We start from the raw sequence: 54,451 nt of genomic DNA on the forward strand, positions 1-54,451 counted from the left end.
TGGTGTATCTGCGTTAGCTGCGGTCGTGGCTTACGGCATCATGGTGAAAACCATGGCGGTGGTTGCACCTTTGGTTCTGCACCTGCCGGCTGAAGAAATTGCGGCTAAACACTTGGCGGATACCGGTGTGCTCGGGGGGATTATCTCCGGCTCCATCGCTGCCTATATGTTTAACCGCTTCTTCCGTATTCAGTTGCCTGAATACCTGGGCTTCTTTGCCGGTAAGCGGTTTGTGCCGATTATCTCCGGCCTGGCGGCGATCGTTCTGGGCGTAGTTCTGTCCTTCATCTGGCCGCCAATCGGTACGGCTATCCAGACCTTCTCCCAGTGGGCTGCTTATCAGAACCCGGTAGTGGCGTTTGGTATCTACGGCGTGGTTGAACGTGCGCTGGTGCCGTTTGGTCTGCACCATATCTGGAACGTACCGTTCCAAATGCAGATCGGTGAGTTCACCAACGCGGCCGGCCAGGTATTCCACGGCGATATCCCGCGTTATATGGCGGGTGACCCGACTGCGGGTAAACTGTCCGGTGGCTTCCTGTTCAAAATGTACGGTCTGCCTGCTGCCGCTATTGCCATCTGGCATTCAGCCAAGCCGGAAAACCGCGCTAAAGTCGGCGGTATCATGATCTCCGCTGCGTTGACCTCGTTCCTGACCGGTATCACCGAGCCGATCGAGTTCTCCTTCATGTTTGTTGCGCCGATCTTGTACGCAATCCACGCCATTCTGGCTGGCCTGGCGTTCCCGATCTGTATCCTGTTGGGTATGCGTGATGGCACCAGCTTCTCACACGGTCTGATCGACTTTATCGTGCTGAGCGGTAACAGCAGCAAGATCTGGTTGTTCCCTATCGTGGGTATCATCTACGGTCTGGTGTACTACACCATCTTCCGCGTGCTGATTGCCAAACTGGATCTGAAGACGCCTGGCCGTGAAGACACCGTTTCCGAACAGGTTACTCAGGGCGGTTCTGAAATGTCTGCGGCTCTGGTTCAGGCCTTTGGCGGTAAAGATAACATCACCAATCTGGATGCCTGCATCACCCGTCTGCGCGTTAGCGTGGCGGACGTGAGCAAGGTTGACCAGCCTGGTCTGAAAAAACTGGGTGCTGCCGGCGTTGTTGTCGCAGGCTCTGGCGTTCAGGCTATCTTTGGTACCAAATCTGACAACCTGAAAACCGATATGGACGAATACATCCGTAATCACTAATTCAGGCTGGGGAGCTTTGAGGGAGGCGAAAGCCTCCCTTTTTTATTTCATTACCAATTGATATGTATGGTTTTTTATTTTTCTGGGTGTTTTTTTACCATTGGTAAAAAGGCCGCAAATCGCGGTCCTTTTTGCTTTATCTGACCCGCCTAATTCGTCCTAAATAGCGTTGACACATTCTACTCGCACACTGAGGAAAATGTGATGAACCAGTATGTTAAGCGCACGCAACGTGATTACTCCCTATCCTTTAAATTGGCCGTCGTCGAACAGGTCGAAAAAGGCGAGATGACTTACCGTCAGGCACAAGACCGCTACGGTATCCAGGGCAGTCATACCGTCATGAACTGGCTGTGTAAATATGGCCAACTCGACTGGCGCTCGTCCCCCTCTACCAGACTGTGCGGAGACAATATGCCTAAGTTACCCCTGACTCCCGAACAGCGAATCAAAGAACTCGAACAGCAACTGGCTGAATCGGAAGTCAAAGCCCAGTTCTTGGAAGCGGTCGTGAAAGTGATGAATACCGAGTTCGGAGCCACCCTGACAAAAAAGCAGTTGGCTGCCTTATCGCGCAAACACAAGCGCCGGGACTCACAATAACGCACGCCCGCCGGTTGATGGGTATCAGCCGACAGGCGTGGTATCAGTCCTTGCAGCGTGAACGCGGGAGAGAAGAGCAAGCCCACCATATCGTGGAACAGATGGTCGCCATCCGCTTGCACCAGCCCCGACCGGGAACCCCGTATTTCGTTTTCGGCGGTGACGATGATGATAGCAAAGCTGTGCCAGCCAAGGCAGCGACCGCAAAGGAATGCGCCATGACCGACACGTAGTGCCTGTTTGATTAGTCTTTTGTACAAGCCCCCGCGTCATGCCGTCAATTGGTTGAGAAGTCATCTAAATACGGTATCGAATGGGTGGACGGCATTGTAAAACCAATGTTCACTCAGGCGATCAACAAGTCGGGCAAAACCAGTTGACCTACATCGGTGATCGTGTGAGGTTCACTAACGGCTTTAACGTCAAGGCGACAATGACCACCTATGACTGGAAGGCGAAAGAACTGGTCGAGTTCAAAATCACCTAAGGCAATCTGTAAGATTTTGCGCCTGCCTCGTTGGGCGCCTCCTTTGCGATCGTTTGGCGATCCATTCACTGCAATTTTTGCAAAGTGCCAGCGCAGCTCCAATCCCTCGCATTTTACACAGCCGATTGATCGGTTTGCCTTGGCGAACCTGATCATCAGCAACGGCCAGCATGGCGGCATCGTCTACGTTCGGCGCAATATACTGCCAGCGGACTACCTCAGCGGCGACCTATAACATGAAGAGCTGAAGGCGGCGGCGTTCGATTTTACCACCTTCGGCGATGCGGGTTTATTGAGGGTATATAACTAAAACGGGTGTGCTTACAGGGGCCACATTGGAAAAAAGCAGTTGATCGTATTATCATGCAAACACAAACGTCATGGCTCACATAGGTTTTTATAAGCATTACATGTAACTTGCTATATTTGATTTTCGTTTGAATTCACTGATAATTTAAAGTTTCGAGGGAATTAACCGCCAACTGAAAAAAAACAGGTGGTGATGTGAATTTTTCAGTCGGCGTTAGTTTTTCTCTGTCCTCATTTTTATGCAAGTGAATTATATGCTCTACATGGTTTTTTAAGACGTCTGACTAAGGTTTTCTTTGATTTTGTTTGTCTGGGAATAAATGAATGCTTTCTCTTCGCTGGTAATCAATTTAGGTATTACCAATACTAGTCCTATATCTCCAAAAAAACCATTACTAAGAGGATTGCCAGCGCCGCCTATAATTAATTGCCTTGATGTATTATTAGCGAAAGGAATCGCTTGCACCAAGCGGATTTGTTTAAGGATGCCATCTATTTCTATTAAGTGGTGTTCTTTTGTTACCTCAATAAATAAAGTGTGCCAGATCCCATCATCTGTAAATGATGTATTGATAGGGTAGTTGTTTTGTGTGATGGGTGAGGTTATCCCATGATGTAAGTACAACATATTACCTCTATAACCGTCGTCGCGAAAACGCAAACGAAAAATATTTGGGCTAGTATCATTATTACCAATGATATTACCTCCAGTTCCATCATATCCTCCCTGTTGACGTAATGGGACACGATATACCATGGCAAGTGAAAAAACACCGTCAATATTGAAAGCTTCATATTTATTGTCAGCTAACAAGGCACCAGGTATCGTTGGACCCCGCCCTAAACCAAAATTAAGAAAGGGTTGTCTGCTTTCGGATGTAATCAATCGTGGCATATAACCAGACCTGATAGGGCGCCAAGTGGCAGTCCCAGAACGGTCATCAATAGCCGATATATTGATGCCATCACTGGAGTGCATCCCCTGAGAAGGGTCTAACCATACTGATGGCGACATCCGTAGTATATTTTCTTCCGTCTCTGTTATTTTGTATACAGGAAGGTAATCGTTTTCTGATTCATACTGACTTCTAAATACTAACATTTTTCACCTCAGCGGTTTACTGACATAATATATGATGGGCACCAATTGGCATGTGCTATATTTTCATAAATTGAAATATGCGCAGTACTATCGCGAAGTACGCTACGTGCCCCTTGAACTGGGCCATCCTGATTGTTTGTGTTATTATCATTTCGTTTTATTCCGCATCCAATACGACATGATGTTCCCAGTGGTATTCTAGATAATTCAATTTCAACGATCTTATCTGATACAATCGCAACTCTAATAATTGTCGGTGGGGTCTCAGAATAATCGTCAAAAATATATCCAAGGCCTGGGCCTAATCCTTCTGTTTTTATTATTTCATCCGATATGTCTAATATCAGAGGAGGGCACGGGACTTCATGGATTAGATGCAAGATATTTCCTGTAACCCATTTATAGTCAACACAACGAATGCCACACCATCCCGTTGAAAAACACTCCCAAATGATCGTTCTTGCAACCATTTGCCCTCGGCGGTTTTGTCCCAGAGAGTTTATATGTATTGGGTCCGCTGATGGTAAGTTGAATATTGGTCCGCATAATCTAATATTCCCTATGCCATCTAATATATATTGTGCTTGCCTCACTGGTTGGTCCCATAATTCGCGAGATATCGGGGTGTATGCGCTTTGCGAGATTATTATCGGAACTGTTGATGTTTGATTGAATATGCGCCTCGCTTCAGATTGGATATTCATGTCGAATTGTAGTAATTGACGTTTATAACGCTCAGTACTCATGTTAGGGACTTTTTCGTATTCCGAGTCTGATTCTCCTGCCATGACATCAACCGCAAGTAATATAGGGCGCCACCCTTTTCTTATGCAAATGTTTCGTGCATCAACTAGCCCTTGAATTAATTTTTTCCATGAGGTTGTTCCTTTTGTTAAATCCATATATGGTTTCCCACCCTCTGCTGCCACATATGAAATTGTGCGAATTCTATGGCCTGTTCTTTCCTCAATTTCATGGACTATATGAGCAGCAATGCTACTTGCAGCTGTTTCTTGCCATCCTCCGTTAATAGTGTCTCTCAGAGGTTCTAAATCCATGATTGGATATTCCAGCCTATTTGGATTTTCTTTTCCTACGCCACGCTCTGATTTAAACATCCAGCAGTTTTCTGGGTAAAGAGATTCAGTTGCAATCAAAATGTCATTTCTTTGATCACTCCATCCTTGTGCTAGGCTTTGCCCCCAAGTAGGTATTATATAGCATATGTCTGGGGAATTATTAACAGATAATCTTGTTGTGGTCCCCCCACATATTACGCCAATGTTACTATTGTAGTTTATCAAACCTTCTACTGTTGATGTATTATCAGTTCGTCTTAATCCTAAAGATGTTGGAACATAATGGCCACCGTCCTCAGTATAAGCCTCCGCGATCTTTCGATCCTCAGTGATGTTTATTTGCGTGCAGACAGCACCGTCAGGAAGAATGAATGGTAAGGTTTTGTATAAAAAGTAAGGTGAAGATTCTTGGTCTGGATTTTCGTTTATCATAAGAATAGCCTCGGAATCGAAGTGTTAATGAATTAGTATGGGCTTACACTTACATATATAACAAACTGCTTTATTTTATTTATTACCGGTAATTTTTTACAAGGAGGCAATGAATATGAAAAAGTTGCTTGTGAATCGGTTAACCACCCTTAACAAATATAACTGTGTAATAAAAAAAGGAAAATGTATAGCGTCCTTGTTGGTGTTATCGCCTACAGAACATCACTCTCTCCAGAGCTAAGGGAAGAGGTATGAGGGCGCGCAATAAATACGCTAAATGTTAGTGAAACAGAATGGGGTTGATTCATCTTTTTTTAGCGGTATCAATAGGTTTTGTTCGGTTTTTTTGCAGAAAATGTTCAAACACCGCCAGGGTGTCGCTCGAAATGTGATGCTCAATCCCTTCGCTGTCCAGCTCCGCCGTTTCAGTCGGCACCCCGAGGCACACCAGCAGGTCGACTACAATGCGGTGCCGACGGCGCACTTGCTGCGCCAGTTGTTCACCTTCTTCGGTCAGAAAGACCCCGCGATACGGGCGTGACTCTACCAATCCGGCACTCTTCAGCCGCGCAATGTTCTTGATCGCAGTAGGGTGGGAAACGCCAAAGCGGCGGGCGATGTCGGTGGTTCTGGCTTCGCGAGTGGTCAGCAGCAGATCGGCAATCAGCTCGACGTAATCTTCGATCAACGCATTCGACTGTGCTTCACGGGCGCGGGTAAAACGTAGGGCGTGCTCAGCCTCATCCGGCATTTCAGCCAGTGTGGGGCGTTCGGCGTTATCTGGCGCGCTTGTTACCATATTCTGGGACGTCCTTTATAGGTTAAACCAGTGAGTTCCAGACTACTGGAATTCTGCCTTACGTTAGTCTAATGGCGACGCATTATCAATTCGGCCGCCGCATTCAATGACAATAAGAAATATTTGTACACAAAGGTAAAGTATCTTCCATTTTGCATAAAGTGTAGCCGATGCTACATTGTTCTGAGTGTTGGGTAAAAAATAACCAGAATAATATTGAGGATAAAACATGCGTGAGGCGGCAACCACCACATCGTTAACCGAACGGACCAATACGGCGATTGGTAACGCTTTAGCCGGGCGCAAGCGCGGCGCGTTTACGCCGCTATTGTTCGCCGGGCCGGCGGTGATTGCCTCCATTGCCTACATGGACCCCGGTAATTTCGCCACCAATATTCAGGCCGGTTCAAAATACGGTTACAGCCTGTTGTGGGTAGTGGTGATGGCCAACCTGATTGCCATGTTGTTCCAGGCGCTGTCGGCCAAGCTGGGCATCGTCACCAACCGTAACCTGGCGGAAATGTGCCGCGATCAATTCTCGCGCCCGGTGGTAATCGGCATGTGGCTGCTCAGCGAGGTGGCGGCAATGGCCACCGATCTGGCGGAGTTTCTGGGTGGGGCTATCGCGCTCGCCTTGCTGTTCCATATGCCGCTGTTGGTGGGGATGGGCGTAACAGCGGTGATCACCTATGCATTATTGATGGTAGAAAAGAAAGGTTTTCGCCCGGTTGAACTGATGATTGGCGGGCTGGTGGCGGTCATTGCCTTGTGCTATCTCGCCGAGATGTTTATCGTGCCGGTCGACTGGCTGGCGGCGGGGGCCGGCATGCTAACGCCGCAGTTGCCGGATGCGCAGGCGCTGACCATTGCCGTCGGCATTATCGGTGCCACCGTAATGCCGCACGCCATTTTCTTGCATTCGGGCCTGACCCAGCACCGTACACCGGCCAGCAACAGCGGCGAACGGCGCAAGCTACTGCGTTTTTCCAATATCGAGGTGGTGATCGCGCTGGCGATTGCCGGGCTGGTGAATATCGCCATGGTGATTATGGCTTCCAGCGCCTTTCATGCCGGTAACAGTGACGTGGCGGAGATCGGCACGGCGTACCATACGTTGACTCCACTGTTTGGCGCCGCCGCCGCCGGGATCTTCCTGATGTCACTGATAGCATCCGGTATTTCAAGCTCGGTGGTGGGCACCATGGCGGGCCAGATGATTATGCAGGGGTTTGTCGGTTTTCGCATCCCGGTGTGGGTGCGTCGGCTGGTAACCATGATCCCGGCGTTTATCGTGGTGGCGTTAGGGGTTAATGCGACGGACGCGTTGGTCTACAGCCAGGTGGTGCTGAGCCTGGCGCTGCCGGCGCCGATGATTGCTCTGGTAATGTTTACCCGCCGCCGCGACATCATGGGCGAGTTTGTGAACAGCCGCCTCACCAGTCTGGTATCGATCATCGGTACGGTGATTATCATCCTGCTCAACATGGTGCTGCTGCAGACGTTCGGCGTTGCCATTCCCGGTCTGGGCTGATTGATAAGCCGTGCGCTTGCTACGGTCACGGCTTGTCTCCTTTCTATCACTCAACTCGCCTTAAGGCATCGTTTTCGGTGCCGAGTTTTGACTACCGGTCAGGGCCTTCTCATCGTTGGAAATGCTGCCGGTATTAGCCGCCCATACGCCTTCCTGTGTTTTGGTCACCTGCTGGTGGCCGGCATTCAGGTTCTGGCCGACGGCGGCGATATGGTTGGACTCGACGTCGCCGGTATTTTTTGCCCAAGGGATGGTTTGATCGCCGGCTTGGGCGATGCCGCTAAATGCCATCGGTATCACCAGCAGCGCGGCATGAATGAAGGTTTTGATTTTCATGATCTCAACGTCCGTTGATGCATAGGGTACGGTAAATCCGTGCCATAGCGATTCAGGGAAAAGCAATTGAGGGTGGGGGATAACCTAAGGTCAGTCTGATTGCGGCTGGCGGTCTGGGATCCGCACTACGCCCTGTCTATTCAGTGTAGGACGGGTTGTCAGTGACCATCATTTACATCAACGTATGTAAAAATGTTGCCTGAGAAATAATTCCCACGCTTATTATGTGAGCCTTTTCAGGATACCTAAGTCGACAGCCATCCTTCACGTCCCTGGCCGGAATGACTCAATAACAGTCGCCAGCGGTTTATTACACGCCGTAGCGTTTGTTTCCTCCCGAAGTAATACAGTAACGCCCGCCTCGTGGGCCTATACATATTCTTCCTGACGAACAGGGGCATCCGGCATCACTTTCCACGTTGCGCTTTGGCGTTGGCCGATATACTGGCTGCTTTGGCGCAGGTGCCTGGCGGCTTTTTTGATAGCATTTATCACCATGACACAATGACTTTATAGAAACCCATTGGCTCGATTGATTACCTGGTGTGATTTTTGCCCAATTATCGCTCTCTTGGTAAATGGTGATGCTTTGCCCACGTTTTAAGGACGTAATGACTTTACCGTTCGGTGCGTTTCGGACGTTGAGCCGATCGGCCGCTACATATTTAGTGGGCAAAGGGGCATCATTTTGTGGTTGAGGAGGCTGTTCGCTGATATCTAATGCCTGATTGGCCGGTGGCGTATAAACATGGGCCGTTGAGGTGCCGGACTGCGACATCGATGTGCTTTTTTCTGATTTATTGTCAGATTTGAATGCAAACCAAAGAACGATGGCGGCGATTACCAGTATTCCTACACCTTGATTGTTCTTGTTGCTTGCCATCAGTCTTCACCATCCAAATTGGGTAAATACTAAGGCTAGACGCAGTTTCATAACGCATCAATGAAAGGATATTTTATTATTATCATCTAATAATATTATTATTTAACTCACTGTTTGTTCCGCAACTTAATTTCACCGTCGGGCTCACCCAACGGTGAATGATAACCTATAGTTTTCAAATTACAGTCAGGCGCCCAGCTCGCTCATCCTCAGGCGCTGACTTGAGTAAGTCACTGGGGTGAGCGCGAGCAGGTAACAACGCTGCAGCTTGAAAGATGACGGGTATATAACGATATTACAGATTGCCCACTCCACCATCAATCTGCAACTCGGCCCCGACCATAAACGCGGATTCGTCAGACGCGAGGAACACGGCCGCTTTCGCCAGTTCCAGCGGCGTGCCCATGCGGCCGATCGGCACCAGGGCACGAATGTCATCGCGCAGCGCCTGTTCATCCTCGTCTTTCAAGCCAAGCTTGCCTAATGCCGGTGTTTCGGTCGGGCCAGGGCTCAGGCCATTGACCCGAATACCGCGCGGGTGCAATTCACCGGAAAGCGTTCTGGCCAGCGACAGCAGGCCGGCCTTGCTGGCGGCGTAAACGCTGCTTAGCGGCAGGCCGATATGCGCGCTGACCGAGCCGCACAGAATAATCGAAGCCGGATTCGCTAATAGCGGCAGCAGCGCCTGAATTAAGAAAAATGGCCCTTTGAGGTTGATGTCCATCAGCCGCTGATAGTTCTGCTCATCCCATTGCTGCAACGGAAGGTGGGTGACGTCACCGGCGTTGATATACAGCACGTCAAGGCGCGGCCAGTGGCTGGTCAACTGCTGCGCTAAAGCTTGCTGCTGGCGGATATCCCCGGCGTCACTGCGCAACAGCAGCACGTCGCCCAGCGCTTTCCCCGCAGCGGCCAGGCCGCTTTGGCTGCGGCCGGTGATCGCCACGGTGGCGCCCTCGGCAATAAACTGGCGCGCGGTTTCCAGGCCAATTCCGCTGGTGCCGCCGGTGATCAATGCGTATTTACCTTTAAGTCGTGACATAACCTACCCTCTGTTTCCCGTTGGTATCGCCATTATTTGCGCTATAGTATCTTTTGCATAGTAGGCACCGTTTGGATACCAAGGGGCGAGGTGGGATGAAATGACGACAGTGGCGCTTTCGACAGCGGAAAAAAATTTAACGGCATTGCCGGCAGCGGACGCACCTTGTCCTATGGTGGGGTTTGTGAATCTGGTGGCGGGGAAATGGGCGATCCCGATCCTCTACAGGCTGATCATGATCGACGGCCCGGTGCGCTTCAGTGAGTTGCAGCGTGCGGTGGCACCGATCGCCCAGAAAGAGCTGACGCGTCAACTGCGGCAGTTCGAGCAGCGCGGCCTGGTTACGCGGCAGGTATTTCCGGAAGTCCCGCCGCGCGTTGAATACCGGATTACGGCGCTGGGCACATCCCTGCGCCCGACGCTGGACTCACTGGCCGAGTGGATGCGTGCGCACGCACTGCAATTGAACGCTGACTAATCGCCTATCCCCGGCGGGTTGATGGTGGAACGCTCGACCTTTTCATCATGTTCGCCCCAGCGGTCCAGCACCTGAGCGTATTCGCCGCTGACGATCACCCCATTAATGGCGGCGTTAATGGCGGTGACCAGGCCATTATCTTTTTTGGTGGTCACCGCTACATAGGCGACGTTGGGTCCGATGCCGACCATTTTGGTTCTGCCGGTTAGCGCCGCTTTATAGGCGCCGGTAGAGTGGGGGCCAAAGAAAGCGTCGGCGCGCCCGGACTGAATGCTCAGGTTGGCGGCGGCGTCATCGGTGACATAAATCGGTTGCACCGGTGCCAGGCCGTTGGCGCGGTTCTGTTTATCCCAACCGAGCAGGATGTTTTCCTGATTCGTACCGGAGCCGACAATAATCCGCAGCCCGGCAACGTCCGCCGGCTGGTTTATTGAGATAATCTTGCTGGTGGATTTCACATAGAAACCCAGCGTATCTACGCGGTATGTGGCGAAATCAAATTTGGTTTTCCGCAGCTTGGTGACCGCAATATTAAAAATGGCGGCATCGTACTTGCCGGAAGTAATGCCAAGCGGCCAGTCCTCCCAGGAGGTAGGCACAAGATTCAGTTCCAGCCCCAGGCTGTCCGCCACCAGCTGTGCGATATCCGGGTCGCTGCCGATCAAGGTTTTATTGTCTTCGGCAAACAGCGCCAGCGGCGGGGAGTTTTCAGACGCCACCGCTACGGTTAACTTGCCCGGTACGGCAAAATGGTAATTCGCCGGGATCAAGGCGACGGCAGCCGGGTTTTTGAGCGCGCGTATATGTTGCTGATTGGCCTGCAGATCGATAATGTTTTTGCTTTCCGCCTGGGCCGCACCGCACAGCAGCAGTACGCCCAGCGCCAGGGTTTTGAGATGCATGGTGTTTTCTATCCTTTGCTAATCATAGAGTTACTATTGGCGGCGGCCGCGGGCAAGTAAAGCAACAATAGTGAATAACCAAAGTGAAAAAAATCAGATGATTGCCGCAGTGATCTAATGGCAGAGGCATCGCCAGGCTGGCAGGTTGCCTGATTCTGCATCACTCGACGCGATAAGTGCGCAATCAGGTTGAAAGCAGTAGAATTTGTCACTCATACTGCGTACAGATTATTTTCCTCAACAAGGAATGCCAGATGGCCGAAGAAACGATTTTCAGTAAAATTATCCGCCGCGAAATCCCTGCTGATGTGGTCTACCAGGACGAACTGGTCACCGCGTTCCGTGATATTTCACCTCAGGCTCCGACCCATATTCTGATCATCCCCAATGTCTTGATCCCAACGGTAAACGACGTAACCGCAGAGCACGAAGCGGCGCTGGGTCGCATGATCACCGCTGCGGCGAAAATTGCCGAACAGGAAGGTATCGCCGAAGATGGCTATCGCCTGATTGTTAATTGCAATCGCCATGCGGGCCAGGAGGTCTATCATATTCATATGCACTTGGTCGGTGGCCGTTCGTTGGGGCCGCTGCTGTCACGCTAACCGAGGTCAATCATGCGCTATAGCAAAACCCTGCGTTGTCTGATGGCGCTGGCGTTACCCGCCGCAATACTGATGGGCTGCAGCAATCGGCCCGGCATTGCGGTTAACGAACGGCAGGCGGTGGTGATGGATTCGCCGGTGCTTACCGCAGGTATCGTGGCCGATAATCCGTCGATTACGGATGCCTCCGGGCGCGTGAGGGCCACTTCGGTGCTCAGCAACAACCAACCGACACCGGTAACGGTGCATTACCGCTTCTACTGGTATGACAATCAGGGGCTGGATATTCGGCCCTTTGAAGAGCCACGCACCGTTACCGTTGCGCCAAATTCAGACGCTGAAATTTACTCGATTAACGGCAACCTCGATGCCAAGCGCGTGCGTCTGTATCTATTCTTGTAAGCTCTTGCTTTAGTTGTTGGAGAGGGATAATGAAAAAGTATCTAGTTGTCGCATTGGCCGCGTTGACGTTAAGCGGCTGTTTGTCACGTCCCCCAGAGCCTGAACAGCCACCGGCCACCGTTGAGCCGGCCAAACCGCCGGTGGTGGTAGAGCCGCAGCCACAACCCCAGCCGCCCATTGGCGAGCAGGTACCGCAACCGCCAAAAATTCAGCAACTTGACTGGCTGAGCAGCGTGCAACCGCTGGTGAACCAGATGCTGAAAGCCGATGGCGTCAATCCGGGCAGCGTGCTGCTGCTGGACAGCGTGAAGAACAACACCAACGGCTCATTGCAAACCGCTAAAGCCACCTCCGCGTTGCACAAGGCGCTGGCATCGAACCAAACCTTCTCCATCGTGCCGGAAGCGCAACTGGCGACCGCCAAGCAGACGCTGGGCCTGTCGGCGGATGACAGCCTGGGGTCGCGCAGCAAGGCCATTGGCCTGGCGCGTATCGTTAGCGCACAGTATGTGTTGTACAGCGATGTTAGCGGCGACGTGAAGTCTCCGACGCTGGATATGCAGTTGATGTTGGTGCAAACCGGTGAAATCGTCTGGTCAGGCAATGGCGCCGTTACCCGCTGAGGCCGCGCTGCGAAGGCTGATTGAGAGCGAACTGCCGGCGGTGAAAACCGCCGGTTGTCGTTTCAGCCCGGTGCAGGGGCTGACCGGCGAAAGTTGGCGCATTGAAGGTGAGGGCGTGCAACTGTTGGCGCGCCAGCAAAGCGCAGAGAAAACGGCGCTCGGCGTGAGCCGGCAGCGAGAGGCGCGTGTATTGCGCCGCGCAGGTGTAGGTTTGGGTCCGCAGGTTTTAGCGCAGAGTAATCAGTGGATTATCCTGGAATGGCTGACTGGTGACGTTGTCACTGAGACGCATTTTACGCGTCTGAATCAGCACGGCGAGCTGGCGCGATGGGTTGCCCGTTTGCACCAGCGGCCGCTCAGCGGTTATCCGTTGAACCTGCATAGGCAGTTTGCCCGTTACTGGCAGCAGTTGGATCGTCGGCGTTTGACGCCTGCCTGGCTGCGGTTGCATCAGCGCTTCTTGCAAACCCGCCTGCCGTCTCCGCTGAAAATAGCCCCGCTGCATATGGATATCCATCCGGGTAATCTGATTGCACAGGGAGAAAGAGTTCGGCTGATTGACTGGGAGTACGCCGCCGACGGTGACATCGCGCTGGAGATTGCCGCGCTGTTTCGCGGTAACGCGTGGTCTGCGGCCAATCAGCAGCATTTTTTGCAGCACTATTCCCAAGAGGGCTACAACGACTTGCCGCTGCTGAGCACTCAGGTGCAGCGCTGGTTGCCGTGGGTGGATTACCTGATGCTGTTATGGTTTGAAGTGCGCTGGCAACAAACCGGCGATAGCGAATTTTTACGCTGGGGCGCAGTGCAGCGCCGGCGTTTTTGTTTATCATCCCCATGTTCTGAATGAATAATGAAGTGAGGTGGCCGTGGGCCCAGTAATGTTAGATGTCGCCAGCTATGAGCTGGATGCCGAAGAACGTGAGATTTTAAAACACCCGCTGGTGGGCGGACTTATCCTGTTCACCCGCAACTTCCACGATGCGCAGCAGTTGCGTGAACTGGTGCGCCAAATCCGCGAGGCTTCACACGATCGGCTAGTGGTGGCGGTGGATCAGGAAGGCGGGCGCGTCCAGCGTTTCCGCGAAGGGTTCACCCGCCTGCCGGCGGCGCAGTCGTTCGCTGCATTGAACGAAGCCCATGAGGGTGGGCGTCTGGCGCAAGAGGCCGGCTGGTTGATGGCGGCGGAAATGATCGCGCAGGATATCGACATCAGCTTTGCGCCGGTGCTGGATATCGGCCACGTCAGCGCGGCGATTGGCGAACGCTCATTCCACAGCGATCCGCAACAGGCGCTGGCGATGGCCGAGCGTTTTATCCTGGGTATGCACAGCGCCGGGATGAAAACCACCGGCAAGCATTTCCCTGGCCATGGCGCCGTCAGTGCAGATTCACATAAAGAAACCCCGCGCGATCCACGCCCACTGGCGCAGATCCGTGAGCATGATATGGCGATCTTCCGTGAATTGATCAACCGTCAGTTGCTGGACGCCGTGATGCCGGCGCACGTCATCTATACTGAAGCGGACCCGCGTCCGGCCAGCGGTTCGCCATACTGGCTGCAACAAATCCTGCGTCAGGAGTTGGGCTTTGACGGCGTTATCTTCTCCGACGATCTGTCGATGGAAGGGGCCGCCATCATGGGCAGCTACGCTGAGCGCGGCCAGGCATCGCTGGATGCCGGCTGTGACATGATCCTGGTGTGCAATAACCGCCAAGGTGCGGTCAGCGTGCTGGATAACCTGTCCCCGGTCAAAGCAGACCGGGTGAAGCAGTTATATCATCGCGGTCAGTTCACCCGTCAGGAATTGCGTGATTCTGCGCGCTGGCAGCAGGCGCATAAAGAGCTGAGCGCGCTCAGCGAACGCTGGGAAGAGCATAAACAGCAAAGTGCCGGGTGAACCCAGGGCGTCGTAATGCGGCGTAGTAAATGATGAGGGCTGCGGCGCGGCCCTCGGCTTGTTGCGAGGATCCACATGATTATCTATTTGCATGGCTTCGATTCCACCAGTCCCGGCAATCATGAAAAGGTTTTACAACTGCAGTTCATTGATCCGGACGTGCGTTTTATCAGCTACAGCACCTTGCACCCACGCCATGATATGCAGCATCTGTTGAAAGAGGTGGACAAGGCGGTTCAGCAGGAAGGCGATAAGCATCCGCTGATCTGCGGGGTGGGGCTGGGCGGTTTCTGGGCCGAACGCATCGGTTTCCTGTGCGGTATCCGGCAGGCGATTTTCAACCCTAATCTGTATCCTGAAGAACATATGCACGGCAAAATCGACCGGCCGGAAGAGTACCGCGATATCGCCACCAAGTGTGTCGAGGATTTCCGCGAAAAAAACCGCGATCGCTGCCTGGTCGTGCTTTCCCGTCAGGACGAGGTGCTGGACAGCCAGCGCAGTGCGGAACTGCTGCACAAGTACTACGAAATCGTCTGGGATGAGCAACAGACCCACAAGTTCAAAAATATTTCGCCGCACCTGCAACGCATCAAGGCGTTCAAGAGCCTGCTTTAACAGTTTCATAACGCCTGACGCTGCCGCAATGATTGCTTTTTACCGGCAAGAATTGCGGCATTTTTTGTCAAAAAAGCCCTGTTTTGCCCGCCTGGCGGTAAAATTTAAAACTGTGACGCAGCGCTAACTATTTGAATCACAATCCTCAAAAATTCCCCTCGTCCAGCCTTTAACCAAAAAAGTTTGATGCACATCAATTTTGGTATGACCAAATAACCTCACATGCTATTCTGGCTTTAGATAGCAGGTTTATTTTACGCGAACCCTATGTAATCTAAGGATATTATTTATTTACCCTTGGATAACAATTGGTTCACATTTAGGGGGTTATTTTGACAACGCCAAAGAAAAAAATCGTTATTGTCGGCGGTGGCGCCGGTGGCCTGGAACTGGCGACCAGTCTGGGCCATAAGCTCGGCCGCAAGCACAAAGCCGAGATCACGCTGGTGGACCGTAACCACAGCCATCTGTGGAAACCCTTGCTGCATGAAGTAGCAACCGGTTCCCTTGATGACGGCGTGGACGCGCTGAGTTACCTGGCGCATGCACGTAATCACAATTTCAGCTTCCAGCTGGGATCGCTGACCAACATTAACCGTGAAACGCAAACGCTGCAGCTGGCGCAAATCTGCGACGAGCAGGGTGAAGAACTGGTGCCAGAGCGCGAGTTGTCTTATGACATTCTGGTCATGGCGCTGGGCAGTACTTCGAACGATTTCGGCACCGCAGGCGTAAAAGATCACTGCATCTTCCTGGATAATCCGCATCAGGCACGCCGTTTCCACAATGAAATGCTGAACCTGTTCCTGAAATTCTCGGCGCAACCGGGGCAGAAAGATCAGGTGAACATCGCCATCGTCGGCGGTGGTGCCACCGGCGTGGAACTGTCCGCCGAGCTGCACAATGCGGTGAAACAGCTGCACAGCTATGGTTTCGAAGGCCTGGACAACAGCGCGTTGAACGTGACTCTGGTCGAGGCGGGCGAGCGCATTCTGCCTGCGTTGCCGCCGCGTATTTCCGCCGCTGCGCACCAGGAACTGAACAAACTGGGCGTGCGCGTACTGACCAACACCATGGTCACCAGTGCGGATGCCAAGGGCCTGAATACCAAGGGCGGCGAATTTATCGATGCCGATCTGATGGTATGGGCTGCTGGCATCAAGGCGCCGGACTTTATGAAGGACATCGCCGGGCTGGAAACCAACCGCATTAATCAACTGGTGGTAGAGCCGACGCTGCAGACCACGCGTGATCCGAACATTTTCGCTATCGGCGACTGCGCCTCCTGCCCGAAAGAAGGCGGTGGTTTTGTACCGCCACGCGCCCAATCGGCCCACCAGATGGCGTCACGCTGCTTCACCAACATTCTGGCGTTGATGAGCGGCCAGACGCTGAAGCCGTATGTGTATAAAGACCACGGTTCTCTGGTCTCGCTGTCCCGCTTCAGCACCGTCGGTAGCCTGATGGGTAACCTGATGCGCGGTTCGATGATGATAGAAGGGCGCATCGCGCGCTTCGTCTATATCTCGCTGTACCGCATGCATCAGGTCGCACTGCATGGCTACATCAAAACCGGCCTGATGATGCTGGTTGGCGGCATCAACCGTGTGATCCGCCCGCGTTTGAAAATGCACTGACAGCCGCAGTTATCGACTCACCCACGCCGGTTCGCCCGCGTGGGTTTTTTTATGCCGGCGCACAGGCAGCATCGGTGGTTGCGGGGTTAATGGCCAGCACAAAATTTCGTCGGCATGGGTAAAATTCTTAAGATTCCTCCTAAACACCGGTGAGAAGCGGGGTTTCCAGCATCTTTGGTCACATTGTCTTATTGCGGGGATCTGGAACATTGTGCAGACTTTACCTCGTTTACAGACGGCGCGTCGCGCACGCCGTAAACCGGGATACCCTTTGCCGCCCATGCGCAAAATAATAAGCGCGACGCAATGTCGGTAGCGTTCCCGGTACAAATGCGTGGTAACACTTTCAGGAGGATTTCCTGTGAACAAGTCAATGTTAGCCGGTGTTGGGATTGGTGTTGCAGCCGCTCTGGGTATTGCCGCGGTTGCCAGCATGGATGTGTTTTCTTCTGGTCCGCAATTTGCGCAGGTGCTCGCTGCCACGCCGATCAAAGAAACCATCAAAACCCCGCGTCAGGAATGCCGCAATGTGACCGTCACTCACCGTGCGCCCGTGCAGGATGAAAACCGCATTGCCGGTTCCGTGTTGGGTGCGGTAGCCGGTGGCGTGATTGGTCATCAGTTTGGTGGCGGTCGCGGTCGTGACGTTGCGACAGTGGTTGGCGCGTTGGGCGGCGGTTATGCCGGCAATCAGGTGCAGGGGGCAATGCAAAGTAACGATACCACCACCAGCACACAACAGCGTTGCAAAACGGTTTACGACAAATCACAGAAAATGCTGGGTTACGATGTGACCTACAAGATTGGCAATCAGCAGGGCAAGATCCGTATGGATCACGATCCCGGCACCCAGATCCCGCTGGATAAAAGCGGCCAACTGGTGCTGAACAAAGCCTGATCACAGTTTAAGAATTAAACCCGCGGACAGTGTTAGTTCTGATCGTTTAACGCAGTTAAGCGAGCGGCATTAATATTGACGCGGGTTTCTGTTTTATTCCGCCGCCGCTTTACGTCGCGTCGGCACCAACGGCATCTTTTACGCTAATGTATCCGTGCGATTTCCCAGGGCATAACTTCAATAATGCGGCAATATTTGTTATATTATTGTGCAATTGAGTGGGTGTTATGGCGCGATGCCGCACCGGCCAAGCCTGAGATTTTGGTCTCCTGGAGACAGAGATAAAGACATGCTAGATTTCCGCTTTCCGACAGCATTGCAAATGGTACTTAGCGTAGCCTTGGCTGAAAAGCAGGGCTTGCGTTCGACCAGCGCGATCCTTGCCGCCGGTCTGGAAGCCAACCCCAGTTTCATCCGCAAGCTGATGGTGCCCTTAACCAAAAATGGCATTATCGTTTCCACTCTGGGCCGTAATGGCTCGATTCACCTTGGCCGTCCAGTGGAAGAGATCACCTTGCGCGATATCTATTTGTCCGTCATTGACGATAAGCGCATCTGGGCTGCGCGGCCGGAAGGGCCTGCGCGTTGTCTGGTCAGCGCCAATGCCTGCTGGTATTTCAAGTCGGTAGTGAATGAGGCGGAAGAGGCATCGCTGGCGGTGCTGGAGCGCCATACGGTTGCGGATGCGTTGGCCGAACTGGAGCGTGGCGATAAGCGTAGCTGCGCGGAATACGTGGCGGAAACGGCGAAACTCGCGGAGGCTGCGGATAAATAATCTGCGGTATTGATGCGAAGAAAAAGGTCGGGCTGAGCCCGACCTTTTTTATGCCTGCCGTTGCGGCAGGCGAACTTTTATGCCGGTTGCTGCTGTGCTTTACGCGTCACCATACGGCGCAGGGTGACGTAGAACACCGGCGTCAGGAATAACCCGAACAACGTCACGCCCAGCATGCCGGCAAATACCGTGATACCGGTCACTCCACGCACTTCGGCACCGGCGCCGTGGCCCAGAATCAACGGGATAGTACCGGCAATAAAGGCGATGGAGGTCATTACGATCGGCCGTAACCGCAGGCGGCAAGCTTCCAATGCTGCCTCCATAATGCCTTTGCCCTGCAACTCAAGCTCACGGGCGAACTCGACGATCAAAATGGCGTTCTTACAGGCCAGCCCCATCAACACCACCAGCCCCACCTGCACGAACACGTTGTTGTCACCGCCGGTCAGCCAGACGCCAAACAGCGCCGACAGCATGGTCATCGGTACGATGAGGATCACCGCCAGCGGCAGCGTCCAGCTTTCATACAGCGCGGCCAGCGCCAGGAACGCCAGCAGCACCGCTACCGGGAACACGATTATCGCCGCATTGCCCTGGGTCGACTGCTGGTAGCTCAGATCGGTCCACTGGATGTTCATGCCGTTCGGCAACAGCTTGGCGGCCATCGCCGTCAGTTCGCTCATGGCCTGCGTAGACGACAGAATGCGCGGATCGGCATCGCCAATCAGGTCCGCCGCCGGGAAGCCGTTATAACGGATCACCGGGTCTGGCCCGTAGGTGGTACTGATGTTGACCATGCTGCCAATCGGTACCATTTCGCCCTTGTCGTTGCGAGTGCGCAGGTTGGCGATATCCTCCACGCTGTCGCGGAATTGGCCGTCGGCCTGCGCGATGACTTGCCAGGTGCGGCCATAGCGGTTGAAGTCATTGATGTAAGACGAACCCAAATAAGTCTGCAGCGTGCCGAACAGCGCGTTGAGCGGCACGCCTTGCGCCTTGGCCTTGTCGCGGTCGATTTTCGCTTCCAGCTGCGGCACGTTGGCCTGATAAGACGAGATCGGGAAACTCATGCCCGGCGTTTGCATGATGCTGCCCGACAGGGTATTGATCGCGGTTTGCAGTGCGCCATATCCGAGACCGGCGCGATCCTGGACATACAGCGAATAACCGGAACCCTGTCCGATACCGAGGATTGGCGGCGGCATGATCGAGAAGGCGAATCCTTCCTGGATCTGCGAGATGCGCGCATTGATCTCGGCGTTGATCTGCGCCGCGCTACGGGTGCGGGTGCTTAAAGATTCAAGCGCGAAGAACACGGTGCCGGTATTGGGCGTATTGGTAAATTGCAATGCATTCAGCCCCGGGAAGGCTACTGCGTCCGTCACCCCGTCGACGCTCAGACCGATGGCGCTCATTTTACGGATCACCGCATCGGTACGCTCCAGCGACGCACCCTCCGGCATTTTCACCCCGCCAATCAGGTAAAGCTTATCCTGCGTCGGGATAAATCCGCCTGGCACGGTTTTAAACATTACGCCCGCGGCGCACAACAACAGCACGTACACCACGAACACCGCGCCGCGTTTGCCGAGCGCACGGGAAACCCCGCGCTGATAACGCTGTGAGCTGCTGGCAAAGAAGCGGTTGAACGGGCGGAACAGCCAACCGAACAGCCGGTCGATCAGGCGTGATGGCATATCCTTCGGCGCGCCGTGCGGTTTCAGCAGCAATGCCGCCAGCGCCGGCGACAGGGTCAGCGAGTTGATGGCCGAAATCACGGTCGAAATGGCGATGGTAACGGCGAACTGCTTATAAAACTGGCCGGTGACGCCGGACAAAAATGCCATCGGCACGAACACCGCACACAGCACCACCGCGATGGCGATGATCGGCCCGGACACTTCGCGCATCGCCTGGTGCGCCGCCGCCAGCGGCGATAAACCTTCCTCGATATTACGTTCGACGTTTTCCACTACCACGATGGCGTCATCGACCACGATACCGATCGCCAGCACCAGCCCGAATAGACTAAGCGTATTGAGCGAGAAACCCAGCAGGTATAGCGCGGCGAAGGTACCGACGATGGAAATAGGCACCGCCAGCAGCGGGATGATCGAGGCGCGCCAGGTTTGCAGGAACAGGATGACTACCAGCACCACCAGCAGCACCGCTTCGAGCAGGGTATCTACCACCGCGCGGATCGAATCGCGGACGAACACCGTTGGGTCGTATGGCGATTTCCAGCTCATGCCATCCGGGAAGCGGGTCGACAGTTCGGCCATTTTGGCCCGTACCGCATCGGACAGCTCGATGGCGTTAGCGCCTGGCGCCTGGAAGATACCGATCCCGACGGCATCCTTATTATTGAGCTGGGCGCGCAACGCATAGCTGCCGGACCCCATTTCAATGCGCGCCACGTCGCGCAGACGGACTATCTCGCCGTTGTCGCCGCTCTTGAGGATAATATTGCCGAACTCTTCCTCGGTTTGCAGGCGGCCCTGGGCGTTAATGGAAAGCAGATAATCGCTGCGGTTCGGCATCGGCTCTGCGCCCAGTTGGCCGGCGGACACCTGCACGTTCTGCTCCTGCATGGCGGTGACCACGTCAGAGGCGGTCAGCCCGCGCGAGGCGACCTTATTCGGATCCAGCCAGACGCGCATGGCATATTCGCCGGCGCCGAAAATCTGCACCTGGCCGACGCCCGGCAGGCGTGCCAGCTCATCTTTGACCTTCAGGGTGGCGTAGTTACGCAGATACAGTGAATCGTATTTACCGGAAGGGGAAACCAGATGCACCACCAGCGTCAGGGCCGGGGATTGCTTCTGCGTGGTTACCCCTTGTCGGCGCACGTCTTCAGGCAGACGCGCCTCGGCTTGCGCCACGCGGTTTTGCACCTGCACCTGCGCCTGGTCGGGATCGGTTCCCGGGCGGAAGGTCACGGTGGTTACCAGCACGCCGTCAGAGCCGGCCACCGATTTCATGTACATCATGTGTTCGACGCCGTTGATTGCCTCTTCCAGCGGCGTAGCCACCGTTTCGGCAATCTCTTTCGGGTTGGCGCCTGGGTATTGGGCGCGCACTTGCACGCTTGGGGGCACCACGTCGGGGTATTCGCTGATCGGCAATAGCGGGATCGCAATAACGCCACCGACGAAAATCAGGATCGACAGCACCGCGGCAAAGATCGGCCGGTCGATGAAAAAGCGGGAAAAATCCATGGGTCAGGGTTCTCTGCTGGTGGCTTAGTTGACTGCGGAAACGGGAGCGTTGGCTGCCATCACGACGGTTTTCGCATTGACCGGCATCCCTGACATAAACACTTTCTGCATGCCGTCGACGATCACCCGATCGCCCGCCGACAGGCCTTTCTGCACGATGCGCAATCCATCCGCCACGCGGCCCACTTCGATATCGCGCCGCTGCGCCTTACCGTCCTTGTCGACGACATAAACGAATTTGCGGTCCTGATCGGTCATCACCGATTTATCGTCGATCAGCATGGCGTTGAACTCGGCGCTGCCGGGCATCTGTACCCGCGCAAACAGCCCAGGAGTGAAACGGCGCTCGTGATTTTCGAGCTGGGCGCGCATGCGAATGGTACCGGTGCCGGCATTCAGCTGGTTATCGGTGAAATCGACGACGCCCTGATGCGGATACCCCTCTTCACCCACCAGGGCGACCTTGACCGGTAATTTCGCCTGCGGATCCTGGCTGCGTTGGCCATCGCGCGCCATGTTCTGGTAACGCAGGAAAGTGGCTTCATCGACGTCGAAATAAACATAGACCTTATCGAGCGACACCAGCGTAGTGAGCACACTGGCGCCGTCCCCGGTGGTGACAAGGTTACCTGCGGTGATCATGGCGCGGCTGGCACGCCCGTCGATCGGGGCGGTCACTCGGGTAAAATCGAGATTCAGCTGTGCGATATCGAGCTGGGCCTGAGCCGCCAGCACGTTGCTCTGCGCCTGTGCGGCGGAGGAGCGGCGCTGTTCCCATACCTCGGTCGAGATCGCCTGGGTGCCGATCAGTTTCTCGGTACGGCTGGATTCACTGCGGGCCAATGCCGCCTGATTACGTGCCCGCACCAGCTCGGCTTGCGCCTGTTCGCGGGCGGCGCGGTAGGTGCGATCGTCGATGGTGAACAGCACCTGGCCTTTTTTAACCTCATCGCCTTCGGTGTAATTCACCTTATCGATATAGCCGGAAACCCGTGGGCGTAGCTGAACGCTTTGCACCGCTTCGATCCGGCCGTTAAAGGCATCCCACTGGCTGATGGGTTTTATTACCACGTTAGCGGCGCTGACGGCCGGTGGCGGAGGAGCTGCATTTTGAGCGACGCTGTTGTCGCACCCAGCAAGCAGGGCGACCAGCAGCGCTACCGCTGAAAGGCGCGCGCTGAAACCGATGCTGTGAGCGTTAAACAATGAGTTTGGCTGGCTTGGCATTATTTTTATTCCATGGGTGAGCGCGGTCAGGCCATACACCCGGCCCTGTTATCCGGGTAACGTCCCTGGCCTGTGACCGGCGGCAGAGCGGTTGTGTCGTTCATCGGCACAACGTTAGTTTTTGAAACACATTGTTGTCACATTAATGTATTAATATCGGTTACATTAATAGGGTGAATTATAGAAGCGCCTATTGGATAAATGCAATAATAAAAATTGCATTTAATGCGAAACTGCTGCAACGTAGTGACATCGGGCAGCGGACTTACCTGCCAATGTCATGGGAGCGTCAGCATGAACAGCACGGGTTTTATTACTGATTTGATTGAGTGGATTGACAACAATCTGGAAGAGAAGCTGGATATCAATACCGTGGCGGACCGCGCGGGATATTCCAAATGGCACCTGCAGCGTATGTTCAAACGCCAGACCGGCTACGCGTTGGGGGAGTATATCCGCATGCAGAAACTGAAGGTTTCCGCAGAGCGCCTGGCCAACAGCGGCGAGCCTATCGTCAGCGTGGCGATATCACTGGGCTTTGACTCGCAGCAATCCTTCAATCGCAGTTTTAAACGCCAATTCGGCCAGACTCCGGGCGACTGGCGCCGCGCCGTGATGCAGCCGCATATCGCCGCTAGTCGCGCACACTGAGGCGGATTGCAGACAAAAAAAAGCCTGAACTTGCGTTCAGGCTTTCTCTTTAAAATATGGCGGTGAGGGAGGGGTTCGAACCCTCGATACACTTACGCGTATACACACTTTCCAGGCGTGCTCCTTCAGCCACTCAGACACCTCACCGTATTTTTTCGTTGCGTACTCTCTGGTGCAACGGGGCGCTACTATAGGGAGTGGGGGCGAACCGGTCAAGCAGAATTTCTGCGTTTCGGCGCGTCCGCTCACGTGCTGCTCAGTTTGTCGAAAACTGCGGCGAACCCTGTGGATCCTTAGACTTGCCGGCGTTTTCCCTGTATTGCAGACAAAAAAAGCCTGAACTTGCGTTCAGGCTTTCTCTTTAGAATATGGCGGTGAGAGAGGGCTTGATTCGCTACGCTCACCCTACGGGCCGCCTTTGGCGGTCCAAAACGCGATGCGTTTTGTCAAACCCTGGCGAGGCTTCTCACCCCTCTCTACGGATGATTTATAAAAGCAAAAAAGCCTGGACGCGAATCCAGGCTTTCTCTTTAGAATATGGCGGTGAGAGAGGGGTTCGAACCCTCGATACACTTACGCGTATACACACTTTCCAGGCGTGCTCCTTCAGCCACTCAGACACCTCACCGTTTTGTAGCATCGCTAACGCATTGCGCTGTCGACGGGCGCTAATGTAGGAGAATCTGATCCCAGCGTCAACCCTCTTGTGACATAACAATGACTGTTTAGCTAAAGTTGCAGCAATTTGCTGATTTCCCGAGCGATAAACTGCTGTCCAACGCGTACCCGAGGGACAGTAACGGTACTAAATTATCTCGCAGACTAATGTTTGAGTGTATTGGTATACATTAGCTCAATATACCAGCAAGGAAGTCTTACACTGTGCTGTTATATGCATTAATACTGGATTATTAGTCATATGTGTCGCTAAATAGATCGCCGCTGACGCGGAGGATTGGCAAGGAATATCACACCGCCGCGCCGGTTGCCGGGCCGTACGCCGGTGATAACGAAGACAGGGATTGATCAATTAAAATAACGGACTCGACGAATTTCAACGGGCAGCCAGTGGCGCTGCGGCTTGAAATACGACGGGCACCATGCAGCAGAGGTTCACTTTGACTCCATCGGACTCCATGCCGGCGGCGCATCAGCGTCACGCCATCCCCCCGGGCGCCGGGGCACTGTTTTTTATCCAAATCTTCGCCACGTTGGGTTTTGCCGTGCTGTACTCCACGTTGGTGCTCTACGCCACCAAACGTCTGGGCTTCAGCGAGGGCAGTGCAAACGCCATGATGGGCGTGTTCGGCGCCTTCAACTATGGGCTACATATGTTTGGCGGTTACCTGGGCGGACGCTTTCTGAGTAACCGCAACCTGTTCGTACTGGGTATGGTGCTGCAGGTGATCGGCTGCGCGCTGATTGCCGTGGCGGGCGTTTGGGGCCTGTACTGGGGACTGGCGATGTTCCTGACTGGCAGCGGGCTGAACGTCACCTGCATCAATATGATGCTCACCCAGCGCTTCAAGCCAGATGACGATCGGCGTGAATCGGCGTTTTTGTGGAACTACGCCGGGATGAACCTCGGTTTCTTTGTCGGTTTTACCGTGGCCGGCTATTTCCAGTTGAGCGAAAATTATCGCGCGCTGTTCCTGTTCGCCACGCTGGGCAATGCGGCGGCGATTATCGTCGCCGTCAGCCGTTGGCGCATTCTGGCCGATCTCAACACGCCGTTGCATGACGCCAGCCGCGCGCAATACCGTTGGCGTATGCTGGTCGGGCTGGCAGTATTGGTGGCGCTGGTGCCCATTATCCGGGTGATGCTGACCCATGCGGAATTCAGCGGCCACTTTGTGATTGGCCTCGGCGTACTGATTTTCCTGATGCTGTGCGTGGTCACACTGCGTCACCACCCGCGTACAGAGCGCCGCCGCATGGTGGCCTATCTGATTCTGGCGCTGGGCTCATTGGTATTCTGGGCGTTGTACCAGCTGGCGCCTATGGGGCTGATGCTGTTCTCCGAGCACAATATCGACCTGAACGTCTACGGTATTCAGGTCGCTCCGCAGTGGATCCAGAATATCAATACGCTGGTGATCGTCGTGGGCGGGCCGCTGATGGCCTGGTGGTTTAACCGCTTGCGAGCCCGTGGCTGCAATATCGATATCCCGTTGCAATTCTCCGGCTCGTTGTTTTGCATCGGGTTGGGCATGCTGGTGTTGCCGTTGGGCATCAGCCTGGCCGGCGGCGACGGGCTGGTGGCGTTTAAATGGATCGCAATCAGCTACATACTGCAGAGCATTGGCGAACTGATGATTTCCCCGATCGGCTACGCGATGATCGGCAAGCTGGCGCCACCGCGTTATCAGGGCGTCATGATGGGCTGCTGGATGATGGTTACCGGCGTCGCTTCGGTGTTGGCGGGCTATGTCTCCGGCCTGATGCCGGAAAACAGCGGCAGCACTCCGGCGCTGACCAACCCCGGCTACAGCGAAATATTCAGTGCGCTGGGCTGGGGGGCGGCGGGCGTTGGCGTGGTGATGTTGCTCCTGATCCCGCTGTTGCGCCGGTTGATAAGGCACGACGCCCCCGTCACCGTCTGAGATCCCTGCAGGATAAAAAACAGCCCCACTGGTCGGGGCTGTTTGCGTTTTTGGCTTTAGCGCTTGCATCTGTCTGCGAATCGCGGAAATCTGGATGAAAATGCATAAAAAACAGACGGAGTCTGACCGATGAACATCATTTATTACCACCCTTTATTTAACGCCCAGGATTGGTTGGCGGGCATCAAACAGCGTCTGCCGCAGGCCAACGTTCGCGAATGGCAACCCGGCGACGATCGCCCGGCGGATTATGCGCTGGCATGGCGTCCGCCGCAGGAGATGCTGGCTAACCGCCGGCAACTGAAAGGGGTGTTCGCTCTGGGGGCGGGCGTCGATGCCATTCTCGAGCAAGAGCGCCAACATCCCGGCACGCTGCCGGCGGGCGTCCCGCTGCTGCGCCTGGAGGACACCGGTATGGCGCAGCAGATGCAGGAATATGCGTTGAGCTACGTGCTGCGTTACTTTCGTCGTTTCGACGAGTATCACTTGCTGCAACAGCAGCAAAAATGGCAGCCGCTCGATCCCCATCAACAGGATAATTTCACCATTGGCATCCTCGGGGCAGGCGTTCTGGGGAAAAGCGTGGCGCAAAAGCTGGTGGAGTTCGGTTTTAACGTACGTTGCTGGAGCCGCAGCCCCAAGCAGATCGATGGCGTGGAGAGTTTTGCCGGCACAGAGCAGCGCACTGCGTTTCTCGAGGGCACTCGGTTGCTGATCAACTTGCTGCCCAACACGCCGGAAACCGCCGGTATCCTCAATCGCCATTTGTTCGCGCATTTGGTGCCGGGATCCTATCTGATCAACATCGCCCGCGGCGCGCATCTGGTTGAGGCCGATCTCTTGCAGGCGCTGGATCAGGGGCAGATTGCCGCCGCCACCTTGGATGTGTTCGTCAACGAGCCGCTGCCGCAGGCACATCCGTTCTGGCGTCATCCGCGTGTCACCATTACCCCGCATATTGCTGCCATCACCTTGCCGGAACAGGCGATGGACCAGATAGCCGCCAACATCCGCACTCTCGAGGCCGGGCAAACGCCGGCAGGGGTGGTGGATGTGCAACTTGGCTACTGACCTTTCGGTGACTCACCTGCTAAGCTAATAAGAAACCCGGTCTGCCCCCGTCCCTTTGGCAGGCCGCCAGAAGGAGAAATAATGTACCCTGTTGATTTGCATATGCACACCGTTGCCAGCACCCACGCCTACAGCACGCTGCATGATTACATCGTCGAAGCCCATCAAAAGGGCATCAAACTGTTCGCCATCACCGATCACGGCCCGGATATGGCCGATGCGCCGCATTACTGGCACTTTATGAACATGCGCGTCTGGCCGCGCCTGGTGGATGGCGTAGGGATCCTGCGCGGTATCGAGGCCAACATCAAAAATCTGCAGGGCGATATCGACTGCACCGGGCCGATGTTGAACGAAGTCGACGTGATTATCGCCGGTTTCCACGAGCCGGTGTTTGCGCCGCAGGACAAGGCGGCCAATACCGAAGCGATGATCGCCGCGATGGCGCAAGGGGATGTGCACATTATCAGCCATCCCGGCAATCCAAGGTATCCGATCGACATCGCGGCGGTCGCCGCAGCGGCCGCAAAGTATGAAGTGGCGCTGGAGCTGAATAACTCGTCATTCACCCATTCACGCAAGGGCAGCGAGGACAATTGCCGGGCGATTGCCGCGGCGGTGCGTGATGCCGGCGGTTGGTTGGCGCTGGGGTCGGATTCACATATCGCTTTCTCACTCGGTGGCTTCGAGCACTGTGAACGCATCATCGCTGAAGTGGAATTCCCGCAGGAACGGATCCTCAACGTCAGCCCACGGCGCCTGCTGGACTTTCTCGAACGGCGCGGCAAGCCGGCGATTGCGGAATTGGCCGATTTGTGACATCGTCCCGGCAAATTTTCCGTATTGTATAAGGCATTATCATGAATGAGTTTTCCGTTGTTTGCCGCGTGCTGGGTACGCTGTTTTACCGTCAGCCGCAAGATCCGTTGTTGGTGCCGCTGTTCACGCTGATTAAAGAAGGTAAGCTGCAGCAACACTGGCCGCTGGAGCAGGAAGAACTGCTTGTGCGCTTGCAGCAGGGGTGCGATGTAAACCTGCTGTCCGCCGATTTCAATGCGATGTTTGTCGGCAGCGAATGCAGCGTGTCGCCGTTCCGTTCCGCTTATGTGGAAGGGGCAACGGAGGCGGAAGTCCGCACTTTCCTGCAGCAACGCGGCATGCCGCTTGGCGAAACGCCGGCCGATCACTTCGGCTCTCTGCTGCTGGCTGCCTCCTGGCTGGAAGATCAATCGCAGGAAGACGAAGTGCAGGCGCAAATCACCCTGTTTGACGAATACCTGCTGCCTTGGTGCGGCCGTTTCCTCGGTAAAGTGGAAGCGCACGCTACCACCGGTTTTTACCGTACCCTGGCGCTGCTGGCCCGTGAGTCGATTCAGGCGATGCGTGACGAACTGGCGGAATATGAGCAGGACGAAGAACAGCCGGGCGAAGAAGGCTGAAGCACTAAAAATGACGGGCTTGCGTGGCCCGTCATCGTTTTCTCTGCGCTAAACACAGGTTTTCATCCCCCATACGTAAGTTGACAAAAAATCCCCTAATCTGACGGTTCATCGGCGGTTGGCTTTTCCGTGCCTGCGCGCCTCGTTTCCTCACGAAAAGGGTAGAGCATGAAAAATAACTGGATGCAGCAGATTCAATCGATGATTGGGCAAAAGGCCGGTTCCATCGGTGGGGCGGAAGGCATTGGCAAACTGCTGGCCCCGACCGCGTTGGGGGGCCTGGTGGGCGTTTTGCTGGCGAACAAATCTTCGCGCAAGCTGGTGGGCAAGTTCGGTAAAAATGCCTTGATTATCGGCGGCAGCGCGGCCGTTGGCGCGGTGTTGTGGAATAAATACAAGCAGCGGGTGAAAGAAACCCATCAGGACGAACCGCAGTTTGGCTTGCAAACTACGCCGGTGGATCTGCGCGCCAAACGGTTGGTGCAGGCGCTGGTGTTTGCCGCCAAGAGCGACGGCCATATCGATGCGGAAGAAAAACGCGCCATCGACCACAGCCTGGAACAGCTGCAGGTGGGTGAGGAGGCGCAAAAATGGGTACAGGAGGCGATCGACCAACCCTTAAACCCGGATCTGATCGCCCAGAGCGTGAAAAACGAAGACGAGGCGCTTGAGGTGTATTACCTGAGTTGCATGGTGATCGACGTCGATCACTTTATGGAACGCGGTTATCTCGATGCACTGGCGCAGTCGTTGAAGATCCCTGCGGACGTCAAGCAGGGCATTGAAAACGACGTCAACGAGAAAAAACGCGAGCTGGCGTAGCGCCGCTTGGCAAGCTGGGGGGAATCGTGTCACTCTTGCTTTAATCAAGGTAAGCGGATGATTTAGCAATGATGACACCCCCTAAGGCAGAAAAACGACCTTATCCCATCACCACCCACGGCGATACGCGCGTGGATGACTACTATTGGCTGCGCGACGACGAGCGCGCAGACCCTCAAGTGCTGGACTATCTGCAGGCGGAAAACGCCTTTACCGATGCGATGCTGAAACCGCAGCAGGCGTTGCGTGAGACGCTGTATGAAGAGATGGTGGCGCGGATCCCCCAGCAGGAGCACTCGGTGCCTTATGTCAGGCACGGTTACCGTTATCAGACCCGTTTCGAGCCGGGCAACGAATACGCGATTTATGTTCGTCAGCCACAGGCGGAAAGTGAACGCTGGGATACGCTGATCGACGGCAATCAGCGCGCTGAAAAACGCGAGTTTTACACTCTGGGCGGTTTGGAAGTCAGCCCCGACAACCAGAAACTGGCGGTAGCGGAGGATTTCCTGTCACGCCGCCAGTATGACATTCGCTTTAAAAATCTGAACGACGACAGTTGGGCCGACGAAGTGCTGGAAAATACCTCCGGCAGTTTCGAATGGGCGAACGACTCTGCCACCGTTTATTACGTGCGCAAACATGCCAAAACGCTGCTGCCCTATCAGGTGTATCGCCACGTGGTGGGCACAGATCCGCAGCACGACCAATTGATCTACGAAGAGCTGGACGACACCTTCTACGTCGGGCTGGAGAAAACCACCTCCGAACGTTTTATCCTGATCCACCTGAGCAGCACCACAACCTCGGAGATTTTGCTGCTGGACGCCGATCGTGCCGACAGCACGCCGCAGATGTTTGTGCCGCGCCGTAAAGATCATGAATACGGCATCGATCACTACCATCAGCATTTCTATATTCGTTCCAACAAGGACGGCAAGAACTTCGGCCTGTATCAGAGCGAGCAGGCGGATGAAGCGCTGTGGCAGGAGCTTATCGCTCCGCGTATCGAGGTGATGCTTGAAGGCTTCAGCCTGTTCCGTGACTGGCTGGTGGTGGAAGAGCGCAGCGAAGGCCTGACCCAGTTGCGCCAGATCCACTGGCAGAGCGGCGAAGTGAAACGCATCGCTTTTGACGATCCGACCTATACCACCTGGCTGGCCTACAATCCTGAGCCGGAAACCGAACTGCTGCGCTACGGCTACTCTTCGATGACCACCCCGACCACGCTGTATGAGCTTAATCTCGACAGCGGCGAGCGCGTGATGCTCAAGCAGCAGGAAGTGAAAAACTTCACACCGGAAAATTATCGCAGCGAGCGGGTATGGGTGAAAGCGCGGGATGGCGTCGAGGTGCCGGTCTCGCTGGTTTACCGCCAGGATCGCTTTATTCGGGGCAGCAATCCGTTGATGGTTTATGGCTACGGCTCTTACGGCAGCAGCATGGATCCGGCCTTCAGCGCCAGCCGCTTGAGCCTGCTGGATCGCGGTTTTGTCTTCGTCCTGGCGCACATTCGCGGTGGCGGCGAGCTGGGGCAGCTGTGGTATGAGGACGGCAAGCTCTTCAAGAAGCAGAATACTTTCAACGATTTTATCGACGTGACCGAAACGCTGATCGCGCAGGGCTATGGCGACGCCAAACGCGTCTTCGCCATGGGCGGCAGCGCCGGCGGCCTGTTGATGGGGGCGGTGATCAATCAGGCGCCGCAGCTGTTTAACGGCATCGTGGCGCAGGTGCCGTTTGTCGACGTGGTCACCACCATGCTGGATGAGTCTATTCCGCTGACCACCGGCGAATACGACGAATGGGGCAACCCGAACGAGCAGGCGTATTACGACTACATCAAGCAATACAGCCCGTACGATCAGGTCAAGGCGCAAGATTACCCGCACATGCTGGTGACCACCGGGCTGCACGATTCGCAGGTGCAGTACTGGGAACCGGCCAAGTGGGTGGCGAAGTTGCGCGAGTTGAAAACCGACGATCGTCAGCTGCTGCTGTATACCGATATGGATTCCGGCCACGGCGGCAAGTCCGGGCGTTTCAAAGCCTATGAGGACATTGCGCTGGAATACGCCTTTATTCTGGCGTTGGCGGAGTAATTTGCAGGCGGGCGGCGGTTGCCGCCCGCTTTTTTAGCCGATCAGATAGTATTTCAACGTATGCTTCATGTCCGGGCTGAGATCCTCGATGGACTTCAACATCCAGCGCAGATAGCCGGGATCTTCCTGCGCAATGCGACCAATTTCCTGCCCACGATATTTGCCGAATTTGAATTTCTTCAGCAGCACCGGCTGTTCGGTGATTTGCGCCATTTGTTCCGGCGTCCACCCTGAATCCTTGACGATGCGTTGCAGCAGCGCAGCGGTTACGTAGCAATCGTACAGCGCCCGGTGCGGGTACAGCGTAGTGTCTTGCGGCAGTTGCACCTCCAGATTCAACGCATAGCGCAGATACTGATTGCCGTATTTGATGTCCGGGTAAAGGGTGCGCGCCAGCTTCATGGTGCATATCCAGGCACCGCGCATTTCCGGCAGCACGCCGCGATCAAACGCTGCGTTGTGCGCCACATAGTAAGGGCTGCCCAGATAGCGGCCGATCGCCACTGCGATACGCGGCTTACCCTCGACCATCTGTTCGGTGATGTGATGGATAGCCATCGCATCAATGCTGATGGGCCGATCGGGGCTGACCAAGTTGCTCATCGGATTGGCGATGTGGCCGTCGATCAGGTCGACGGAGGCGACTTCCACCACGCCGCCGTCCAGCCCGCAGGTTTCAGTGTCAATTACGCGTAAAATCATGGTTTCCTCAGGGGCAACTGCATAGCGTTAGCTTAACCGGCAGTAGCGCCCGTGCCAACCGTTGGGGCGGTTTGAGCAATTTCAGACAACAAAAAACCCGCCTCGGCGGGTTTAATTACGGTTAGAAGTTCGCTTACTCGCCGGACGTTTGCCCTTTTTTGGCGCGTTTGCCTGCGCGTTTCTCAGCAGGGGTTTTCAACGGCTTCTTCTTCGCATTTTTCTTGCTATCCATTCCCTTACTCATGTTGGCCTCTCAGTTACCTATGGGTGGGTGGTTTGCTAAGCCATTAACCACCTTACACCGGTTGGTTGCAAGCATGAAAACGTATGTTTTAGTCAATCGCTTGTTAAGCGTGAGTATTTTGTTTTTTGTGAAAGGCTGCTTAATTGGTCCGATATGTTATAATATAACAAATAAATTATCACCGGAGAGCGCAATGACCGTCGTTTCCTTGTTAAACCCACAGCAGCTCTTGGCCATGCCGGAGTCTGATTATATGAACCCGGCACAGCAGGCGTTTTTTCGCCAACGCCTGCTGGAGGAGCAGCAAAAATTGCTGCTGCACATCGATGCGTTGAAACGTGACATCGACGGCGGTGAAGTCTCTGGCGACGAAGCGGATAAAGCCGCGCGTGAAGAAGACCTGCGATTGCTGTTCCGCCAGTTGGATCGCGAAAGCCGCTTGTTGCCGAAAATCGCTGCGGCGTTGTCGCGGCTTCACAACGGAGAGTTCGGCTATTGTCTTGAAACCGGGGAGCCCATTGGCCTGCCGCGTCTGCTACTGCGACCCACGGCGGAACTGGGCATCGAGGCGAAAACCGCTCAGGAAATGCGTGAGCCGCATTTGCGCAAAAGAGGCTGACTCGCGCGCTGGGTATGCCCGTTTGGGCTGACCCGGCCGGTATTTTGCGGTCATTTTAAGCAAACGCACGCTAACTTGCCGGGGAGTGTGGGAGTTTTCAGGTTTTACCGTTGACCTGATGGGCCGCTTCGGCTTTTATGAGGGTATGACCACAGAAACGGAAGCGCCATGGAACAATTACGAGGTTTGTACCCGCCGTTAGCAACGTATGACAGCGGTTGGCTGGACACAGAGGATGGCCACCGAATCTACTGGGAACTGAGCGGTAACCCGAAGGGTAAGCCGGCAGTCTTTATTCATGGCGGACCGGGCGGGGGGATCTCCTCCTATCACCGCCAACTGTTCGATCCGCAGCGCTATAAGGTGTTGCTGTTCGATCAGCGCGGCTGCGGACGCTCCAAACCGCATGCCAGCCTGGACAACAACACTACCTGGCATCTGGTGCAGGACATTGAACGTCTGCGCGAAATGGCCGGCGTGGAGCAATGGCTGGTGTTCGGCGGCTCATGGGGATCGACGTTGGCGTTGGCCTATGCGCAAACCCATCCGCAGCGCGTTAGCGAAATGGTGTTGCGCGGCATCTTCACGTTGCGTAAGCAGGAATTGAGCTGGTATTACCAGGACGGCGCTTCACGCTTCTTCCCGGAGAAATGGGAGCGCGTGCTGTCGATTCTTTCAGAAGAAGAGCGTAAGGACGTGATCGCGGCCTACCGCCAGCGCCTGACTTCAAAGGATCTGCAAGTGCAACTTGAAGCGGCGAAGCTGTGGAGCGTGTGGGAAGGGGAGACGGTAACGCTGTTGCCAAGCACCGAGTCCGCTTCCTTTGGTGAGGATGACTTTGCGCTGGCGTTCGCCCGTATCGAAAACCACTACTTTACCCATCTGGGTTTTCTGGACAGCGACGATCAACTGCTGACCAACGTTCCATTGATCCGCCATATCCCTGCGGTGATCATCCATGGCCGCTATGATATGGCTTGCCAGGTGCAAAACGCTTGGGATCTGGCGAAGGTTTGGCCGGAGGCGGAGCTGCATATCGTCGAGGGGGCCGGGCACTCCTTCGATGAACCGGGTATCCTGCATCAGTTGATGCTGGCCACCGACAGATTTGCCGCAAAGTGATGCAAAACCCGCCATGACGGCGGGTTTTTTTACTTGGATTTCGGCTCGTACGGCAGACGCGAATACTTGTGTGATTCGACGCGATAGAACGCCACGCGTTCGCGGAAATAGTCGCGCAGGTGTGCCGGCTGTTCGCGCTCAACCATTTCTGGGATCACCGGCATGTTATAGCGTTCTTTAAACGCCACGCCGGAAGCTGCGAGATCAACGTTCACTTTGTCCATATCTTCTTTGGAAAGCTCTGCCAGATTGTAACCCACCGTATTCTCCTTACTGTCACCGCATTGGATCAGCGCAGAAGGTAATGCACCGGGCGGCGCTTGGCAAGCCTGAAGCGCAAGGAGAGCAGGGCGGTGGGAATAATGCCAGCCATCAGCGCTTATTTATTATTCCGAAGATAATGCAATCTATTTTTTTTCTTAAATAAGAATGATTCGCTTTTTTAGTAAATATACAGATGAAAATAGTTATCATAATAATTTGAATGAATAATTAATATTGAATTTAACATATTGATTTTTAATAAATTAAAAATTAAATGATTAATGATGTAAATCAGGTGTTTTTATTTTGTTCTTACCAAGGCATAATGCGGAAAAATTAAATCGATACCTGCAAAATAAAAGGGATAATGATGCTGACGCAAGAAATGACCAAAAAACTGAATGAGCAACTGAATCTGGAATTTTATTCCGCCAACATGTACCTGCAAATGAGCGCATGGTGCAGCGATAAAGGCTTTGAAGGCGCGGCCGCATTTCTTAAAGAGCATTCTCAGGAAGAGATGCAGCACATGCAACGTCTGTTCGATTATCTGAGCGATACCGGCTCCCTGCCGCTGCTGGGCACCATCGCCGCGCCGCCGGTTGAGTTCGAATCCCTTGCGGACGTGTTCCAACAGACTTACGAACATGAGCAACTGATTACCCGCCAGATCAACGAACTGGCGCACGCGGCAATGATCGCTCATGACTACTCTACCTTCAACTTCCTGCAGTGGTATGTCGCTGAGCAGCACGAAGAAGAGAAACTGTTCAAATCCGTATTGGATAAACTGGCGCTGGTGGGCAACAGCGGCAAGGCTCTGTTCTTCATTGATAAAGATCTGAAGAAAATGGGCGCAGCCGGTGAAAACGGCAACGGCCAGGGCTAAATCTGCGCTGAATAACCGCGTGTCGGGCTTTGCCTGGTGCGCGGTTTTTTTATACCCTGCATTTAGCGCGGTTTAGCAGCGATACGTGCTGCCAGATCGCAGAATGCCAGCGTTCTGCTCGACTTACGGATCGAGTCTCGTTATCATTTAATACGATACGCTACAGGGAGGGTAGAGAGTCAAAACAGCGGGTTAGCCGTTATTCCCGTTCTTCTGTTTACCCGTGGCGCAATCATCTGCGGTGGGTTCCGGCTGCCGGCCTTAACCCTTATCACCCTCGATTATTGCTTTAAGGGATATCACTGTGATCGGTAAAATTCGTTCTTCGTATCGCCTGCTTTCTACTATTTTTGTGTTGTTTGTCGGGCTATCCTCGCAGCAGGCGCTGGCGCATGCCCATTTGAAAGTGCAGACGCCGGCGGAAGATGCCATCGTCAGCCCGGCACCGAAGGTGCTGACGCTCAATTTCTCCGAAGGTATTGAGCCTAACTTCAGCGGCGTGAAAATTACCGGCCCGAACGATGCCAAAGTGAAAACCGGTAAATTGCAGCTCGACGCGAACAACAACACTCAGATCAATTTGCCTATCGAAGACGATCTGGCTGCCGGCAAATATAACGTCAGCTGGCATGTGGTTTCGGTCGACGGTCATAAAACCAAAGGCCAGTACAGTTTCACCGTCAACTAAGCCATGAGTCTGGCGGCCCTGTTTGTTCTGTGTCGCTTTGTGCACTTTGCGGCGGTGATGCTGATGTTTGGCACCAGCCTGTTCACCGCCTTATTGTCGCCGCAGCGCCTTTCCCCGTATCTCTCTCGTGATGTGCGTCCTCTGCTGGTCTCCAGCACCTGGCTTGCCGGGCTTTCTGCCGTGGCGCTGCTGGCTATTCAGGCCGGGCAGATGGGGGATGGCTGGGCCGATACCTGGCAACCCGATGTTTGGTGGGCGGTGCTGGGCACCACCTTTGGCGAGGTCTGGCGCTGGCATTTGGGGATGTCGCTGCTGGCATTGTTGAGCTTGTGGCTGCCGGAGCAACGCCGCACACAGCTTTTGGCGCTGCTTTCCACGTTGCTATTGGTCAGCATGGCGTTTATCGGCCATGCGGCGATGCATGGGGGCGCACTCGGCGCGCTGCACCGTTTTAACCATGCGCTGCACCTGTTGGCCGCCGGTTACTGGTTTGGCAGCTTGTTGCCGCTGTTGGTCTGCTTGCGCTATCTTGCCCAGCCGCAGTGGCGCAGCGACGCGGTGACGACCTTGATACGTTTCTCGCGCTGGGGGCACCTGGCGGTGGTGTTGGTTATCTTGACCGGCGTAATTAACAGCTTGATTATTCTCGGCAACTGGCCGCTGGATGTGGCTTCGCCATACCAGCGCCTGTTGTTGTTCAAAACCGCGCTGGTGGCGCTGATGGTCATGGTGGCGCTGGCCAACCGTTACGCCATCGTACCGGTGATGAGCAGCGTACCCAGGTTGGCACAGCGCGGGTTGGTGCTGGCCTGCTGGATTGAGGTTGTGCTGGGCGCATGCGTACTGCTGCTGGTCAGTTTATTTGCAACCTATGCGCCGGTGTAATATTGCGGCTTGCCGGATGCCCCTAAACTGCGGGAAAATTGAATCAAATAGCAACCTTAAGGCCATAACATGAAATCGGTATTATTTGGCATTACGCTGCTGGCCACCGCGACCGGCGCGCTGGCGGCAGACCAACTGGTTAACATCACCAAGCTGGAATATGGCAAGCAGTGGGCGTTCACCAAAGAAGAAGTGACGTTGCAATGCCGCAGCGGCGGCGCGCTGTTTGTACTGAACAACAGCACGCTGATGCAATACCCGCTTAATGCTGCAGCAGAAGCGCAGGTGAAAGCTGGGCAGCAGCGCGCCCAGCCGCTGGACGTGATCCTGTTGGATGACGCTGCCAATCCCGGCAAAAAAATGAGCACAGAGCCATACCGTGAGCGCGCCGAGAAGCTATGCGCGAACTAATGGCTTGCTCCACAATGGTTTAGCCAGAGGTTAATCGGTGCTGAAAAATTGCGCGGAATTAATTTCAAAACGTAACTGTCACCACCCGTGTGCGAGGCTGGCAAAACTAGCGCGGTAAGCTACTCTTAAAGTGCATGGCTGAACAAGCCCTGCACAAAATGCCAACTTTTAGCGCACGGCTCTCTCCCAAGAGCCATTTCCCTAGACCGAATATAGGAATCGTATTCGGTCTTTTTTTAACTTGTTGATTTTAAAGGGTTATTTTCGGTTAGCTCGAATTTACTCGAATTTTACTCGAATTTTGATATTCGGTCTTTTACAGCATTACGTACTCTTTCCCCCTCGTATTGAGATACTTCAACGTCATAATTTCTGATGTATGCCCTAGCAGTTTCTGCGCAAAATCCCTTCCTTTTTCCTTCTCATACAGCCGGCCGGCCAAACTTCGGATCTCGTGAAATGTCGGCGGATTTTCCTCGAACGACAAACCTGAAGCCTTACGCGCCGCAACAAATTTTTTCGTTAGTCCATCAGGATGCAGTGAGCCATCTGGGCTGTTTTTACGGATGCCGGCGCTGATCATAAAGTCAGTCGTGCTGACCAACCTGCAGCGATCGATCACAGTCCCGAGGCGGAGGCCTACGATTTTCAGCTCCAGATCGAGGGGGAGGGAGATCATGGCGCCAGTTTTACCTTGCTCGACAAGCAATCGACCGTCTACGACATGGCTGAAACGCATCTGTGTCAGATCTTCGCGGCGCTGGCCAGAAACCAAAGCCAGATCCATCGCCAAGCCGAACCAGGGCGGCATCGGGTCAGCTGCACCCCGAATAGGTCCATATTGCGCCAGTTCCAAGCGTTCGCGTTTCACCACGACTTTTGCGGCGCGGGTGGGCGTTACGGGATTGTTTTCGATATGACCTTCAACGATTGCTTCGCGGAATATATCGGACAGTACCGAACGCATGGTAGCGGCCATTGTTTTTTTGTCCTGGGCGATCCAGAACTCCAGAAACTCGGCGACGTGTCGAGTCGTGATTTTTGACAGCACCATACCGCCCAAGCGTTCGCGGATAATGGCAAGTTGCCCGGCGCGCACCTTGTAAGTGTTTTCGGCCAGCTGGCGGCGTTTGAATATTACCTCGTACCGTTCGATCCAAGAATTCAGTGTGTACTCATGGCTGCCTTTGATTTTCTCCAGTAACAGGACAGGTGAGTAGTTCTGTTCGATGTAGTGGTTAGCTTCGATCGCCTGCGCAATGGCGTCACGGCGCGCAATCTGCCCCAGGGATATCTCCCTCTTGGTGACCGGGTTGCGCCAATAGAAGGATTTGCCCTTGCTGCGAAACGTTAAGTTTTTTGGCAAACGCATGTCATAACCCTCCCTTCTCCGTGTCATTGATTACCTTCTCCATAAACGCAACTCGAGCTGGCTCGATGCTTCGCGCTTCCTTTATTTTTCTACCCAAATTGAGATCTTTGGGATTGATGTAAATGGTCCCTGGTATCAGCCGATATTCGCGGCCTTCTTTTACCGCTGCCGGGTAAAAATTTCCGTTCCTGGCCCAACGCTGTAAGGTTTGCCGAGACGGTTTTTTACCTGGGTAAACCTCGTTGCACCATTCTTCTAAAGTCAGTTTTTGAGTCATTTGGTTATGCTCCTGCGCACAACCGGCCACGATCTTAACCGTGGCCTGCGTTGTGTTTTGATTTTCGAAAATCATTTCTCTGGTCGGTAAACGCCGTCGCAGTACAGAACGGCGCGTGGGCGGCGCAATTGGATCGCCTCTTTCACCTGTTCGCATTCGGCCAGGCTTGAGTAAATCCGTTCAGATACCGGCAGCGCGTCGCATGCGTCGTGGCCGCACGGGCTGACCAGCAAGACGAAACCGAGCCAAATACCGATCATTTCAGGTACTCCGGCCGCAAATCGTTTAGGGCAACGGTGAATCGTTCATAGTCCGCTGGTGGTAAAATGCTTTTCCGATTCGCTACCAAGGTTTCCAATTGCTGGAATTGTTGACTATTGACCCCATCCAGTTGACTGAAAGCTGCATCGATCTCTCCTACGGCCTTGAAACCGCTGCGCTTCTTCTGGGCCTTGCCGCGCAGACTGAACAACAGAGAACTTCCCAGTGCGTCTTTGTGCTTGGCGATGCGCTGTTCAATGGCGGTTGCTTCTTCCTGAGTGTCTGCTTCATCCAGCGCGGCGCTAAGTGCCTCAGCCAACTCGGCGGCCTTATTTTCATCCAGTGCTGCCGCAGGCGCGGCAGCCAGTTCTGATACAGCTGCAGCTGCCGGGGTGATATCCTTCTCAGTGCGTGGCGTTGGCTCCAGCAGTTCGTCATCAGAATAGATACCCAGGATCACATCGGGGCAGTACAAACGCGCCCAACGTTTAACTGCCAAGTACGCCAGCTGTTGACGGGGATCGCTAGCCCACAACGTCGAGTTACGGACCTGAGCCTGAGACAAATAAAGCAGCAACTCACGCGGCTCGTTCTCACCCTTCAACGTTGCCCATGCACGGACGCCAACGCCTTTTTCATTAGCCAAAGACCAGGCAGGGGCGATGTATTTGTTTCCGCTTTTACTTGTTTTCTCTTCAAACCGGCCAAGGACGTTTTCCCATGGTCCGAACCATTCAAAGTGAATGCGATCTTTAGTCGGCGCCATGCTGTTGATAATGGCGTTGACCAACTGGGCTTCATAACCCAATGTGCCGTTAACCAAGTGGGTCTTCTGAGCAACGACGAAGGGATCCATGCCCCAACGCGCTGCCTGCATTGTGATCGCCATACAGGCATCGGGTTGATCGCGAAAATGTTGAGGTACCATCGCGCCACTCTTCGCCATCACTTCGGAAATTTTCATCAGGCGATCAAACAGATCGCCGTTTGTCAGAATGGATACGTTGTCTATGATGCCGTTTTTTTTCTGTTCGATAATTTCAGTGCTCATGATGGCTCTCCGTTCAGCTCTTTCAAGCGTGACAGTTCGTAATCGGTAAGGGTGTCAGTAAACACCTCGGTAATCGGCTCCGGCCAGATACCGGTATCCATGGCGTTGCGGATCGCCGCCAACTGTTGTTTGTAAATGGCGCGCCCCAACGCCAGTTCATCGGCGGATGTTTCGACGACGGCCACCCAGTGGTAACCTGGCTCTTTGTTGACGAAGATCCAGAAGAACTGATCGAACATCCCAACGTCGCAATACATGCTTGCGCTCATGTGGTAATCACGCTCAATGATTTCGCGGTGCAGGCGGTAACGCAGGTTATCCTGTTTGACGTTCGGCAAACTGACGGTCTTCAGGTCGACGGCAATGCGTCGCGCGCCGGTATCAATTTCCAGGTCGGGCCGTACGCGCACCTCGAGCCCCGTTTCTTCATCAATCCCGAAGTAACTCACCTCCGTAGCGCGCTGCGGATGTTGCAGCCATTGCCCGGCCTTAGGGTGAGATAACAGGGCATGTTGGATCGCTTTCGCATGTTTCATCTGCGCCTGGGTGATCGGCTGGCGCTGGTCGTTGCTATTTTTCCAGGCGCTGATCACTTCGTCGGCGAATACCGCCGTTGGCAAAATCGTTTTGATACGTGCGGCCATTTCCTCTTTGCTGCCGCTGACGGGCAGCGGCGCCGGTATTGAGCGTTCTTTCTCGACAAACTCCGGTTCGATGGTCGCCAGCTGTTCCAGCAGTGCGTCGCGGCCGCCGGTGGTTTTCAACGGCGCCGGCAGGGTGGTGTTGTACTCTTTGATGCAGGCTTTCATCGCCGTGGCGGTGATTTTTGCGCCCTCAGGGATGCTCTGGAACTCTGGAGGCAGCATCATGTAGAACTGGCCGATCTCGTCAGCGTTGCCGCCCAGTGCATACGGTGCCGGCAGGGTGGCGTTGTGTTTCTCGATCACGGCGCGCAACGTATCGGCATCGGCCTGTTTAGGCAGGGTCGCGTTGTGCTGTTCGATAAATGCGCGCATCGATGCCGTATCTGTGAATGCACCCTCGGGGATCACAGGCTCAACGCTGAATTCCTTGTCCAGTTTTTCGGGCTCGAGCGCCAGCGCATGAACCAACGATCCGAACGTCAATGCATCGGTGCGCTCGCGCTGGATGGTTTTGATAACGTGGCGGCCGTGGTAATACATCAGGCTGATCCGCGCATCCTTTGCCATCGTGCTGCTGATGCCGTTGGCGCTGTGATAGACCTCGTTCGGAATATCCAGATAGCGACCGGGCTCGAAGTATGCCGGGGCGGCCGGTTCTTCCCGGCGCGGAGCGTCGTCGACCTTGGCCAGCGGTGACGCTTCAAACAACTCGGAAACGTCAAATCGACCTCCACCCATGCTGCTGAGTTCGCCGGGGTGCTGTTCAACCTCCGTTTTTTTGTCCTCATTCGAGGCGTTAACCCGCGTGGGCTCTGGGTTTTCTTGCTGCAGTGCGGTGCTGTCGGCTCCGTCGATGTCTGCTGCCATTTCCTGACATTTCTGCTCGGATACCCGACGCGCTTCCTGCAGATAGAATTCAACGCGAGAATAGATATAAGCAACGCGCGGAGCCTTTTTATCCTGCCAATTTTCCAGAATGTCGCAGGTGAGGTGATGAACATCATCGTCAACCAGCTGATTGAACGGATCGCACGGTTCGATTTCCTTGGCCAGCAGCCGCGCGATGTAGCTGTGCGATATGTCTTCGCCGACGGACGCGGTCAATTCTGTAACGTCGCTTTCATCCATCACGCCAGTTGTTCCGGCCAGAGCCGCACGTATTTCAGCCCGGAGCCATGCACAGCGTTCAGTCTCAAACTCGGTGACCACTTCATCTTTTTCACCCGGATTTGAGGCCGCGTGTTGCACTTCGGCGCCAGTTTGTTGCACGGTTTCCGTGTTTTGTTGTGCCGGTTTAGCGTCGACCTCGATCAGGTTGGCGTTGATGTAGCTGCGCAGCGCGCCCGGGGTGACGTGCAGATTTTCAGCGGCACCGCGGACCAGCGCAACAATCGCCTGTCGGGAGAATCGCAAAACGCCAGGTGTGGCGCTGAGCTGCTCATTCCACACTTTCAGGGCTTCATCGTTGCGCTTTTTCATCTCGGTGACAGCGCGGATGATGGCGCCCGGCGGGTTGGCGATGTCGAAATCAGACGGATACAGCGCGCAGCCGATTACGGTTTCCAGCATCTGCAGGGAGTCGATCGGCGTGCCGGTGGTCGGTTCCGCGCCATTGGTGAGGAGCGCGCCTGATTCGGTACGAGGTAGCTCTTCGACCGGCTTGGTGGCGTTGCCTGTGTATTTATGCTGGAAATCCTCAGTGGCCAGCAGTTGCACAACGTAATTCCGTACGCTGGTCAGATTTACGTTAGGGTCTCCCTCTTCGAATCTGCGCCCTACGCCAGCTACAAATGCGGCGAAACGTTCAGGCTCCATGACACTAACCGCGGGCAGGCGAAGCGCATCGAGCATGGTGGAAATATAGCTGCTGTCTTTGTCCAGTGATTTTGTGATCACTTCTTTCATCTGTGCCTTGGTCAGCACCATGTTAATCACGCCATATCCATGCAAAAGGACAGCTGTAGCGCGGGTGTCTGAGCTCATTTTGGCGAAGTACGCTCGTGGTTCCTGGCCGTGAGACGGGAGCTCGCCATCGTTGGTAGGTTGTTGCAGTTGCTGTTTCTCAGCACTACTACCATTTTCTGCATTACTTGCAGGTTTCATCATGTAAGGGTAAAGCTTCGGGAATGCTACGGAAGTATCGAGCGTGCTGCGTGGAACGCAGGTTTTGCCTGTGTCACCCTCCAGCGCCCAGGTTAGCCAGAATGTTTCGCTGAACTCACCTTCTGCCGGCAGGTCGTCAACGACAGGAAAGTCGATTCGTACCGGAGCGAAATAGTCAGCTTTTGAATAGCCGGCTTCCACGAAGAGAAAATCCCGTTTCGTCTCCGCGTGGTCGTCTGACTTTGCGTCAAAATGAGTAAAAAGGTGTGCTTTACCTGATTTTTGTTTGGCCCTGTAAAGATAGGCGACAACATTTTGCATTGTGTGGGTCTCCTGAATTTAGGTACAATACAGGCCGATCATTGGCCCGCTCCGGTTGGTCATTGGTTATGCTCCAGTTATTGGGGGTGGTTCCCCGGTAACCCGTCTCCGGGACGTTAAGCCGGTAGACTGGCCCGCCTTGTGCGGGCCTTTTTACTTTCTAATCGCAGTAACTGCGGTTGCAGTGTGGGCAGTAAATAACATGTGAGGTTTTTGCTTCGTCGAGCGAAATACCGGTTTCATAGCCACATAATCCATTCTGCTGATAAATATCTTTCTTACAGCGGAAACAAATTCCATCGTTGGGCGCGAAATGAGGAACGTGTTTATTCTTGCAGTATTCCTCTTGTGCTTTTCGTGCCGCGACAGGGGAAAATACCTTTTCCATTATTAACCTCTCGTGGTTGTTGATATTGAAATGCGCCCTGCGAGTTGACGCCCCGGAATGGGAAACGCTGGACGCATTTCAATAACTTCAAAAAGCCCCGCCAGCGACGGCGGGGAAGACTACACACAGCAATTTTCGATGATAGGAGCCCGCGCCTGAATTAATCAGACGTTGGCGTAGATTAAAATAAGTTACTTACTGGTGAATTTGAAAAATCCTTTCAGTTTTTCCTTTTCAGTGGTTGTTGCGTAAATATGAGAGAGCAGGCCACTAATAAAATCAAACTCCCGAATATCTATTTTCTTTTCCTCTTGGTGGCGTCCTTCACCATCGTCAGCTTGGCAAAAACGGATTGTATTGCCGCCGCCATTTATCGATACCACCTCAACGCTGTAAGATTTGTAACTCATGCTTCCCCCGCTAATAGTTGAACATTGGTAATGCTCCTTGTGAGGTTGCCGGTCTTCCCCGGCTGCCAGGTTTGTTCCTCTGGCTACTAAGCTCCTGTACTGATAGCCAAAGTGCCTGCTTTGCTTCTCCACCTCAGGCGGCGGTGGTATGCTGGAAGCTCTCACACAGCCAGCAAAGGAAATAGCAATGGCAAAATTTATAGTCCGCGTTGAACTTCGTGACTCAGAATCTGCTGATTACGTTCAGCTTCATGAAAAAATGGCAGATAATAAGTTTTATAAATTTTCTCAATTTAACTGTAGTGAGTTTTTCAACCTTCCAAGTGCTGAGTATATGTTCTTTGGCGAAGACATTAATCATGTTGGTTATTTGGCAAAGTCTATTGCCGAACAAATAAAAGCCTACCCCAAAATATTGGTCACTGAAGCTAAGGACTTACTTCAGTTCGGTCTCGATGAATTTTAATTCAGCCAAAAAGTGTTCTTTTTTCTCTTCGCTTTCTGGGGAACGTTCAAGATAAGCGATGACGCTTTTCAGTCGCAGAAGATAAGGGGTGATCCCCGTTGATTTATTCTCTTTTCCGCTGAATGCAATGGTCTTTTAAGCAACCCAAATATGGGCCTCGGTGCCTGCATTTGGCTCCAGTTCCTGACGGCGTTTTGCATCTTCCAGGAGTAGTGCGATTACGTGCTTTATCTCTTCGTTTTCCATACATTCCCCGATCTTCATTGAACATTGGTTATGCCCGCTGTCTCTCCAGCCGTCCTTCGGTCTTTCCCGAACTGTCAGAACGTTGTACCTGCTGCGCGTCTGTTTCTGTCATCTCACCCGGTGTTTCATACGCTCGCCGGTAGCTACTTCGTGGGCGTCCTGCCTTGATGACTAGTTTCTGCGATGGAGATATATTAGACACGATATGTGTCTTGTGTCAATCACGAACAGTGATCGATTTGTGAGGGGATTTTTGGCGAATACAAAAAAACCGGCTCAGTGGCCGGTTAGGTAGATGTGATATCTGATTTTAAGGTAGTGCGTGCCAGTTATTCTTCTGCTGCTTTGTAGCGGCCACGCAAATACTTCTCAACGTAGTCATCGATCTCTTTCAATCTCAATTGGAAGAGGTCAATCATTCTTTCTTGCTCAACTTCAGGTAGTTGATTAAACAGGTCAATTACTTTTTTTTGTTTATCTGTTAACCAATTAGATGGATCACCCTGGTCACCGAACAAAAGTTCAGAAGGAGTCGTTCCCAGTACCTTCGCGAGAATAACGGCATCATCAACCCCGACATTTCGCACGCCAAGCTCATAGTTTCCGATTCGTGAGGCCGTAGACCATCCGCACAGTTTAGATAGCTGCGCCTGGCTTAAGTTTTTCTTTTCTCGGAGGCTTTTTAGCCTTTCACCAATGATTTCAGACATTGTTTTCATAGTCTTACGATATTACCACGAATCGTGGCATCTAAATATCCTCAAAATGTGGTTGATGTATAGACACGTTTTGTGTCTAATTATTAAGCCCATAACGTGAGGAACAATTAGTGAACAACATTTCCTATGAGAGAAAAAAAATGGGGCTATCCCAGTCTTTGCTTGCTAGCGAGATCGGTTGGAAACGCTCACGCCTTTCCAACTATGAGATCGGCCTACGCTCCCCAAGCTTGGACGAATGCCGCCTCATTGTTGAAACAATGAATCGCTTGGGCTGTGATTGCTCATTGGACAGCCTTTTCCCCCCAGAGCCTGAGCTTAAAAATCAGGAGGACTAACCATGTCATTAACATTTCAAGATGTTATCAGGGCTGGTGGCCAGCGCCTGAGTTCAGAAAATCAATCTTCCGTGCGTCGCCGTTCCAGCGTTAAACCAGATGCCGTCCGCCGGGCTGTTGAGGAATGGCAGAGCACGTTGCCGGGCCGGGCGCAGGAAACCATCGCAAAGTTGATCACCGACGAGTGGTTTCGGCGCGGTGGTAAAGGCCTCCAGCTGGGTGACGTTGAGCGCAATAACCGGCAGAACATCTTTCGTTGGTTGGACAACCCGAACCGCACGGAGAAATACGCCGGCTATGTCCTGCAACTGGCGCCGGTGATCGCCGACGTGATGCCGATCGAAATAGCCAGAAAATACGGATTGAAGCAGGGGAAAACCAAGTTTGAATTAGTGGCTGATGCCATCAAGGAATGCGCGGACGCCAAACAGGCGGCATTACTCGGCGCGCCGCTGCACGAGCTGGAGAAGGAGATCCGTGAGGGTATCGAATCGCTGGTGCGTCTGGCGCCACCGGACCGATGGGCGGCCGTGATGGCCAGTGCCGCGGCAGTATTCAGCGGCTGTTTTTAATGACCGGAGCATAAACCAATGGCTAATTTTTCAAGAGAACAAGTTGAAGCGCAGATCCGCGATCAACTGGTGCGTGATGGATTTTCTATTGATGTGGCGCGTTCTGCTGCATTGCGTGGTGCCGATCACTATTTAACCCGCCCGAATGCGACGATCGCCAGCAGTCTCGCCATCGCAAAGACGTACGCAAAGCCGCTGAAGAAGGTGAAGGGCAAGCCGGATCGCCCGCATGTACCTAGGTGCCGTATGGCGCGCCGGTGATCGCTGAGGGAGGTGATAGTATGCTGATACTTGATTCAATGAATTCTGGGCGCTACAGTGCACTGGTAGCGGCAAAATCCGCTGCCGGGATTTGCACCCCGGATTTCATTCGAGCGCACAACCGCGCTAAAGCGGTTTTTTTGTGTGCGGCACAGTCACACCTCTCAATGGTGGGGCGTGCAGGGCAGCCGCAAGGCTGGCCGGGTTCTCGGATGACCGGTAGTGCAAACCCTGCACGTCTCACCACCAATGAGATTTGCACCTCTGGTGGTGAGTTAACCAACTTATCATCCGAGGCTGCCATCATGGCTACTATCCCTACCCAAACTCAACCTGAAATCACCATTGTCGACGGCCACGCTGTCACTACGTCTATGGCTGTCGCTGAATATTTCGGTAAACAGCATCACCACGTTGTTCAGAAAATTGAAAAGCTGGAATGTTCTGCTGAATTTTTAACCCGCAATTTTTCGCGGGTTCAATTTGAACATCGTGGAAACACCTATAACGCCTACCAAATCACTCGCGACGGTTTCGCGTTCCTGGCTATGGGCTTCACCGGCAAAAAAGCGGCGAAGTTCAAAGAGGGCTATATCGAAGCCTTTAACCGAATGGAATGTTCGCTCAAGCGTCCGGCAATGACTATGGGCGGCGATATCACTCGGCTGCAACTCACTTTCAGGAACGGGGAACTAATCGATAGCCGGCCGATGAAGAAAGGAGAATTGTGCGCTGATTTTACGACGTTCGTAGAGCTGGCTAGGCGTGAGGGTTATCTGGTGATCCATGAGGATGATCTTTTAAAGCAATTAAGGGCTGGTGCATCAGGCATCAGCAAAAAGTAAGGGTAAGAACTATGGCGGCAAGTTGGATCAAAGTTGAAGTGATAACCCCGGATAAACCCGAGGTGTTCCAGCTGTCGGAAATCCTGAATCTGGATCCTGACGCGGTGCTAGGGAAGCTGATTCGTTTGTGGACGTGGGCTGACCAGCAAACCATTGATGGTAACGCTAACTGTAACGCAGCTAGCGTTACAAGAAATGCTGTTGATCGCATCACGTTCGTTTCTGGTTTTGCTGACGCGCTCATAGCTGTTGGTTGGCTTGCGGATGTGGGCGGAGTACTAATCTTTCCAAATTTTGAAAGACACAACGGAGAATCTTCGAAAAAACGAGCACTTACAAATAAGCGCGTTACAAAATTACGAGATTTGAAACGCCAGAACAATCAAAACGGTAACGCAAACAGCGTTACAGAGGCGTATCAAAAAACGTTACCAGAAGTAGAGGAAGAAGAAGATCTAAAAGATAAAACCACTCTCTTAGATCGCGCAGGCGCGAATGCTCCGCCCATGAATGATTTTTCGCCACCAGACCCACCAGCGGTACCGGAGGGGGGAGGGCCCTATGGCCCGACAGTGACCAACGGCCGACCGCCATCGGAATTTGCCGATGACGACTGGCTGGACGAACCAGGCATGAAATTCCCCATGTCTGCTGACTGGCAGCCGTCGCCTGATTTCCAGCAGCGGGCTGCGCTGTGGAATCGTGCTTTGGACGGACCAGCACCGGGATATACCCCTGGCGAACTGGCGGGCTTCGTTGCGTACTGGCAGCCCGAGGAGCGGCGGTATCACCAGGTGCAGTGGGAGAAAAAATTTGCCGATAGCGTGTTGCACGAGCGTAGGAATGCGCAGACCGGCAAGGAGCGCCACCCCCGCCGGGGACGTTTTGAGCCTTCGGGCGAATACGGCGAAAAACCGCCGGGATTTAACTGACCAGGAGGTGAACCATGAAAACACCAGAGTCACTAATCAGCAGGTTGCAGCGCATCATGCCGCCAGACGTTAAGCCAAAGTTCAGCACCGCCGAAGAGCTGCTCGCCTGGCATCGTACGGAAGGGGAAAAGCGCAGCGCTGAACTTGAGAAGGCGAACCAACGCGCCCGCGCAGAGCGGATTTTCGGACGCTCTGGGATCTGCGACTTGCACCGCAACTGCACGTTCGCGAATTACCAAGTGAGCAATGACGGGCAGCGCCACGCCCTGAGCAAGGCCAAAAGCTATGCGCAAAATTTCGGCATGGGGTTCGGCTGCTTCGTGTTCAGCGGCGGGTGCGGCACCGGCAAAAACCATTTGGCCGCAGCCATCGGTAACCATCTGCTGGCAAAAAATCACACGGTGCTGGTTGTCACCATCCCCGACCTGATGCTGCGCGTTCGGCGCTGCTATGACGACGGAGAGTCTGAAGGGGCATTGCTCGACGACTTGTGCAAGGTCGATCTGCTCGTTCTCGACGAAGTCGGCGTGCAGCGCGAAACACGCGGAGAGTGGGTGATTTTGAATCAGATTATCGATCGCCGGATGTCGTCGTTAAAGCCGGTGGGAATTTTAACCAACCTGAGTTCGAGGGAGTTAACCGATGTTTTAGGCGCCAGAGTCATGGACAGATTAACTATGGATGGCGGGATCTGGGTGGACTTCACCTGGGGAAGCTATCGGAAAAATGTAAGCCACCTTCGGGTGATTAAGTGATCGGAGCATAAACCAATGACCAACAGAGTAACAGCTAAGCAGCTCGTGGATATCATCCTCGGCAAAGAAATGAGCACCACTGAAATTTGGGAAGCGGTCAAGGCCGCGCATCCGGCAAACACGATGACGCGGCAGGAATTGGCACTCCGTCTGCGCTCGATGATCAGATCGCCGGACGTAGAAATTACAAAGAAGGGCTGCGGGCCGAGGGCGGTCTACAAGCTGATGAGCGTATCCGACAAATTTCTTGAGCGTGCGGAGGTGAATTACCACGCGAGCCCCCGTACCGGCACGCCGGATAAAACGCTGTGGCATTTCCACCCCAAAGAGCTGCAGTTTTGCCACTTCCACAAAATGTTTGATCAGGCGCTGGCCAGTGTGCGAGGGAGGGCGTCAGCATGAAAAACAAGCTTGCTGGTCTGGTAAACCACCAGTTCATGATGTTGGAGAATCTCACCGATCCATCACTGAAAGGTGAAGCTTTGTTGGAAGAGATCTCACGCGTTAAGGCAGTATCGGAAGTCGCGGGGAACCGTGGGCAATAAGCTGAGTGAACGGAACACAGCCGAGCTGGTAGCAGCACCGGAGGGTGAGGGCGCGTGTAACGCATTAAAACCACTAGATAATGATTGATTTTAGAACCGTAGCACACCAAGGCCCGCAAAGGGCCTTTTCTTTTCTTGCAAACTCAAATTATTCTAACCATAATTATACTGTATAGATAACCAGTGTATCGGAGGCGCGTGATGAAAGTTGAATTAGTAATCCAGAAAAACAAAGAGTTACCAGTAGGCGCTGTTGCAGCGATTGGACAGGAATTCCAGAAACGGCTGTTGAAATAGTTCCCCGACTGCCGCACTGCCGTCCGGATCGGTGCCCAAGATAATCTGTCGGTGCTCGGGGCTGAAAAGGGTGCCAAAGAGCGATTAGAGAACATCCTGCAGGAGACTTGGGAAAGCGCGGACGACTGGTTTTTTTGATGGCACTCTTTGCCGATAAATAGCACAGCAGAAAAGGAGGTTTGAGGTGACCGGATTACAAGACACGCCCCCTGGAGGGTACAAAGTCGTGCGTTGCATGGACGACGCAGTGGTTGCCAGATTTAAAAATTTCCCCGTTTGCGAGCGGGCATTGATGTACCGAAAGGACGATCAGGTCTCCTTCATGCCATTGCAGCCTGAAGATATTGTCGGCACGCCAAAGCTGATAACACAAATTTTAGAACGAGCCGGCTACCGAAACGTAAATTTTGATAGACTGACCTAACGGGCCTGAACACCCCGTGCCTGCTGCGCCACAGGAGAGATCATGGCGCAGTTACAACTCATCAAACAGTCATCAGGAATACTGATCCCGGCGAGCCCGGAGACCAGCGATTTCCTGCAAACAAAATGCAAGCTCGGCGCCGTGCTGGTGGCCGACTTCAAGCAGGTGCGCAATCCGGCGTTTCACCGCCGTTTTTTCGCGCTTCTCAACCTGGGTTTTGAATACTGGGAACCTACCGGTGGCGCGATCTCGACGAATGAGCGCAAGCTGGTGGCCGGCTATGCAAAATTCCTTGCCAAATTTGGAGGCAATGAGTCCGCGTTACTCGATGCTGCCGACCAGTATCTCGAGCGCATCGCCGATCGGCGTACCGGCAGCATCAGCGCCTGTAAATCGTTCGACGCATACCGCGCATGGGTGACGGTCGAGGCCGGTCACTATGACGTAATACAGCTTCCTGACGGAACCCTACGTAAACACCCCCGCAGCATCGCTTTTGCCAACATGGACGAAACTGAATTCCACCAGTTGTACAAAGCCGCGTTTGATGTCCTTTGGCGCTGGATCCTGCATAAACCTTTCCGCTCGCATCTCGAGGTTGAGAACGCCGCGGCGCAGTTGCTGGAGTTCGCATAATGGCCAATTTAAGAAAAGAGGCCCGCGGCCGCGACTGTCAGATCCGGATACCTGGCATTTGTAACTTCAACCCGGAAACAACCGTTCTGGCGCATTACCGGCTGGCTGGCACGTGTGGGACCGCAATCAAACCTGACGACGCACAGGCAGCATGGGCATGCAGTGCATGCCACGACGAAATAGACCGGCGCACACGTTTCATTGACGCGAACGACGCCCGGCTGATGCACGCGGAAGGTGTTCTACGTACGCAGGAAATTTTGAGAAAGGAAGGAAAATTATGAAATTGGATATGTACGAAGTTCTTTCTCGTTGGGGAGTGTGGGCCAGAGAAAGCAGTGGTATCGATTATTCACCGATCGCTGCAGGATTTAAAGGGCTGTTGCCGCAGCCATCTAATGGAAAACTATCTTGCTGCGATGATGATGGACTGCTTATCGATGGCTGCGTGGCCAGGCTGAAGAAGTATAAGCCCGAAGAGTACGACCTTGTGATAGCGCATCATGTCTACGGTATGTCTTTGCGCAAGATAGCCAAGAAGCGTAAGTGCTCAGATGGAACCATTAGAAAAGAGATGCAGACTGCGGAAGGGTTTGTAGGCGGGTGTCTGGCTATGCTGGATATTGAACTGAATATGGTCTAAATGGATGCCCGGAGAGCTCCGGGCATGTATTACGCTAAAAGGTAACGGTATGACTGTGGAGGGGTGATATTGCTACCAAGGGTGGATAGCGGAAGAGGGGCATCAAACTTATCGACAGAGCCGATCTTAATCGCAAATGCTTTGTCCCTTCCTTCATAGTACATATCAAAAAATTCTTTTGTAATTCCAGCAAATTTCTTTGTTTCAGCCCATACATCATCAGGGCTGCCAGTTAATACAGAGTCAACTTGGAATTCACCAACAATTTTACCAATCGGCATGGTCGCATAAATCACTACTGTTGTGATTTTTTCGTTCTTGAATATCCCTTTTCTAAACTCGAACTTTTTGCTTCCGTCTAGAATCTTCTCGGCATATTCAGGTTTAATTGATAATAAAACTTTCATCGACTTTGCCTAAATCAATTATTTCGTTAAACTGACGATCTGTTAGTTCAAAGTGGCTCCATCTAAAACCTTTAGTGCCATTTAAACCAACAACTTCTATCATTTTACCACGCGTCGGGCGTTTAGGTAAAGCTAGATTATATGTGAAGCGCAGAACATATGGGTACTGCTTGTTTTTGTAAAACCTTCTTAGTTCTTCCTCACCGAATACACTAAACTTGCCGCAATAACTTACAAAGCTTTCCTCATCATTAAAGTCATTAATTTTTCTTACGCTTTCGATAACGCATATAGAAGTGGCTACGGCTCTAAAAAATGCAGGCCCTTTACCATCTCCTGTGCGATATATAACTATTATATCCCCTCGTCGCATTTTTGATACAGTTGGCATTCCGCATATGTAAATTTTGTGGATGCTATTTGTATGCGATACATCCTGTACAATATTTGGTGAGTCAGTGACTAGCTTTGAGTCAGGGAATAGACGAGTGTGAAACTCAGGATAGATTGCAAGCAAATACTTTCTTGTGTTACGGTTTAATATTAATGGGTAATCAAGTAGAATATCACCATTAACTTCATCTAATGAGCGTACATATACGAACTCTTTTCCATTTGGAGTGTCTTTTTGACCATGTCGATAAAATCCATAGGTTTGAAAAAGCCTAATTAAATGGTCGTGCTTTTCAAAAACAGTTACATAAATATCATTCGAACCTGAGCTTATGGCTCTATCAAATGCTTTTTTAAGAAACCGTTGTCCACGTAGTGTTCTCTTTGATTCAAATTTAAAAGTACCAATCTTTAGATGATTTCCAGCTGGGAGCTGAGGATCAAGACCACCCCCGTCATCATTTTCTTTTAAATACATGAAACCTTCAATTAGTCCCTCGTCTCCGTATAAGACATAAGCAGACTCTCCTTCCTTTGCTTTTTTAGATAGCCAAGAAGGGAATTCTTTATAGTCAGCTTTCAAAGAATCAAAAAATGGATCTTTGTGATCGAAATCACTAAATTTTTGATAGATAAGGTTATCCATAGGTATCCTATTTTTTCTTATAATGCTTCAAGTGTTTGTAGTCACTTGCTAAATATACGAAATAACTCACGCGTACGCAAAATGTGTTGTAACGTGATAAGAGTGGTTACGCAGTCACGTAGCTTACCCAATCAAAAACCTCGCTCCGGCGGGGTTTTCTTGTTTTCAGCCCCAGCAAATATCCGACACCCCTGCACACCCCGTATCGCCGACTCGTTAACGGTTGGTAGCTACGCCTTTGAAACAAGAAAGACCCCTGGCGGGGCCCTATATCATGGTAGCAATGTACCCATTACTGTTGGCGACCCAACCAGCAAAGTGAACAACACGAGAGTTCCGATAGTGACTGCCGTAGCTAGATCTCTTTTCAAAGTCTGTCCCCCCTAAAGAAATACTGGCCTGTACCGCAGACTGTCTTATTTGGTGAAAACGCCCGCGAGTGCGGGCTTGAGAAGCCATTTAAATACTACAAAGGTGTTACAAGGGTCATCCGGAGGTAATAACTTGTGATGACAATCCAAAACTAAGATTATTCTCATTCCCTTGCAAGGAAAAGGCTGGGTATTAAGTCTTTTTAGGAAAAAACGCAAAAAAAACCCGCACAGCGGCGGGGAGAAAAGATGATAACTACAGGATTTTATTATTAAGACGATTTGGTGTTGTGTGTCGTCGTTTGGCGACAGTAGCTCACCAGTTTGTAACTGGCAAGTAAAAAGCCGCGTGCCACATACATATCAGAAAATCCGCAAAAAAATCCCGGAACACGTCCGGGATGAATCCGCGATAATTAAGTTGCGTGACTATATTTGTCACTAAGTAAAATGTAGGGAAACTCCCACACCATTTCCAATACAAAAATCTTATGAAGACTACCTTCGGGTGGTTTT

General features: G+C 53.3%; 61 protein-coding genes, 2 tRNA genes and 1 other RNA gene (1 of these 64 only partly in view). 40 read left to right on the plus strand and 24 right to left on the minus strand.

The features are described 5' to 3' along the window. Positions 1-1,210, plus strand: partial view of a PTS glucose transporter subunit IIBC gene (gene ptsG, locus JEM67_RS10805; protein WP_199637309.1) — the 3' portion only. Its footprint begins 224 nt before the window's first position; the window shows 1,210 of its 1,434 coding nt (coding positions 225-1,434); its start codon lies off the left edge, out of view; the stop codon is at positions 1,208-1,210. A 204-nt stretch (positions 1,211-1,414) separates the two neighbouring features. After that, positions 1,415-1,813, plus strand: coding sequence for a hypothetical protein (locus tag JEM67_RS10810; RefSeq protein ID WP_199637311.1), 399 nt, complete (start codon positions 1,415-1,417; stop codon positions 1,811-1,813). Positions 1,814-2,880: 1,067 nt separating this feature from the next. On the opposite strand, the gene JEM67_RS10815 is transcribed toward JEM67_RS10810, so the two are convergent. From JEM67_RS10815 to mntR, 3 genes are all read right to left on the minus strand, one after another. Beyond that, positions 2,881-3,711: a hypothetical protein gene (locus tag JEM67_RS10815; protein WP_199637313.1), complete on the minus strand. Its 831-nt coding sequence runs from the start codon at positions 3,709-3,711 to the stop codon at positions 2,881-2,883. An 8-nt stretch (positions 3,712-3,719) separates the two neighbouring features. Then, positions 3,720-5,222 (minus strand): hypothetical protein, encoded by a 1,503-nt coding sequence (locus tag JEM67_RS10820; protein ID WP_199637315.1) that lies wholly within the window; start codon positions 5,220-5,222, stop codon positions 3,720-3,722. A gap of 304 nt (positions 5,223-5,526) precedes the next feature. Further along, positions 5,527-6,021 carry a manganese-binding transcriptional regulator MntR gene (gene mntR, locus JEM67_RS10825; protein ID WP_199637317.1) on the minus strand — a complete coding sequence of 165 codons (495 nt, stop codon included), beginning with the start codon at positions 6,019-6,021 and terminating at the stop codon, positions 5,527-5,529. A gap of 229 nt (positions 6,022-6,250) precedes the next feature. Here mntR and JEM67_RS10830 point away from each other — a divergent pair, with 229 nt between their 5' ends. Beyond that, positions 6,251-7,552: an Nramp family divalent metal transporter gene (locus JEM67_RS10830; RefSeq protein WP_199637319.1), complete on the plus strand. Its 1,302-nt coding sequence runs from the start codon at positions 6,251-6,253 to the stop codon at positions 7,550-7,552. Between the two features lie 60 nt (positions 7,553-7,612). Here the strand turns inward: JEM67_RS10830 and JEM67_RS10835 are convergent, their stop codons facing one another. The 3 genes from JEM67_RS10835 to JEM67_RS10845 form a co-directional block, all read right to left on the minus strand. Then, the gene (locus JEM67_RS10835) at positions 7,613-7,888 is read right to left on the minus strand and encodes a hypothetical protein (RefSeq protein ID WP_199637322.1); all 276 of its coding nucleotides are present in this window, start codon (positions 7,886-7,888) and stop codon (positions 7,613-7,615) included. Positions 7,889-8,198: 310 nt separating this feature from the next. Continuing rightward, complete coding sequence (locus JEM67_RS10840) at positions 8,199-8,771, minus strand: SH3 domain-containing protein (protein WP_199637325.1); 573 nt, start codon at positions 8,769-8,771, stop codon at positions 8,199-8,201. Between the two features lie 295 nt (positions 8,772-9,066). Beyond that, positions 9,067-9,813, minus strand: a complete 747-nt coding sequence (locus JEM67_RS10845; RefSeq protein WP_199637328.1) for an SDR family oxidoreductase — start codon at positions 9,811-9,813, stop codon at positions 9,067-9,069. A 100-nt stretch (positions 9,814-9,913) separates the two neighbouring features. Between JEM67_RS10845 and JEM67_RS10850 the strand changes: the two genes are divergently transcribed. Further along, positions 9,914-10,291, plus strand: a complete 378-nt coding sequence (locus JEM67_RS10850; RefSeq protein ID WP_199637330.1) for a winged helix-turn-helix transcriptional regulator — start codon at positions 9,914-9,916, stop codon at positions 10,289-10,291. On the opposite strand, the gene JEM67_RS10855 is transcribed toward JEM67_RS10850, so the two are convergent. Further along, on the minus strand, positions 10,288-11,193 hold the full coding sequence (locus JEM67_RS10855) for a transporter substrate-binding domain-containing protein (RefSeq protein ID WP_199637332.1): 906 nt from the start codon (positions 11,191-11,193) through the stop codon (positions 10,288-10,290). The two genes, JEM67_RS10850 and JEM67_RS10855, sit on opposite strands and share 4 nt — an antisense overlap. Before the next feature lie 254 nt (positions 11,194-11,447). On the opposite strand from JEM67_RS10855, the gene hinT reads away from it, so the two are divergent. The 9 genes from hinT to JEM67_RS10900 all read left to right on the plus strand — a co-directional run bounded on the left by hinT (position 11,448) and on the right by JEM67_RS10900 (position 18,652). Continuing rightward, entirely contained in the window at positions 11,448-11,798 is a 351-nt protein-coding gene (gene hinT / locus JEM67_RS10860) for a purine nucleoside phosphoramidase (protein WP_004943071.1), read from the plus strand. A 12-nt stretch (positions 11,799-11,810) separates the two neighbouring features. Then, positions 11,811-12,200, plus strand: coding sequence for a YcfL family protein (locus JEM67_RS10865; RefSeq protein WP_013812450.1), 390 nt, complete (start codon positions 11,811-11,813; stop codon positions 12,198-12,200). 29 nt (positions 12,201-12,229) lie between these two features. Then, positions 12,230-12,823, plus strand: a complete 594-nt coding sequence (lpoB, locus tag JEM67_RS10870; protein WP_013812451.1) for a penicillin-binding protein activator LpoB — start codon at positions 12,230-12,232, stop codon at positions 12,821-12,823. Then, the gene (locus tag JEM67_RS10875) at positions 12,804-13,673 is read left to right on the plus strand and encodes a phosphotransferase (RefSeq protein WP_199637513.1); all 870 of its coding nucleotides are present in this window, start codon (positions 12,804-12,806) and stop codon (positions 13,671-13,673) included. Before lpoB ends, JEM67_RS10875 begins: the two co-directional genes overlap by 20 nt. 31 nt (positions 13,674-13,704) lie before the next feature. After that, positions 13,705-14,724: a beta-N-acetylhexosaminidase gene (gene nagZ, locus JEM67_RS10880; RefSeq protein ID WP_041416041.1), complete on the plus strand. Its 1,020-nt coding sequence runs from the start codon at positions 13,705-13,707 to the stop codon at positions 14,722-14,724. Between the two features lie 75 nt (positions 14,725-14,799). Further along, positions 14,800-15,342, plus strand: coding sequence for an alpha/beta hydrolase YcfP (gene ycfP / locus JEM67_RS10885; RefSeq protein ID WP_006324724.1), 543 nt, complete (start codon positions 14,800-14,802; stop codon positions 15,340-15,342). 332 nt (positions 15,343-15,674) lie between these two features. Next, on the plus strand, positions 15,675-16,979 hold the full coding sequence (locus JEM67_RS10890) for an NAD(P)/FAD-dependent oxidoreductase (protein WP_199637334.1): 1,305 nt from the start codon (positions 15,675-15,677) through the stop codon (positions 16,977-16,979). A gap of 361 nt (positions 16,980-17,340) precedes the next feature. Further along, the gene (locus tag JEM67_RS10895; protein WP_006324726.1) at positions 17,341-17,877 is read left to right on the plus strand and encodes a glycine zipper 2TM domain-containing protein; all 537 of its coding nucleotides are present in this window, start codon (positions 17,341-17,343) and stop codon (positions 17,875-17,877) included. A 289-nt stretch (positions 17,878-18,166) separates the two neighbouring features. Continuing rightward, a complete protein-coding gene (locus JEM67_RS10900; protein WP_006322456.1) occupies positions 18,167-18,652 on the plus strand; it encodes an RrF2 family transcriptional regulator in 486 nt (161 codons plus the stop codon). Positions 18,653-18,729: 77 nt separating this feature from the next. Here the strand turns inward: JEM67_RS10900 and sdeB are convergent, their stop codons facing one another. Both sdeB and JEM67_RS10910 read right to left on the minus strand, forming a co-directional pair. Continuing rightward, positions 18,730-21,873: a multidrug efflux RND transporter permease subunit SdeB gene (gene sdeB / locus JEM67_RS10905; RefSeq protein WP_013812455.1), complete on the minus strand. Its 3,144-nt coding sequence runs from the start codon at positions 21,871-21,873 to the stop codon at positions 18,730-18,732. 24 nt (positions 21,874-21,897) lie between these two features. Then, entirely contained in the window at positions 21,898-23,100 is a 1,203-nt protein-coding gene (locus JEM67_RS10910) for an efflux RND transporter periplasmic adaptor subunit (protein ID WP_199637336.1), read from the minus strand. A gap of 294 nt (positions 23,101-23,394) precedes the next feature. Here JEM67_RS10910 and JEM67_RS10915 point away from each other — a divergent pair, with 294 nt between their 5' ends. Continuing rightward, a complete protein-coding gene (locus JEM67_RS10915; protein WP_006324729.1) occupies positions 23,395-23,751 on the plus strand; it encodes a helix-turn-helix domain-containing protein in 357 nt (118 codons plus the stop codon). Positions 23,752-23,808: 57 nt separating this feature from the next. Here the strand turns inward: JEM67_RS10915 and JEM67_RS10920 are convergent. The 3 genes from JEM67_RS10920 to JEM67_RS10930 all read right to left on the minus strand — a co-directional run bounded on the left by JEM67_RS10920 (position 23,809) and on the right by JEM67_RS10930 (position 24,379). Then, positions 23,809-23,898, minus strand: a tRNA-Ser gene (locus JEM67_RS10920). Between the two features lie 222 nt (positions 23,899-24,120). Continuing rightward, a non-coding RNA gene (locus tag JEM67_RS10925) (RtT sRNA) lies at positions 24,121-24,242 on the minus strand. A gap of 47 nt (positions 24,243-24,289) precedes the next feature. Then, positions 24,290-24,379, minus strand: a tRNA-Ser gene (locus JEM67_RS10930). Between the two features lie 508 nt (positions 24,380-24,887). Between JEM67_RS10930 and JEM67_RS10935 the strand changes: the two genes are divergently transcribed. From JEM67_RS10935 to JEM67_RS10960, 6 genes are all read left to right on the plus strand, one after another. Further along, a complete protein-coding gene (locus JEM67_RS10935; RefSeq protein WP_199637515.1) occupies positions 24,888-26,354 on the plus strand; it encodes a peptide MFS transporter in 1,467 nt (488 codons plus the stop codon). Positions 26,355-26,483: 129 nt separating this feature from the next. Beyond that, positions 26,484-27,425 carry a glyoxylate/hydroxypyruvate reductase GhrA gene (gene ghrA / locus JEM67_RS10940; protein ID WP_199637338.1) on the plus strand — a complete coding sequence of 314 codons (942 nt, stop codon included), beginning with the start codon at positions 26,484-26,486 and terminating at the stop codon, positions 27,423-27,425. Between the two features lie 81 nt (positions 27,426-27,506). Further along, complete coding sequence (locus tag JEM67_RS10945; protein WP_004943097.1) at positions 27,507-28,244, plus strand: phosphatase; 738 nt, start codon at positions 27,507-27,509, stop codon at positions 28,242-28,244. A gap of 41 nt (positions 28,245-28,285) precedes the next feature. Beyond that, positions 28,286-28,864 carry a TorD/DmsD family molecular chaperone gene (locus JEM67_RS10950; protein ID WP_013812459.1) on the plus strand — a complete coding sequence of 193 codons (579 nt, stop codon included), beginning with the start codon at positions 28,286-28,288 and terminating at the stop codon, positions 28,862-28,864. A 168-nt stretch (positions 28,865-29,032) separates the two neighbouring features. Beyond that, the gene (locus tag JEM67_RS10955) at positions 29,033-29,686 is read left to right on the plus strand and encodes a tellurite resistance TerB family protein (protein ID WP_013812460.1); all 654 of its coding nucleotides are present in this window, start codon (positions 29,033-29,035) and stop codon (positions 29,684-29,686) included. Between the two features lie 68 nt (positions 29,687-29,754). Next, a complete protein-coding gene (locus JEM67_RS10960) occupies positions 29,755-31,788 on the plus strand; it encodes a S9 family peptidase (protein WP_199637340.1) in 2,034 nt (677 codons plus the stop codon). A 33-nt stretch (positions 31,789-31,821) separates the two neighbouring features. On the opposite strand, the gene exoX is transcribed toward JEM67_RS10960, so the two are convergent. Then, positions 31,822-32,490: an exodeoxyribonuclease X gene (gene exoX / locus JEM67_RS10965; RefSeq protein ID WP_199637342.1), complete on the minus strand. Its 669-nt coding sequence runs from the start codon at positions 32,488-32,490 to the stop codon at positions 31,822-31,824. 437 nt (positions 32,491-32,927) lie between these two features. Between exoX and JEM67_RS10970 the strand changes: the two genes are divergently transcribed. Further along, positions 32,928-33,353, plus strand: coding sequence for a TraR/DksA C4-type zinc finger protein (locus JEM67_RS10970; protein WP_004943113.1), 426 nt, complete (start codon positions 32,928-32,930; stop codon positions 33,351-33,353). A 168-nt stretch (positions 33,354-33,521) separates the two neighbouring features. Then, positions 33,522-34,475, plus strand: a complete 954-nt coding sequence (pip, locus tag JEM67_RS10975) for a prolyl aminopeptidase (protein ID WP_199637344.1) — start codon at positions 33,522-33,524, stop codon at positions 34,473-34,475. A 29-nt stretch (positions 34,476-34,504) separates the two neighbouring features. Here pip and JEM67_RS10980 read toward each other — a convergent pair whose 3' ends face one another. Then, positions 34,505-34,735, minus strand: a complete 231-nt coding sequence (locus tag JEM67_RS10980) for a DNA polymerase III subunit theta (protein ID WP_013812464.1) — start codon at positions 34,733-34,735, stop codon at positions 34,505-34,507. Between the two features lie 374 nt (positions 34,736-35,109). On the opposite strand from JEM67_RS10980, the gene ftnA reads away from it, so the two are divergent. The 4 genes from ftnA to JEM67_RS11000 all read left to right on the plus strand — a co-directional run bounded on the left by ftnA (position 35,110) and on the right by JEM67_RS11000 (position 37,612). Further along, a complete protein-coding gene (ftnA, locus tag JEM67_RS10985; RefSeq protein WP_013815088.1) occupies positions 35,110-35,628 on the plus strand; it encodes a non-heme ferritin in 519 nt (172 codons plus the stop codon). Positions 35,629-35,932: 304 nt separating this feature from the next. Then, positions 35,933-36,316 carry a CopC domain-containing protein YobA gene (yobA, locus tag JEM67_RS10990; protein WP_013812465.1) on the plus strand — a complete coding sequence of 128 codons (384 nt, stop codon included), beginning with the start codon at positions 35,933-35,935 and terminating at the stop codon, positions 36,314-36,316. Positions 36,317-36,319: 3 nt separating this feature from the next. After that, the gene (copD, locus tag JEM67_RS10995; protein ID WP_199637346.1) at positions 36,320-37,201 is read left to right on the plus strand and encodes a copper homeostasis membrane protein CopD; all 882 of its coding nucleotides are present in this window, start codon (positions 36,320-36,322) and stop codon (positions 37,199-37,201) included. A gap of 69 nt (positions 37,202-37,270) precedes the next feature. After that, the gene (locus JEM67_RS11000) at positions 37,271-37,612 is read left to right on the plus strand and encodes a YebY family protein (RefSeq protein ID WP_013812467.1); all 342 of its coding nucleotides are present in this window, start codon (positions 37,271-37,273) and stop codon (positions 37,610-37,612) included. 316 nt (positions 37,613-37,928) lie between these two features. Here the strand turns inward: JEM67_RS11000 and JEM67_RS11005 are convergent, their stop codons facing one another. From JEM67_RS11005 to JEM67_RS11035, 7 genes are all read right to left on the minus strand, one after another. After that, a complete protein-coding gene (locus JEM67_RS11005; protein ID WP_199637349.1) occupies positions 37,929-39,011 on the minus strand; it encodes a tyrosine-type recombinase/integrase in 1,083 nt (360 codons plus the stop codon). Continuing rightward, on the minus strand, positions 38,986-39,261 hold the full coding sequence (locus tag JEM67_RS11010) for an excisionase (RefSeq protein ID WP_199637351.1): 276 nt from the start codon (positions 39,259-39,261) through the stop codon (positions 38,986-38,988). Before JEM67_RS11010 ends, JEM67_RS11005 begins: the two co-directional genes overlap by 26 nt. Before the next feature lie 71 nt (positions 39,262-39,332). Next, positions 39,333-39,521 (minus strand): hypothetical protein, encoded by a 189-nt coding sequence (locus JEM67_RS11015; protein WP_233527778.1) that lies wholly within the window; start codon positions 39,519-39,521, stop codon positions 39,333-39,335. Further along, a complete protein-coding gene (locus JEM67_RS11020) occupies positions 39,518-40,573 on the minus strand; it encodes a RecT family recombinase (protein WP_199637353.1) in 1,056 nt (351 codons plus the stop codon). The genes JEM67_RS11015 and JEM67_RS11020 overlap by 4 nt, the downstream gene beginning before the upstream one ends. After that, entirely contained in the window at positions 40,570-43,641 is a 3,072-nt protein-coding gene (locus tag JEM67_RS11025; protein WP_233527779.1) for a RecE family exodeoxyribonuclease, read from the minus strand. The genes JEM67_RS11020 and JEM67_RS11025 overlap by 4 nt, the downstream gene beginning before the upstream one ends. A gap of 160 nt (positions 43,642-43,801) precedes the next feature. Continuing rightward, positions 43,802-44,029, minus strand: a complete 228-nt coding sequence (locus tag JEM67_RS11030) for a hypothetical protein (protein WP_199637355.1) — start codon at positions 44,027-44,029, stop codon at positions 43,802-43,804. 191 nt (positions 44,030-44,220) lie between these two features. Then, positions 44,221-44,439 (minus strand): hypothetical protein, encoded by a 219-nt coding sequence (locus tag JEM67_RS11035; protein WP_199637357.1) that lies wholly within the window; start codon positions 44,437-44,439, stop codon positions 44,221-44,223. A gap of 148 nt (positions 44,440-44,587) precedes the next feature. Between JEM67_RS11035 and JEM67_RS11040 the strand changes: the two genes are divergently transcribed. After that, positions 44,588-44,905, plus strand: a complete 318-nt coding sequence (locus tag JEM67_RS11040) for a DUF2622 domain-containing protein (RefSeq protein WP_199637360.1) — start codon at positions 44,588-44,590, stop codon at positions 44,903-44,905. A 575-nt stretch (positions 44,906-45,480) separates the two neighbouring features. Here the strand turns inward: JEM67_RS11040 and JEM67_RS11045 are convergent. After that, positions 45,481-45,870: a helix-turn-helix domain-containing protein gene (locus JEM67_RS11045; protein ID WP_199637362.1), complete on the minus strand. Its 390-nt coding sequence runs from the start codon at positions 45,868-45,870 to the stop codon at positions 45,481-45,483. A gap of 110 nt (positions 45,871-45,980) precedes the next feature. Between JEM67_RS11045 and JEM67_RS11050 the strand changes: the two genes are divergently transcribed. The 13 genes from JEM67_RS11050 (at position 45,981) to JEM67_RS11110 (ending at position 52,118) form a co-directional block, all read left to right on the plus strand. After that, positions 45,981-46,208 (plus strand): helix-turn-helix transcriptional regulator, encoded by a 228-nt coding sequence (locus JEM67_RS11050; RefSeq protein WP_199637364.1) that lies wholly within the window; start codon positions 45,981-45,983, stop codon positions 46,206-46,208. Positions 46,209-46,210: 2 nt separating this feature from the next. After that, a complete protein-coding gene (locus JEM67_RS11055; protein ID WP_199637366.1) occupies positions 46,211-46,780 on the plus strand; it encodes a toxin YdaT family protein in 570 nt (189 codons plus the stop codon). An 18-nt stretch (positions 46,781-46,798) separates the two neighbouring features. Beyond that, the gene (locus JEM67_RS11060) at positions 46,799-47,041 is read left to right on the plus strand and encodes a cell envelope biogenesis protein OmpA (RefSeq protein WP_199637368.1); all 243 of its coding nucleotides are present in this window, start codon (positions 46,799-46,801) and stop codon (positions 47,039-47,041) included. A gap of 20 nt (positions 47,042-47,061) precedes the next feature. Then, complete coding sequence (locus tag JEM67_RS11065) at positions 47,062-47,886, plus strand: Rha family phage regulatory protein (protein ID WP_199637370.1); 825 nt, start codon at positions 47,062-47,064, stop codon at positions 47,884-47,886. A gap of 11 nt (positions 47,887-47,897) precedes the next feature. Continuing rightward, entirely contained in the window at positions 47,898-48,818 is a 921-nt protein-coding gene (locus JEM67_RS11070; RefSeq protein WP_199637372.1) for a DnaT-like ssDNA-binding domain-containing protein, read from the plus strand. A 14-nt stretch (positions 48,819-48,832) separates the two neighbouring features. Further along, positions 48,833-49,573 carry an ATP-binding protein gene (locus JEM67_RS11075; protein WP_199637374.1) on the plus strand — a complete coding sequence of 247 codons (741 nt, stop codon included), beginning with the start codon at positions 48,833-48,835 and terminating at the stop codon, positions 49,571-49,573. Between the two features lie 15 nt (positions 49,574-49,588). After that, positions 49,589-49,975, plus strand: a complete 387-nt coding sequence (locus JEM67_RS11080; RefSeq protein WP_199637377.1) for a hypothetical protein — start codon at positions 49,589-49,591, stop codon at positions 49,973-49,975. Continuing rightward, the gene (locus JEM67_RS11085) at positions 49,972-50,118 is read left to right on the plus strand and encodes a hypothetical protein (protein ID WP_199637379.1); all 147 of its coding nucleotides are present in this window, start codon (positions 49,972-49,974) and stop codon (positions 50,116-50,118) included. Before JEM67_RS11080 ends, JEM67_RS11085 begins: the two co-directional genes overlap by 4 nt. Positions 50,119-50,466: 348 nt before the next feature. Next, entirely contained in the window at positions 50,467-50,553 is an 87-nt protein-coding gene (locus tag JEM67_RS11090; protein ID WP_426406365.1) for a DinI-like family protein, read from the plus strand. 46 nt (positions 50,554-50,599) lie between these two features. Further along, complete coding sequence (locus JEM67_RS11095; protein WP_199637381.1) at positions 50,600-50,839, plus strand: hypothetical protein; 240 nt, start codon at positions 50,600-50,602, stop codon at positions 50,837-50,839. 39 nt (positions 50,840-50,878) lie between these two features. Further along, entirely contained in the window at positions 50,879-51,475 is a 597-nt protein-coding gene (locus JEM67_RS11100; RefSeq protein WP_199637521.1) for a DUF1367 family protein, read from the plus strand. Then, entirely contained in the window at positions 51,475-51,759 is a 285-nt protein-coding gene (locus tag JEM67_RS11105; protein WP_199637383.1) for a DUF1364 domain-containing protein, read from the plus strand. Before JEM67_RS11100 ends, JEM67_RS11105 begins: the two co-directional genes overlap by 1 nt. Continuing rightward, positions 51,756-52,118: an antiterminator Q family protein gene (locus tag JEM67_RS11110; RefSeq protein ID WP_199637385.1), complete on the plus strand. Its 363-nt coding sequence runs from the start codon at positions 51,756-51,758 to the stop codon at positions 52,116-52,118. Before JEM67_RS11105 ends, JEM67_RS11110 begins: the two co-directional genes overlap by 4 nt. Positions 52,119-52,147: 29 nt before the next feature. Here the strand turns inward: JEM67_RS11110 and JEM67_RS11115 are convergent, their stop codons facing one another. Both JEM67_RS11115 and JEM67_RS11120 read right to left on the minus strand, forming a co-directional pair. Continuing rightward, the gene (locus tag JEM67_RS11115) at positions 52,148-52,525 is read right to left on the minus strand and encodes an ASCH domain-containing protein (protein ID WP_199637387.1); all 378 of its coding nucleotides are present in this window, start codon (positions 52,523-52,525) and stop codon (positions 52,148-52,150) included. Next, complete coding sequence (locus tag JEM67_RS11120; protein ID WP_199637389.1) at positions 52,503-53,564, minus strand: N-acetyltransferase; 1,062 nt, start codon at positions 53,562-53,564, stop codon at positions 52,503-52,505. The genes JEM67_RS11115 and JEM67_RS11120 overlap by 23 nt, the downstream gene beginning before the upstream one ends. Positions 53,565-54,451 lie beyond the last annotated feature (887 nt).

This window comes from Serratia sp. PAMC26656, from assembly GCF_016469055.2.
Classification (GTDB): Bacteria; Pseudomonadota; Gammaproteobacteria; order Enterobacterales; family Enterobacteriaceae; genus Serratia; species Serratia plymuthica.

Excerpts from the sequence above, each read along its gene's own strand:
- JEM67_RS11105 (WP_199637383.1), top strand. The coding sequence starts at position 51,475 with ATGGCCAATTTAAGAAAAGAGGCCCGCGGCCGCGACTGTCAGATCCGG.
- JEM67_RS10850 (WP_199637330.1), top strand. The coding sequence starts at position 9,914 with ATGACGACAGTGGCGCTTTCGACAGCGGAAAAAAATTTAACGGCATTG.
- JEM67_RS11110 (WP_199637385.1), top strand. The coding sequence starts at position 51,756 with ATGAAATTGGATATGTACGAAGTTCTTTCTCGTTGGGGAGTGTGGGCC.
- JEM67_RS10950 (WP_013812459.1), top strand. The coding sequence starts at position 28,286 with ATGAATGAGTTTTCCGTTGTTTGCCGCGTGCTGGGTACGCTGTTTTAC.
- JEM67_RS10815 (WP_199637313.1), bottom strand. The coding sequence starts at position 3,711 with ATGTTAGTATTTAGAAGTCAGTATGAATCAGAAAACGATTACCTTCCT.
- JEM67_RS11010 (WP_199637351.1), bottom strand. The coding sequence starts at position 39,261 with ATGACTCAAAAACTGACTTTAGAAGAATGGTGCAACGAGGTTTACCCA.
- JEM67_RS10960 (WP_199637340.1), top strand. The coding sequence starts at position 29,755 with ATGATGACACCCCCTAAGGCAGAAAAACGACCTTATCCCATCACCACC.
- JEM67_RS10915 (WP_006324729.1), top strand. The coding sequence starts at position 23,395 with ATGAACAGCACGGGTTTTATTACTGATTTGATTGAGTGGATTGACAAC.
- JEM67_RS10935 (WP_199637515.1), top strand. The coding sequence starts at position 24,888 with ATGCCGGCGGCGCATCAGCGTCACGCCATCCCCCCGGGCGCCGGGGCA.
- JEM67_RS11085 (WP_199637379.1), top strand. The coding sequence starts at position 49,972 with ATGAAAAACAAGCTTGCTGGTCTGGTAAACCACCAGTTCATGATGTTG.
- hinT (WP_004943071.1), top strand. The coding sequence starts at position 11,448 with ATGGCCGAAGAAACGATTTTCAGTAAAATTATCCGCCGCGAAATCCCT.
- ftnA (WP_013815088.1), top strand. The coding sequence starts at position 35,110 with ATGCTGACGCAAGAAATGACCAAAAAACTGAATGAGCAACTGAATCTG.
- pip (WP_199637344.1), top strand. The coding sequence starts at position 33,522 with ATGGAACAATTACGAGGTTTGTACCCGCCGTTAGCAACGTATGACAGC.
- JEM67_RS11005 (WP_199637349.1), bottom strand. The coding sequence starts at position 39,011 with ATGACACGGAGAAGGGAGGGTTATGACATGCGTTTGCCAAAAAACTTA.
- JEM67_RS10840 (WP_199637325.1), bottom strand. The coding sequence starts at position 8,771 with ATGGCAAGCAACAAGAACAATCAAGGTGTAGGAATACTGGTAATCGCC.
- ycfP (WP_006324724.1), top strand. The coding sequence starts at position 14,800 with ATGATTATCTATTTGCATGGCTTCGATTCCACCAGTCCCGGCAATCAT.
- copD (WP_199637346.1), top strand. The coding sequence starts at position 36,320 with ATGAGTCTGGCGGCCCTGTTTGTTCTGTGTCGCTTTGTGCACTTTGCG.
- JEM67_RS10820 (WP_199637315.1), bottom strand. The coding sequence starts at position 5,222 with ATGATAAACGAAAATCCAGACCAAGAATCTTCACCTTACTTTTTATAC.
- JEM67_RS10810 (WP_199637311.1), top strand. The coding sequence starts at position 1,415 with ATGAACCAGTATGTTAAGCGCACGCAACGTGATTACTCCCTATCCTTT.
- nagZ (WP_041416041.1), top strand. The coding sequence starts at position 13,705 with ATGTTAGATGTCGCCAGCTATGAGCTGGATGCCGAAGAACGTGAGATT.
- JEM67_RS11000 (WP_013812467.1), top strand. The coding sequence starts at position 37,271 with ATGAAATCGGTATTATTTGGCATTACGCTGCTGGCCACCGCGACCGGC.
- JEM67_RS11030 (WP_199637355.1), bottom strand. The coding sequence starts at position 44,029 with ATGGAAAAGGTATTTTCCCCTGTCGCGGCACGAAAAGCACAAGAGGAA.
- JEM67_RS10865 (WP_013812450.1), top strand. The coding sequence starts at position 11,811 with ATGCGCTATAGCAAAACCCTGCGTTGTCTGATGGCGCTGGCGTTACCC.
- JEM67_RS11060 (WP_199637368.1), top strand. The coding sequence starts at position 46,799 with ATGGCTAATTTTTCAAGAGAACAAGTTGAAGCGCAGATCCGCGATCAA.
- JEM67_RS11120 (WP_199637389.1), bottom strand. The coding sequence starts at position 53,564 with ATGGATAACCTTATCTATCAAAAATTTAGTGATTTCGATCACAAAGAT.
- JEM67_RS11065 (WP_199637370.1), top strand. The coding sequence starts at position 47,062 with ATGCTGATACTTGATTCAATGAATTCTGGGCGCTACAGTGCACTGGTA.
- mntR (WP_199637317.1), bottom strand. The coding sequence starts at position 6,021 with ATGGTAACAAGCGCGCCAGATAACGCCGAACGCCCCACACTGGCTGAA.
- JEM67_RS11020 (WP_199637353.1), bottom strand. The coding sequence starts at position 40,573 with ATGAGCACTGAAATTATCGAACAGAAAAAAAACGGCATCATAGACAAC.
- JEM67_RS10955 (WP_013812460.1), top strand. The coding sequence starts at position 29,033 with ATGAAAAATAACTGGATGCAGCAGATTCAATCGATGATTGGGCAAAAG.
- JEM67_RS11080 (WP_199637377.1), top strand. The coding sequence starts at position 49,589 with ATGACCAACAGAGTAACAGCTAAGCAGCTCGTGGATATCATCCTCGGC.
- JEM67_RS11025 (WP_233527779.1), bottom strand. The coding sequence starts at position 43,641 with ATGCAAAATGTTGTCGCCTATCTTTACAGGGCCAAACAAAAATCAGGT.
- JEM67_RS11035 (WP_199637357.1), bottom strand. The coding sequence starts at position 44,439 with ATGAGTTACAAATCTTACAGCGTTGAGGTGGTATCGATAAATGGCGGC.
- JEM67_RS10900 (WP_006322456.1), top strand. The coding sequence starts at position 18,167 with ATGCTAGATTTCCGCTTTCCGACAGCATTGCAAATGGTACTTAGCGTA.
- lpoB (WP_013812451.1), top strand. The coding sequence starts at position 12,230 with ATGAAAAAGTATCTAGTTGTCGCATTGGCCGCGTTGACGTTAAGCGGC.
- JEM67_RS10945 (WP_004943097.1), top strand. The coding sequence starts at position 27,507 with ATGTACCCTGTTGATTTGCATATGCACACCGTTGCCAGCACCCACGCC.
- JEM67_RS11040 (WP_199637360.1), top strand. The coding sequence starts at position 44,588 with ATGCTGGAAGCTCTCACACAGCCAGCAAAGGAAATAGCAATGGCAAAA.
- JEM67_RS10910 (WP_199637336.1), bottom strand. The coding sequence starts at position 23,100 with ATGCCAAGCCAGCCAAACTCATTGTTTAACGCTCACAGCATCGGTTTC.
- JEM67_RS11070 (WP_199637372.1), top strand. The coding sequence starts at position 47,898 with ATGGCGGCAAGTTGGATCAAAGTTGAAGTGATAACCCCGGATAAACCC.
- JEM67_RS11055 (WP_199637366.1), top strand. The coding sequence starts at position 46,211 with ATGTCATTAACATTTCAAGATGTTATCAGGGCTGGTGGCCAGCGCCTG.
- ghrA (WP_199637338.1), top strand. The coding sequence starts at position 26,484 with ATGAACATCATTTATTACCACCCTTTATTTAACGCCCAGGATTGGTTG.
- JEM67_RS11045 (WP_199637362.1), bottom strand. The coding sequence starts at position 45,870 with ATGAAAACAATGTCTGAAATCATTGGTGAAAGGCTAAAAAGCCTCCGA.
- JEM67_RS11075 (WP_199637374.1), top strand. The coding sequence starts at position 48,833 with ATGAAAACACCAGAGTCACTAATCAGCAGGTTGCAGCGCATCATGCCG.
- JEM67_RS10845 (WP_199637328.1), bottom strand. The coding sequence starts at position 9,813 with ATGTCACGACTTAAAGGTAAATACGCATTGATCACCGGCGGCACCAGC.
- JEM67_RS10970 (WP_004943113.1), top strand. The coding sequence starts at position 32,928 with ATGACCGTCGTTTCCTTGTTAAACCCACAGCAGCTCTTGGCCATGCCG.
- JEM67_RS11015 (WP_233527778.1), bottom strand. The coding sequence starts at position 39,521 with ATGATCGGTATTTGGCTCGGTTTCGTCTTGCTGGTCAGCCCGTGCGGC.
- JEM67_RS10830 (WP_199637319.1), top strand. The coding sequence starts at position 6,251 with ATGCGTGAGGCGGCAACCACCACATCGTTAACCGAACGGACCAATACG.
- JEM67_RS11115 (WP_199637387.1), bottom strand. The coding sequence starts at position 52,525 with ATGAAAGTTTTATTATCAATTAAACCTGAATATGCCGAGAAGATTCTA.
- exoX (WP_199637342.1), bottom strand. The coding sequence starts at position 32,490 with ATGATTTTACGCGTAATTGACACTGAAACCTGCGGGCTGGACGGCGGC.
- JEM67_RS10835 (WP_199637322.1), bottom strand. The coding sequence starts at position 7,888 with ATGAAAATCAAAACCTTCATTCATGCCGCGCTGCTGGTGATACCGATG.
- sdeB (WP_013812455.1), bottom strand. The coding sequence starts at position 21,873 with ATGGATTTTTCCCGCTTTTTCATCGACCGGCCGATCTTTGCCGCGGTG.
- JEM67_RS10855 (WP_199637332.1), bottom strand. The coding sequence starts at position 11,193 with ATGCATCTCAAAACCCTGGCGCTGGGCGTACTGCTGCTGTGCGGTGCG.
- JEM67_RS10875 (WP_199637513.1), top strand. The coding sequence starts at position 12,804 with ATGGCGCCGTTACCCGCTGAGGCCGCGCTGCGAAGGCTGATTGAGAGC.